The 56,830-nt window shown below is 73.2% G+C and carries 50 protein-coding genes and 1 pseudogene (1 of these 51 running past the window's edge); 15 read left to right on the top strand and 36 right to left on the bottom strand.

The window, feature by feature from the left end; all coding sequences use genetic code 11:
- Positions 1-95: 95 nt before the first annotated feature.
- Both AC0680_RS14315 and AC0680_RS14310 read right to left on the bottom strand, forming a co-directional pair.
- The gene (locus AC0680_RS14315; RefSeq protein WP_478628076.1) at positions 96-545 is read right to left on the bottom strand and encodes a Zn-ribbon domain-containing OB-fold protein; all 450 of its coding nucleotides are present in this window, start codon (positions 543-545) and stop codon (positions 96-98) included.
- 56 nt (positions 546-601) lie between these two features.
- On the bottom strand, positions 602-1,054 hold the full coding sequence (locus tag AC0680_RS14310) for a DoxX family membrane protein (protein WP_478628048.1): 453 nt from the start codon (positions 1,052-1,054) through the stop codon (positions 602-604).
- A 224-nt stretch (positions 1,055-1,278) separates the two neighbouring features.
- Between AC0680_RS14310 and AC0680_RS14305 the strand changes: the two genes are divergently transcribed.
- Complete coding sequence (locus tag AC0680_RS14305) at positions 1,279-3,537, top strand: acetate--CoA ligase family protein (RefSeq protein WP_478628046.1); 2,259 nt, start codon at positions 1,279-1,281, stop codon at positions 3,535-3,537.
- Between the two features lie 109 nt (positions 3,538-3,646).
- Positions 3,647-4,528 carry an enoyl-CoA hydratase/isomerase family protein gene (locus tag AC0680_RS14300; RefSeq protein WP_478628044.1) on the top strand — a complete coding sequence of 294 codons (882 nt, stop codon included), beginning with the start codon at positions 3,647-3,649 and terminating at the stop codon, positions 4,526-4,528.
- A gap of 25 nt (positions 4,529-4,553) precedes the next feature.
- Here AC0680_RS14300 and AC0680_RS14295 read toward each other — a convergent pair whose 3' ends face one another.
- A complete protein-coding gene (locus tag AC0680_RS14295; RefSeq protein ID WP_478628042.1) occupies positions 4,554-5,216 on the bottom strand; it encodes a hypothetical protein in 663 nt (220 codons plus the stop codon).
- Positions 5,213-5,782, bottom strand: a complete 570-nt coding sequence (locus AC0680_RS14290; RefSeq protein ID WP_478628040.1) for an RNA polymerase sigma factor — start codon at positions 5,780-5,782, stop codon at positions 5,213-5,215. The genes AC0680_RS14295 and AC0680_RS14290 overlap by 4 nt, the downstream gene beginning before the upstream one ends.
- A 221-nt stretch (positions 5,783-6,003) precedes the next feature.
- Between AC0680_RS14290 and AC0680_RS14285 the strand changes: the two genes are divergently transcribed.
- Complete coding sequence (locus AC0680_RS14285; RefSeq protein WP_478628075.1) at positions 6,004-6,612, top strand: flavin reductase family protein; 609 nt, start codon at positions 6,004-6,006, stop codon at positions 6,610-6,612.
- Between the two features lie 13 nt (positions 6,613-6,625).
- On the opposite strand, the gene AC0680_RS14280 is transcribed toward AC0680_RS14285, so the two are convergent.
- The 5 genes from AC0680_RS14280 to AC0680_RS14260 all read right to left on the bottom strand — a co-directional run bounded on the left by AC0680_RS14280 (position 6,626) and on the right by AC0680_RS14260 (position 12,401).
- Positions 6,626-7,552, bottom strand: a complete 927-nt coding sequence (locus AC0680_RS14280) for a hypothetical protein (protein WP_478628038.1) — start codon at positions 7,550-7,552, stop codon at positions 6,626-6,628.
- A gap of 127 nt (positions 7,553-7,679) precedes the next feature.
- On the bottom strand, positions 7,680-9,017 hold the full coding sequence (locus AC0680_RS14275) for an MFS transporter (RefSeq protein WP_478628037.1): 1,338 nt from the start codon (positions 9,015-9,017) through the stop codon (positions 7,680-7,682).
- 112 nt (positions 9,018-9,129) lie between these two features.
- On the bottom strand, positions 9,130-10,200 hold the full coding sequence (locus tag AC0680_RS14270; RefSeq protein ID WP_478628034.1) for a Zn-dependent alcohol dehydrogenase: 1,071 nt from the start codon (positions 10,198-10,200) through the stop codon (positions 9,130-9,132).
- A complete protein-coding gene (locus AC0680_RS14265; RefSeq protein ID WP_478628032.1) occupies positions 10,197-11,438 on the bottom strand; it encodes an acyl-CoA dehydrogenase family protein in 1,242 nt (413 codons plus the stop codon). The genes AC0680_RS14270 and AC0680_RS14265 overlap by 4 nt, the downstream gene beginning before the upstream one ends.
- 57 nt (positions 11,439-11,495) lie before the next feature.
- Positions 11,496-12,401: an SDR family oxidoreductase gene (locus tag AC0680_RS14260; RefSeq protein WP_478628030.1), complete on the bottom strand. Its 906-nt coding sequence runs from the start codon at positions 12,399-12,401 to the stop codon at positions 11,496-11,498.
- An 82-nt stretch (positions 12,402-12,483) separates the two neighbouring features.
- Between AC0680_RS14260 and AC0680_RS14255 the strand changes: the two genes are divergently transcribed.
- Positions 12,484-13,410, top strand: a complete 927-nt coding sequence (locus AC0680_RS14255) for a cyclase family protein (RefSeq protein ID WP_478628029.1) — start codon at positions 12,484-12,486, stop codon at positions 13,408-13,410.
- A 271-nt stretch (positions 13,411-13,681) separates the two neighbouring features.
- Here the strand turns inward: AC0680_RS14255 and AC0680_RS14250 are convergent, their stop codons facing one another.
- The 4 genes from AC0680_RS14250 to AC0680_RS14235 form a co-directional block, all read right to left on the bottom strand.
- The gene (locus AC0680_RS14250; RefSeq protein ID WP_384430062.1) at positions 13,682-14,140 is read right to left on the bottom strand and encodes an ATP-binding protein; all 459 of its coding nucleotides are present in this window, start codon (positions 14,138-14,140) and stop codon (positions 13,682-13,684) included.
- A 472-nt stretch (positions 14,141-14,612) separates the two neighbouring features.
- Positions 14,613-15,602 carry an acyl-CoA dehydrogenase family protein gene (locus tag AC0680_RS14245; protein ID WP_478628026.1) on the bottom strand — a complete coding sequence of 330 codons (990 nt, stop codon included), beginning with the start codon at positions 15,600-15,602 and terminating at the stop codon, positions 14,613-14,615.
- A 7-nt stretch (positions 15,603-15,609) separates the two neighbouring features.
- Complete coding sequence (locus AC0680_RS14240; RefSeq protein WP_478628023.1) at positions 15,610-16,764, bottom strand: acyl-CoA dehydrogenase family protein; 1,155 nt, start codon at positions 16,762-16,764, stop codon at positions 15,610-15,612.
- Entirely contained in the window at positions 16,764-17,963 is a 1,200-nt protein-coding gene (locus tag AC0680_RS14235; protein WP_478628021.1) for an amidohydrolase family protein, read from the bottom strand. The genes AC0680_RS14240 and AC0680_RS14235 overlap by 1 nt, the downstream gene beginning before the upstream one ends.
- A gap of 170 nt (positions 17,964-18,133) precedes the next feature.
- Here AC0680_RS14235 and AC0680_RS14230 point away from each other — a divergent pair, with 170 nt between their 5' ends.
- Positions 18,134-19,660: an AMP-binding protein gene (locus AC0680_RS14230; RefSeq protein ID WP_478628018.1), complete on the top strand. Its 1,527-nt coding sequence runs from the start codon at positions 18,134-18,136 to the stop codon at positions 19,658-19,660.
- Here AC0680_RS14230 and AC0680_RS14225 read toward each other — a convergent pair.
- From AC0680_RS14225 to AC0680_RS14215, 3 genes are all read right to left on the bottom strand, one after another.
- Positions 19,657-20,154, bottom strand: coding sequence for a MepB family protein (locus AC0680_RS14225; protein WP_478628073.1), 498 nt, complete (start codon positions 20,152-20,154; stop codon positions 19,657-19,659). The genes AC0680_RS14230 and AC0680_RS14225 overlap by 4 nt on opposite strands.
- 129 nt (positions 20,155-20,283) lie before the next feature.
- Positions 20,284-22,533 carry a protein kinase gene (locus tag AC0680_RS14220; RefSeq protein WP_478628016.1) on the bottom strand — a complete coding sequence of 750 codons (2,250 nt, stop codon included), beginning with the start codon at positions 22,531-22,533 and terminating at the stop codon, positions 20,284-20,286.
- Positions 22,534-22,755: 222 nt separating this feature from the next.
- Complete coding sequence (locus AC0680_RS14215) at positions 22,756-24,867, bottom strand: serine/threonine-protein kinase (protein WP_478628014.1); 2,112 nt, start codon at positions 24,865-24,867, stop codon at positions 22,756-22,758.
- Positions 24,868-25,056: 189 nt separating this feature from the next.
- On the opposite strand from AC0680_RS14215, the gene AC0680_RS14210 reads away from it, so the two are divergent.
- Positions 25,057-26,298, top strand: a complete 1,242-nt coding sequence (locus AC0680_RS14210) for a serine hydrolase domain-containing protein (protein ID WP_478628011.1) — start codon at positions 25,057-25,059, stop codon at positions 26,296-26,298.
- A gap of 19 nt (positions 26,299-26,317) precedes the next feature.
- Here AC0680_RS14210 and AC0680_RS14205 read toward each other — a convergent pair whose 3' ends face one another.
- Complete coding sequence (locus tag AC0680_RS14205) at positions 26,318-28,024, bottom strand: glycerol-3-phosphate dehydrogenase/oxidase (protein ID WP_478628009.1); 1,707 nt, start codon at positions 28,022-28,024, stop codon at positions 26,318-26,320.
- A 249-nt stretch (positions 28,025-28,273) separates the two neighbouring features.
- Between AC0680_RS14205 and AC0680_RS14200 the strand changes: the two genes are divergently transcribed.
- Positions 28,274-29,521: a nucleotide sugar dehydrogenase gene (locus tag AC0680_RS14200; RefSeq protein WP_478628007.1), complete on the top strand. Its 1,248-nt coding sequence runs from the start codon at positions 28,274-28,276 to the stop codon at positions 29,519-29,521.
- Between the two features lie 78 nt (positions 29,522-29,599).
- Here the strand turns inward: AC0680_RS14200 and AC0680_RS14195 are convergent, their stop codons facing one another.
- The 4 genes from AC0680_RS14195 to AC0680_RS14180 all read right to left on the bottom strand — a co-directional run bounded on the left by AC0680_RS14195 (position 29,600) and on the right by AC0680_RS14180 (position 34,043).
- On the bottom strand, positions 29,600-30,715 hold the full coding sequence (locus AC0680_RS14195; RefSeq protein WP_393487487.1) for a GuaB3 family IMP dehydrogenase-related protein: 1,116 nt from the start codon (positions 30,713-30,715) through the stop codon (positions 29,600-29,602).
- 136 nt (positions 30,716-30,851) lie between these two features.
- Complete coding sequence (gene guaB / locus AC0680_RS14190) at positions 30,852-32,354, bottom strand: IMP dehydrogenase (protein WP_384430030.1); 1,503 nt, start codon at positions 32,352-32,354, stop codon at positions 30,852-30,854.
- A gap of 140 nt (positions 32,355-32,494) precedes the next feature.
- Positions 32,495-33,070 carry a sigma-70 family RNA polymerase sigma factor gene (locus AC0680_RS14185; protein WP_018090849.1) on the bottom strand — a complete coding sequence of 192 codons (576 nt, stop codon included), beginning with the start codon at positions 33,068-33,070 and terminating at the stop codon, positions 32,495-32,497.
- Between the two features lie 361 nt (positions 33,071-33,431).
- The gene (locus AC0680_RS14180) at positions 33,432-34,043 is read right to left on the bottom strand and encodes a response regulator transcription factor (RefSeq protein ID WP_003948568.1); all 612 of its coding nucleotides are present in this window, start codon (positions 34,041-34,043) and stop codon (positions 33,432-33,434) included.
- Between the two features lie 382 nt (positions 34,044-34,425).
- Here AC0680_RS14180 and AC0680_RS14175 point away from each other — a divergent pair, with 382 nt between their 5' ends.
- Entirely contained in the window at positions 34,426-34,758 is a 333-nt protein-coding gene (locus tag AC0680_RS14175; RefSeq protein WP_384430026.1) for a WhiB family transcriptional regulator, read from the top strand.
- Positions 34,759-34,865: 107 nt separating this feature from the next.
- Here the strand turns inward: AC0680_RS14175 and AC0680_RS14170 are convergent, their stop codons facing one another.
- Complete coding sequence (locus tag AC0680_RS14170) at positions 34,866-35,792, bottom strand: LysR family transcriptional regulator (protein ID WP_478628004.1); 927 nt, start codon at positions 35,790-35,792, stop codon at positions 34,866-34,868.
- A 166-nt stretch (positions 35,793-35,958) separates the two neighbouring features.
- On the opposite strand from AC0680_RS14170, the gene AC0680_RS14165 reads away from it, so the two are divergent.
- Positions 35,959-36,624, top strand: a complete 666-nt coding sequence (locus tag AC0680_RS14165; protein ID WP_478628003.1) for an MOSC domain-containing protein — start codon at positions 35,959-35,961, stop codon at positions 36,622-36,624.
- 211 nt (positions 36,625-36,835) lie between these two features.
- Here AC0680_RS14165 and AC0680_RS14160 read toward each other — a convergent pair.
- Positions 36,836-37,613 (bottom strand): annotated as a pseudogene (locus AC0680_RS14160) (zinc ribbon domain-containing protein); the annotation flags it as partial.
- Positions 37,614-37,819: 206 nt separating this feature from the next.
- Between AC0680_RS14160 and AC0680_RS14155 the strand changes: the two are divergent.
- Complete coding sequence (locus tag AC0680_RS14155; RefSeq protein WP_478628001.1) at positions 37,820-38,593, top strand: SDR family NAD(P)-dependent oxidoreductase; 774 nt, start codon at positions 37,820-37,822, stop codon at positions 38,591-38,593.
- Here AC0680_RS14155 and AC0680_RS14150 read toward each other — a convergent pair.
- Positions 38,590-40,530 carry a DUF2264 domain-containing protein gene (locus AC0680_RS14150; RefSeq protein WP_478628000.1) on the bottom strand — a complete coding sequence of 647 codons (1,941 nt, stop codon included), beginning with the start codon at positions 40,528-40,530 and terminating at the stop codon, positions 38,590-38,592. The genes AC0680_RS14155 and AC0680_RS14150 overlap by 4 nt on opposite strands.
- A gap of 91 nt (positions 40,531-40,621) precedes the next feature.
- Here AC0680_RS14150 and AC0680_RS14145 point away from each other — a divergent pair, with 91 nt between their 5' ends.
- Positions 40,622-41,674 carry a hydroxyacid dehydrogenase gene (locus AC0680_RS14145; protein ID WP_478627998.1) on the top strand — a complete coding sequence of 351 codons (1,053 nt, stop codon included), beginning with the start codon at positions 40,622-40,624 and terminating at the stop codon, positions 41,672-41,674.
- A 62-nt stretch (positions 41,675-41,736) separates the two neighbouring features.
- Positions 41,737-42,429 carry an ester cyclase gene (locus AC0680_RS14140; RefSeq protein ID WP_478627996.1) on the top strand — a complete coding sequence of 231 codons (693 nt, stop codon included), beginning with the start codon at positions 41,737-41,739 and terminating at the stop codon, positions 42,427-42,429.
- Between the two features lie 126 nt (positions 42,430-42,555).
- Here the strand turns inward: AC0680_RS14140 and groL are convergent, their stop codons facing one another.
- Together groL and groES are read right to left on the bottom strand one after the other, a co-directional pair.
- Positions 42,556-44,181, bottom strand: a complete 1,626-nt coding sequence (gene groL, locus AC0680_RS14135; RefSeq protein ID WP_467659161.1) for a chaperonin GroEL — start codon at positions 44,179-44,181, stop codon at positions 42,556-42,558.
- Positions 44,182-44,313: 132 nt separating this feature from the next.
- A complete protein-coding gene (gene groES, locus AC0680_RS14130; protein ID WP_384429999.1) occupies positions 44,314-44,622 on the bottom strand; it encodes a co-chaperone GroES in 309 nt (102 codons plus the stop codon).
- A 470-nt stretch (positions 44,623-45,092) separates the two neighbouring features.
- On the opposite strand from groES, the gene AC0680_RS14125 reads away from it, so the two are divergent.
- Positions 45,093-46,496: an FtsW/RodA/SpoVE family cell cycle protein gene (locus AC0680_RS14125; protein ID WP_478628071.1), complete on the top strand. Its 1,404-nt coding sequence runs from the start codon at positions 45,093-45,095 to the stop codon at positions 46,494-46,496.
- A gap of 25 nt (positions 46,497-46,521) precedes the next feature.
- Positions 46,522-47,763, top strand: coding sequence for a class I SAM-dependent methyltransferase (locus tag AC0680_RS14120; protein WP_478627994.1), 1,242 nt, complete (start codon positions 46,522-46,524; stop codon positions 47,761-47,763).
- Here AC0680_RS14120 and AC0680_RS14115 read toward each other — a convergent pair.
- The 4 genes from AC0680_RS14115 to tsaB all read right to left on the bottom strand — a co-directional run bounded on the left by AC0680_RS14115 (position 47,747) and on the right by tsaB (position 50,626).
- Positions 47,747-48,112: a hypothetical protein gene (locus AC0680_RS14115; protein WP_384490907.1), complete on the bottom strand. Its 366-nt coding sequence runs from the start codon at positions 48,110-48,112 to the stop codon at positions 47,747-47,749. The genes AC0680_RS14120 and AC0680_RS14115 overlap by 17 nt on opposite strands.
- A gap of 107 nt (positions 48,113-48,219) precedes the next feature.
- Entirely contained in the window at positions 48,220-49,356 is a 1,137-nt protein-coding gene (gene tsaD, locus AC0680_RS14110; RefSeq protein WP_478627991.1) for a tRNA (adenosine(37)-N6)-threonylcarbamoyltransferase complex transferase subunit TsaD, read from the bottom strand.
- A 5-nt stretch (positions 49,357-49,361) separates the two neighbouring features.
- Positions 49,362-49,970, bottom strand: a complete 609-nt coding sequence (locus AC0680_RS14105) for a GNAT family N-acetyltransferase (RefSeq protein ID WP_478627990.1) — start codon at positions 49,968-49,970, stop codon at positions 49,362-49,364.
- A complete protein-coding gene (gene tsaB, locus AC0680_RS14100) occupies positions 49,967-50,626 on the bottom strand; it encodes a tRNA (adenosine(37)-N6)-threonylcarbamoyltransferase complex dimerization subunit type 1 TsaB (RefSeq protein ID WP_478627987.1) in 660 nt (219 codons plus the stop codon). The genes AC0680_RS14105 and tsaB overlap by 4 nt, the downstream gene beginning before the upstream one ends.
- Before the next feature lie 90 nt (positions 50,627-50,716).
- On the opposite strand from tsaB, the gene AC0680_RS14095 reads away from it, so the two are divergent.
- The gene (locus AC0680_RS14095) at positions 50,717-51,283 is read left to right on the top strand and encodes a L,D-transpeptidase (RefSeq protein WP_478627986.1); all 567 of its coding nucleotides are present in this window, start codon (positions 50,717-50,719) and stop codon (positions 51,281-51,283) included.
- Positions 51,284-51,324: 41 nt separating this feature from the next.
- Here the strand turns inward: AC0680_RS14095 and AC0680_RS14090 are convergent, their stop codons facing one another.
- The 6 genes from AC0680_RS14090 to AC0680_RS14065 all read right to left on the bottom strand — a co-directional run.
- Complete coding sequence (locus AC0680_RS14090; RefSeq protein WP_478627984.1) at positions 51,325-51,561, bottom strand: hypothetical protein; 237 nt, start codon at positions 51,559-51,561, stop codon at positions 51,325-51,327.
- A gap of 107 nt (positions 51,562-51,668) precedes the next feature.
- Entirely contained in the window at positions 51,669-52,190 is a 522-nt protein-coding gene (tsaE, locus tag AC0680_RS14085) for a tRNA (adenosine(37)-N6)-threonylcarbamoyltransferase complex ATPase subunit type 1 TsaE (RefSeq protein ID WP_468979385.1), read from the bottom strand.
- Positions 52,191-52,326: 136 nt separating this feature from the next.
- Positions 52,327-53,682 (bottom strand): alpha/beta fold hydrolase, encoded by a 1,356-nt coding sequence (locus tag AC0680_RS14080; RefSeq protein ID WP_478627982.1) that lies wholly within the window; start codon positions 53,680-53,682, stop codon positions 52,327-52,329.
- On the bottom strand, positions 53,679-54,884 hold the full coding sequence (alr, locus tag AC0680_RS14075; protein WP_478627981.1) for an alanine racemase: 1,206 nt from the start codon (positions 54,882-54,884) through the stop codon (positions 53,679-53,681). The genes AC0680_RS14080 and alr overlap by 4 nt, the downstream gene beginning before the upstream one ends.
- Before the next feature lie 58 nt (positions 54,885-54,942).
- Positions 54,943-55,779, bottom strand: coding sequence for a L,D-transpeptidase family protein (locus AC0680_RS14070; RefSeq protein WP_478627979.1), 837 nt, complete (start codon positions 55,777-55,779; stop codon positions 54,943-54,945).
- A 109-nt stretch (positions 55,780-55,888) separates the two neighbouring features.
- Positions 55,889-56,830 carry the 3' portion of an NAD(P)H-hydrate dehydratase gene (locus tag AC0680_RS14065; protein WP_478627977.1) on the bottom strand. It continues 483 nt past the right edge of the window, so the window shows 942 of its 1,425 coding nt (coding positions 484-1,425); its start codon lies beyond the right edge, outside the window; it ends in the stop codon at positions 55,889-55,891.

The following is a 56,830-nucleotide window of genomic DNA, read 5'->3' as shown; positions in this document are numbered from 1 at the left end:
CCAGCATGACGCGGCCCCCGGCCGGGCCGCCACCGTATTCATCCCGACCCCGACTCCGGGCCCCGCTCCGGGCCCCGCTGCGGGCCCGGCCGGGGTCAGGCGGGCCGGAAGACGGGCACGGCGAGGCCGCCGGCCGCACCGGCACCGCCTGCGGCGGCCGCCCCCGCACGGCGGAACCGCACCAGGAGCGGCATCCCGATCCGCAGCTCCGTCTCCCGGCAGTCGACGATCTCGGTCATCATCCGCGGCCCCTCGGCGAGGTCGACCACGGCCGCGACGTACGGCACCCGGTCGCCGAACGGCGGGAGGTCGTTGCGGTGCACGACGGACCAGGTGTAGAGCGTGGCGCGCCCACCGGCCGGCTCCCAGCCGACCTCCTCGCTCCAGCAGTACGGACAGAACTCGCGCGGGTAGTGGTGGGCGGCACCGCACCCCTCGGCCCGGCAGCGCCGCAGCAGCAGCCGGCCCTCGGCCGCCGCGTCCCAGTAGGGCCGGGTGAAGGCGTCCACCTCCGGCAGATCGAACCTCGCCGCACCGTGCGCCATCTCCCGCCCGGCACCGCGCGCACCCGCCCCCGCCGCGCTCCCCCCGGCACCGGCCGTCACGAGAACACCCCCACGGCGGCATCGAGCGACCAGGTCTGCCAGCCCATGCCGAACAGGGCGACGAGGGAGATCAGGGCCATCATCGCGTTCTGCCCCTGCTCGGCCCAGTCATGGATCATCAGCACCAGGTAGAGCAGGTTGAGCAGCAGGCCGCCCACCAGCGCGACCGGGGTGAGGAAGCCGAGGACGAGGCCGAGTCCCAGCGCCAGCTCGGCGTAGACCACGACGTACGCCATCGCCTTGGGCCGGGGCCGTACGACCTTGTCGAAGCCGGTGCGCACCGCACCCCAGCGGTGCTTGCCGGCCACCTCGGCCGCCCAGGCGATGCCCGTACCGCGCTCGAACCAGCCCTTCTTGTCCTTGTGCCGCCAGCTCTCCAGCCACCACAGGCCGAGGCCGATGCGGAGCACGGCCAGCCACTCCGCCCCGCCGAGCCAGATCGTCTGCATCCCGCACACCCCTCAACCGATTCTGACGGTACGTCAGTTCAGCTCATGGGCCGCGCCTGCGCAAGAGGCCCCACTCGATCCGGCCCGGCGCCGCGGCCGGCCGAGCTTTCCTGCGCATCCCCATTCCTGACGTAGCGTCAGTTCAGTAACCTGACTAAGTGTCAGGTAATGCAGCCGATACAGCCAGGTAACTGAGAGCCGTCACACAGGAGCGGGCGTCTGCGATGCTTGGATCGACTCACGGCAGCCTCACCACGCACTCCCGGCCGGCCCGCGTCGTGGCCTGTGGGGAGCAACCACCACACACCGTCCACGGTATGAGCGCGCCGCATCGCGGCGGCGACGGGCCGGACACCGGGGCCGCGGTCGACCGGGACGTCAGCGGCCGTCCACTGCACGCTCCGGTGCCCGACCTGGACCGGTTCTTCCGGCCCGAGTCGGTGGCCGTGATCGGCGCCTCGGACACCGAAGGCCGCCCCAACACCGGCATCACCCGCCAGCTGATCGCCTGGGCGGAGCGGGTCGGCGCCCGGCTCCACCCCGTCAATCCGGGACGGACGCAGGTCTTCGGGCGGCCCTGCTGCGCCTCCGTCGCCGCGCTGCCGGAGCCCGTCGACCTCGCCGTACTGCTGGTCGGCGATCCGCTGCCGCTCATCGAGCAACTCGCCGAGGCCAAGGTGAAGTTCGCGGTGGCCTTCGCCTCCGGCTTCGCCGAGACCGGCGAGCGGGGCGCGGTCGCCCAGGCCCGGCTCGCCGAGGCCGTCGCACGCTCCGGGCTGCGGCTGCTCGGCCCGAACACCAACCTCAACGCCTTCGAGGAGTTCCGCGCCGACCTCGACGGCCCGGCCATCGCCCTGATCACCCAGTCGGGCCACCAGGGCCGGCCCGTCTTCACGCTCCAGGAACTGGGCATCCGCCTCTCCCACTGGGCCCCCACCGGCAACGAGGCCGATCTGGAGACCGCCGACTTCCTCTCCTACTTCGCCACCCGTCCCGAGGTCGGTGCCATCGCCGCATACGTCGAAGGCCTCAAGGACGGGCGCAGCTTCCTGCTCGCCGCCGACCGCGCGGCCCGCAACAAGGTCCCGGTCGTCGCCGTCAAGGTCGGCCGCACCGAGACCGGCGCCCGGACGGCCGCCTCGCACACCGGCAAGCTCACCGGCGCGGACGAGGTCGTGGACGCCGCGATGCGGCAGTTCGGCGTGATCCGGGTCGACGGGCTCGACGAGCTGCAGGACACCGCGGCGCTGCTGGCCCGCGCCAGGAAGCCGGCCGCCGAGGGCATCGCCGTCTATTCGATCTCCGGCGGCACCGGCGCCCACTTCTCCGACCTGGCGACCGCGGCGGGGCTGCGGCTGCCCACCCTGGACGCCGCCAAGCAGGCCGAGCTGCACCAGTGGATACCGGACTACCTCAACGTCGCCAACCCGATCGACAACGGCGGGCACCCCGTGGGCGACTGGCGCGGCCGCAAGATCATCGACGCGATCCTGGCCGACCCGTCCGTCGGCGTACTGATCTGCCCGATCACCGGCCCCTTCCCGCCGATGAGCGACAAGCTCGCCCAGGACCTCGTGGACGCCGCGGAGCGGACGGACAAGCTGGTGTGTGTGGTCTGGGGCTCGCCGGTGGGAACGGAGGACGCCTACCGCGGCACCCTGCTCGGCTCCTCGCGGGTGGCGACCTTCCGCACCTTCGCCAACTGCATCACGGCCGTCCGCGCCTACCTCGACCACCACCGCTTCGCCGCCGCCTACCGCTCCCCCTTCGACGACGCGCCGCGCGCGGTGTCCCCCTCGGCGCGCAAGGCGCAGGCACTGATGCGCCCGGGCCAGCAGCTCAGCGAACACGCGGCGAAGCAGCTGCTGCGCGCCTACGGCATCCGGGTCCCGCGCGAGCAGCTGGTGACCAGCGCGGCGGCGGCCGTACGGGCGGCGAGCCTGGTCGGCTACCCCGTCGTGATGAAGGCCTCCGGGCCGCAGCTGGCGCACAAGACCGAACTCGGCCTGGTCAAGGTCGCGCTGACCTCGGCCAGCCAGGTCCGCGACGCCTACCGCGAGCTGATCGACATCGCCCGCTACGAGGACCTCCCGCTGGACGGTGTGCTGGTCTGCCAGATGATCGAGCGCGGTGTCGAGATGGTCGTCGGCGTCACCCACGACAGCCTCTTCGGGCCGACCGTGACCGTCGGCCTGGGCGGAGTGCTCGTGGAGGTGCTGCGGGACGTCGCGGTGGGCGTGCCGCCCTTCGGGGAGGACCAGGCCCGCGCGATGCTCGGCGAACTGCGCGGCCGCGCCCTGCTGGACGGCGTGCGCGGCGCACCGCCCGCGGACACCGACGCGCTCGTCGAGGTCGTACTGCGGGTGCAGCGGATGGCCCTCGAAATGGGCGGTGAACTGGCCGAGTTGGACATCAATCCGCTGGTGGTCCTGCCGCGCGGACAGGGCGCGGTGGCCCTCGACGCGCTCGCCGTCTGCCACTGACCGCGCCCGCCCCGGCCCGCGCGCCGCCGCCCGCCCCGCCGACCGCCGCAGCGGCCGCACGCCCGACCGCCACAAGCATCCCGACCGCAGCCTTTGGAGCCGCTCCCCCATGACGTCCTCCCCGTCCCCCGCTTCCACCCCACCCGCCGAGCCGCCCGCCGGCGGCGATGACGAAGGACCCGCCGGCCCCGCCGCCGACCCCGTCGATTCATGGGTACTGCACGCCACTGACAACGGCGTCTCGTGGATCACCCTCAACCGCCCCGAAGCCCTCAACGCCCTCACCTGGGACCAGCGCGAACGCATCATCGGCCGGCTCGCCGACGCCTCGGCCGACCCGGACGTACGGGCCGTCGTGATCACCGCGACCGGCAAGGGCTTCTGCGCCGGCGCGGATCTGCGCGGCTCGGCGCCGGCGGGCGAACGGGTGGCCGGCGATGTCGCCCGGATGATCCGGCGCGGCGCCCAGCGGTTCATCGGCGCGGTGCTCGACTGCGAGAAGCCGGTGATCGCCGCGGTCAACGGCACCGCGGCCGGGATCGGCGCCCACCTCGCGTTCGCCTGCGACCTGGTGCTGGCCGCCGAATCGGCCCGTTTCATCGAGGTGTTCGTCCGGCGCGGACTGGTCCCGGACGGCGGCGGCGCCTACCTCCTGCCGCGGCTGATCGGCCCGCAGCGCGCCAAGGAGCTGATGTTCTTCGGGGACGCCGTGCCGGCCGCCGAGGCGGAGCGGCTGGGGCTGGTGAACCGGGTCGTCGCGGACGGCGAGCTGGCGAAGACGGCCCGGGAGTGGGCCGAGCGGCTGGCGGCCGGCCCGACCCGGGCGCTGGCCCTCACCAAGCAGCTGGTCAACGCCTCCTTCGAGACCGACCGGGCCGCGGCGTTCGCCGCCGAGGCCGCCGCCCAGGAGATCACCATGACGACGGCGGACGCCCAGGAAGGCGTCGCCGCCTTCGTGGAGCGGCGCGGCCCGTCCTACCGGGGCCGGTGACGCCCCGCCGGGAAGGCACGCCGGTCTACCTCACCTCCACCGGGCACACGGGCACCTCCCGCGTGTTGCGCGTGCGCACGCCCGGCAGCCAGCCCCGCACCCCCTGCCCGCTGGTGACCAGGTACCAGCGGGTGGAGGTGATGCCGGCTTCGTCGCGGACCATGCGGCCGTCGGTGACGACGCAGCGGGCGGCCAGGTCGTCGCCGTGCCAGACCCGGCCGGCGGAGTTGTCGCGCGCCGCGTACGGGGCGTACGGGTCCCTGGCCAGTCGCAGCGCGCACTCCAGCAGGCGGCCCGCCCGGCAGGCCTTCTCGCTGTTGTGGACCGTGATCTTCACCGTCCGGGGCGGCCCCGCCGGCCGCACGTCGACCGGCCCGGGGCGCACCAGCCACCACACTCCCAGCGCCACCGCGACCACCGCCGCGGCGACCGCCAGCGCGACCGCGTAGGGGCGTCGGCGGGGCAGCGCGACCACGGCGGGCGAGGGCTCGCGGCCGGTCTCCTTGATGCGGTTCCACAGGCCCGGCGGGGTCTCGATCTGCTCGTCCGCCAGCCGCAGCTGGGCGCGCAGCAGCGCCTGAGCGTCGTCGCCGGCGCCGTCGCCCCGGCCGCCGCCGGGGCCCGGGCCGCCGCCCGCACCGCCGGCGCCGCCGTCGAACCGTGGCCCCACACCCACCGTGCCGCTCACCTCCCGGCCTGCCCGTGCTCCGATTCAACGAGGTAGGCGCGCAGCCTGTCCAGCGCGCGGGCGCGATGCCGGGCGGCGGTGCCGCGATGCACCTTCATGATCTTGGCGGCCTGGTCGATGGTGTAACCGTCGAGGTCGACGAGGATGACGATGCCGGCCTGCCGGTGCGACAACCGCCCCAACAGGCGCACCGCCTCGATCTCGGCGTGCCGGCGCTCCACCCCGCCGTCCCAGCCGCCGGGCGCCGCACCGGTGCCGGCCGCCCCCGCCTCCTCCACCCCCTCCAGACCGTCGACCAGCACCTGCCGCCGGTCCTTGCGGTAGGCGTCGCGGGCGACGTTCAACACGGCGGTGAAGGCGTAGGCGTACGGCTCCGGATGGGCGAGGAAGCGCTGCGGGCGGGCGGCGAGTCTGAGGTACGCCTCGTGCACCACGTCCTCCGCTGACTGTCGGGAACCGGCCAGCATCACCGCTCTTCGGTAGAGCCGGGGCAGCAGCCCGCAGAAGACCTCGTCGAAGGTGGGTGACGCGGCAGACGAAGCTGACGACGGTGTCGCATCGGCCATGTACCGGAACTCTCCCCCGTGCTCGGCTACGGACGCGGCCGAGGTGGACGCTACCCATGCGGGCGACGCACAATCAGCGATCCGCTACCCAATCTCCCGCGAATCCACCGAAGATCGCCCCGACCGATCGGCAAACCACACGTCCGGGTGGCCGTCGCCGTCTCCGCCTTCACAACTGACGCTCCATCAGATTCAATGAAGGCATGATGGGACACGCTGGAATGGCGGCCACTGCCGTGCGGTATCTGCGCTCCGTCGGCGCACCGACCACGGCCCCCTCACCCGCGCCCGCCGCACCCCACCCGCGGCCCGCGCTGCGCGCCGTGCGCGAGGACGAGCGCGCCCCGCTGGACGCGGCCGAATTCCGCTCCGTGCTGGGGCACTTCGCCAGCGGCGTCACGGTCGTCACCGCCCCCTCGGAGCCCGGCCCGGCCGGCTTCGCCTGCCAGTCCTTCGCCTCGCTCTCCCTGGACCCGCCGCTGGTGACGTTCATGGTGGCGCGCACGTCGACGACCTGGCCGCGGATCGCCCGCGCCGGGGTGTTCTGCGTCAACATCCTCGGCGCCGGCCAGGGCGGGCTGTGCCGCGCCTTCGCGGTCAGCGGCGCCGACAAGTTCGCCGGTGTCCCCTACGGGCCGGCCCCCGCGACCGGTTCGCCCCGGCTCGCGGGCGTCCCCGCCTGGATCGACTGCACGATCCACGCGGTGCACACCGGCGGCGACCACCTGATCGTCGTCGGCCGCGTCGAAGCCCTCGGCACGGACCCCGGCGCGGCCGAAGCCGGTCCGCTGCTCTTCCACCGGGGCGGGTTCGGGCACTTCAGCCCCTGAGCGCCCGGCCCGGTCACTTCCGCGTCAGCACGTGCCGGTGCCCTGCGTCGGGGTCGCCCAGGAAGTAGTAGAGGGTGGGCCGCTCCTCGGTACCGCCGATGTGCCACTGCCCCCGGCAGTCGCCGGCGACGTCCACCCGCAGTTCCTCCTTGCCCATGAACCGCTCCAGCTCCCATGTGCCGACGCCCGCGCAGCGGTCCTTCGGCCGGCTCATGCGCTGGGCCGACGCCACCCCGTCGGAGCGCAGGACGAGAGTGCCGCCGCCGTCGTCCTTCCAGACGCCCACCAGCTCGGCCCGGCCCAGCCGCGGCGGCTCGTACGCCGGCAGCAGCCCGGTCACCATGCCGGCCACGCCCAGGCCCCCCAGCGCGAAAGCGGTCAGCAGGCCGCTGCCCGCGACGGCGACGACCAGCTGCATGGTGCGCCGGGCCCCGGTGCCCCTGGTGGCGATGTCGGCCACCAGCGCGGCGGGTACGGCGGCCGCAGCCAGCGCCGCCCAGCACGCCAGATAGAACGCCGGCGGCCCCACGGAGCGGGTGAGCAGCGCGAGGAGCGCCCCGTACGCGAGGGTCGCCGCGGCCGCCGAAACGGGGGCGGCGGCCACCGTCCACCACCACCGCACCCGCCCCTGCCGCCCGGCCCGGCGCGCGGCCCACCGCGCCAGCGTCAGCGTGGGCAGCACCAGGGTGGCCGTCAGCACCAGGCCGGAGAGCGCGCCGAGGACGACCGCGACCGGGAACATGAAGACGGCCAGGAACAGGTTGCCGACCGGCGCCTCCAGAGTGAAGCCGTACAAGACCAGCCCGGCCGTCGCGCAGGCCGCCTCGGCGAACAGCGCCGCCATCGAGACCACCAGGGCCCGGCCGCTCCAGACGTCGCGGAGCGACCCACCGCCCCCTGCCGTCCGAGCCCCTCCCGCCCCGTCCCAGGTCATCGCCATCGCCCGTCTCCGTCCGCACTCGCGCGCCGCCCGCCTCTCGCGCGTCCGACGCATCCCACGGGGATCATCCAGTGGCCGGAAACGCACCCTGACACCGGGGGCCGGGATCGGTCCGATGGATCAGGCCCTACACCACGGCCGGCCGCACCCGCCCCGCCTCTCCCCGCCGCCGGATGACCAGGGCCATCAGGGCCGCGAGGGCGCACAGGGCGCCCGAGGCGTACCAGAGGGGGTTGTAGGTGCCGAAGACGTCGCGGACGAGGCCGCCCAGGAAGGCGATCAGGGCGGCGCCGACCTGATGGGCGGCGAGGACCCAGCCGAACACGATCGCGCCGTCCTCGCCGTAGTGCTCGCGGCACAGGGCGATGGTCGGCGGGACGGTGGCCACCCAGTCCAGGCCGTAGAAGACGATGAAGAAGACCATCGGCGGATGCACCGTGTCGGACAGCAGCAGCGGCAGGAACATCAGGGACAGCCCGCGCAGGGCGTAGTAGACGGCCAGCAGCCGGCGGGTGTCGAAGCGGTCGGTGAACCAGCCGGAGGCGATGGTTCCGGCGATGTCGAAGACGCCGATCACCGCGAGCAGCGAGGCGGCCGCCGTCATCGGCATGCCGTGATCGTGCGCCGCCGGCACGAAGTGGGTCTTGACCAGGCCGTTCGTGGTGGCGCCACAGATCGCGAAGGTGCCCGCGAGCAGCCAGAACGGGCCCGTACCCGCCGCCGTGACCAGCGCCCGCAGCGCCCGCCGGGCCGCGCCCCGCTGCGGCGGCGGCTTGGGCACGAACTCCGTCGCCCCGTAGGGCGCCAGACCGACGTCCGCCGGGTGGTCGCGCAGCAGCAGCCACACCAGGGGGACGACGGCCAGCGCGGCGAGCGCGACGGTCACCGCGGCCGGCCGCCAGTCGTACCGGTCGACGATCCAGGACAGCAGCGGAAGGAAGACCAGCTGGCCGGAGGCGCCGGCCGCGGTGAGGATGCCGGTGACCAGCCCGCGCCGCTCGGTGAACCAGCGGCCGGTGACCGTGGCGGCGAAGGCCAGCGCCATCGAGCCGCTGCCCAGGCCGACCAGCACGCCCCACAGGAGCACCAGTTGCCAGCTCGCCGTCATGAAGACGGTCAGGCCGGCGCCGGTCGCGATCACCGCCAGGGCGACCGCGACCACCCGCCGGATGCCGAACCGGTCCATCAGCGCGGCGGCGAACGGCGCGGTCAGCCCGTACAGGGCGAGGTTCACCGACACCGCGAAGCCGATGGTGGCGCGCGACCAGTGGAACTCGGCGTGCAGCGGGTCGATCAGCAGACTGGGGAGGGAGGCGAAACCGGCCGCGCCGATGATGGTGAGGAAGGTGACGGCGGCGACGGACCAGGCGCGGTGCGGCCGCCGGCGCCGCGCGGGCGCGGGTGCGGGGGCACCCCCCTCGCGGGAGCCGGCCGCCCGTAGGGGGAGTTCAGGTGTCTGGGTCACCGGAGCAGCTTCGTCCGGCTCACCCGTACGAACGAGTGGCCAGAAGGTCAGGGTTCGCCAGGATCGGGCCAGGGGCTGCCGCACGTGGCCCGGAGGCCTGGTGCGGCACCCCCTAGTCGAACGTCAGCACCGCCCGCGCCACCCGTCCGCGCTGCGCGTCGTCCGCCGCCTTCGCGAAGTCCTCCACCGGATACGTCCGGGTCACCAACTCGTCCAGCAGCAGCCGCCCTTCGCGGTAGAGCCGGGCGTACAGCGCGATGTCCCGCTGCGGCCGCGACGACCCGTACCGGCAGCCCAGGATCGACTTGTCCAGATACATCGACGACACCAGGAACGAGGCCTCCGCCGCGGCCGGGGGCACACCGAGCAGCACCGCCTGGCCGTGCCGGTCGAGCAGATCGATCGCCTGCCGGATCAGCCGGGTGCTGCCCACGCACTCGAAGGCGTGGTCGGCGCCGGCCGGCAGGATCTCCTTCACCGCCGTGACGGCGTCCGCCACCGCCGAGGCATCGACGAAGTGCGTCGCCCCGAACTGCCGCGCCACCGCCTCCTTCGCCGGGTTGGCGTCCACCGCAACGATCACCGACGCCCCCGCGATCCGCGCCCCCTGGAGCACGTTGAGGCCGATCCCGCCCGCCCCGATCACCACGACCGACTCCCCGCGGTCCACCCTGGCCCGGTTCAGCACCGCCCCGACGCCCGTCAGCACCCCGCACCCGATCAGCGCGGCCGACGCCGGCGGAACGTCCTCGGCGATCTTCACCGCCTGGACCGCCTTGACGACCGTACGCTCCGCGAACGCCGAGTTCGACGCGAAGCTGAACAGTTCGGTGCCGCCCCGCCGAAACGGCCGGCGGGGCATCCCGATCGCCTGGCGGCACATCGTCGGCCGCCCGCGATCGCACTCCGCGCACGCCCCGCAGTTGGCCAGCGTCGACAGCGCGACATGGTCACCGGGCACCACATGCCCCACGCCCGCGCCCACGGCCTCCACCACGCCCGCTCCCTCGTGCCCCAGCACCACCGGCACCGGGAAGGGGATCGTCCCGTCGACCACCGACAGATCGCTGTGGCACAGCCCGGCCGCCCGGATGTTGACCAGTACCTCGCCCGGCCCGGGATCGCGCACCTGCAGATCGTCCACGACCCGGGGCCGCTCGCCGTCGAATATGACGCCCCTCATCCCCGCTCCGCTCCGGTCATTCCCCGCTCCACTCCGGTCATCGTCCGCTCCACTCTGGGCAGGCCGAGCACGCGCTCGGCGATGATGTCGCGCTGGATCTCGTCCGAGCCGCCGTAGATCGTGTCGGCCCGGGTGAACAGGAACAGCCGCTGCAGCGGGTCCAGTTCGTAGGGCGCCCGCGCCGTCCAGTCGACGGGTCCCCGTGCGGCCGCGGCACCCCGCACCCGCATCGCCAACTCCCCGAGCCGCCGATGCCAGCCGCCCCACAGCAGCTTCGCCACGCTCGGCGCACCCGCGTCCCCGGCCGCGCCCAGGGTCCGCAGCGCGTTCCACCGCATGACCCTCAACTCCGCCCACTGTGTGACGAGTTGATCACGCAGCACGGGGTCCGACAGCGTCCCGCAGCGGACCGCGGCCGCGATCACCTCGGCCAGCTCCGCGGCGAACCCGATCTGCTGGACGAGCGTGGCGACCCCGCGCTCCAGCGCCAGCAGCCCCATCGCCACCCGCCAGCCGGCCCCTTCCCCGCCGACGACGTGCTCGGCCCGTGCCACCGCCCCGTCGAAGAACACCTCGTTGAACTCCGCCGTCCCCGACATCTGCCGGATCGGCCGCACCTCGACGCGCCCCGGCTGGTCCATCGGCACCAGCAGGAACGACAGCCCGCGGTGCCGCCGCTCACCGGGGTCCGTGCGCGCCAGCACGAAGCACCAGTGGGCCTCCCCGGCCAGCGACGTCCAGATCTTCTGCCCGCTGACCCGGTACACGGCTCCGTCCCGGACCGCCGCCGACCGCACCCCCGCCAGGTCCGACCCCGCGTCCGGCTCGCTGTAGCCCTGGCACCACAGCTCCTCGCCGCGGGCGACGGCCGGCAGGAACCGCCGCCGCTGCGCCTCGTCGCCGCAGGCGATCAGCGTCGGCGCCAGCAGGTTCTCCCCGATGTGGCCCACCCGCCCGGGCGCCGCGGCCCGCGCGTACTCCTCGGCCCACACCACCTGCTGCGTCAGGCTCGCCGCCCGGTTCCCGTACGAACCGTGGGTGCGGTCCCACCCGATGCCGATCCATCCGCCGGCCCCGAGCTCCCGCTCCCACGCGCGGCGCGCCGCGGGTGCCTCGTGCTCGCTGCCGGGCCCGCCCCGCCCCGCCAGCGCCTCGTAGGGCCCCACGAGATGCCCCGCCAGCCAGGCGCGGGCCTCGGCCCGGAATTCCTCGTCCGCCCGCCCGAACTCAAAGTCCACACCGACCTCCCGACGTCGAAAGCCCCGCCCCGCCACCCGGCAACGCGGGCCGGCCCGCTACCGATTGGGCCGGGCCTTGGCCGCCGCGGCCGCCGCCATCTGCTCCAGTTGCTCCAGCATCGGCATCGGATCGGCCCCCACCACCCCGGGGACCACCTCGGCGACCTTCTCCGGCGTCCATCCACCCTCCCCGTACACCGAACGCAGCTCCCGCGGCTGCGCCCACACCGCGATCTTCGGGCCCGCCACCGTGTAGACCTGCCCGGTGACCTCGCGCGCCCGCTCGCTCAGCAGATAGACGACGAACGCCGCCACGTCCTCCGGCTCGCCGATCTCCGTCAGCTCCATCGGCACGTTCGCCGACATCCGCGTCCGGGCGACGGGCGCCACCGCGTTGGCGGTCACCCCGTACTTGTGCAGGCCCAGCGCGGCACTGCGGACCAGCGAGATGATCCCGCCCTTGGCGGACGCGTAGTTGGCCTGGGAGACCGACCCCTGGTGGTTGCCGCTGGTGAAGCCCACCAGGGTCCCCGACCCCTGGCGCCGCATCACCGCGGCCGCCGCCCGGAAGACGGTGAAGGTGCCCTTGAGGTGTGTGGCGACCACCGGGTCCCACTCCTCCTCGGACATGTTGAACAGCATCCGCTCGCGCAGGATCCCGGCCACGCACACCACGCCGTCGATCCGCCCGTACCGCGCCAGCGCGGTGTCCACGATCCGCTGGCCGCCGGCCATGGTGGAGACGTCGTCGGCGACCGCGGTCGCCTCCCCGCCCGCCGCCTCGATCTCCTTGACCACCGCGTCGGCGACCTCGCTGCTCGGGGCGCCGCCCTCGATCGAGACGCCGTAGTCGTTGACCACGACGCGGGCGCCGTGCGCGGCGCAGGCCAGCGCGACGGCGCGTCCGATGCCGCGCCCCGCGCCGGTGACGGCGACCACCTTGCCGGCCAAGAAGTTCCCCATGCCGCACCCCTTCCCGCAGTTTCTGACGGACCGTTAGATTTTTGGGCAGCCGTGCGCCGAACACAAGACCCCGGAGGCCGCCATGCCCCTGCCGCAGGACTTCCACGACATCGCCGAGCGCGTGAACAACTGGGGGCGCTGGGGGGCGGACGACGAGATCGGCACCCTCAACCTGATCACCGAGCAGGTCGTACGGGAGGCCGCCGGCTGCGTCCGCAGCGGCCGCCGGATCCCACTCGCCCTCCCGCTCCAGCAGGACGGCGTACAGACCGGCATGATCCCGGGCCGGGTCAACCCGCTGCACACCATGACCGCCATCAACCAGGAGATCTTCGGCCCGGACACGGTCGCCACCTCGGACGACGCGGTCACCATGGGCCTCCAGGCCGCCACCCACTGGGACGGCCTCACCCACGTCTCGCACTCCGGCCGCCTCTACAACAACCGCCCCGCCGACTCGGTCACCGCCCACCGGGGGGCCACCGCCCTCGGCATCGAGAAGGCCACCCCGATCGCCTCCCGCGGCGTCCTCCTGGACGTGGCCCGCGCACACGGCACCGACCGGCTGCCCGGCGGGCACGCCGTCACCCCGCAGGACCTGGACGCAGCCGAGGAACTGGCCGGCACGACGGTCCGGGCCGGCGACATCGTCCTGGTGCGGACCGGGCAGCTGCGGCACTATCTGGACGGCGACCGGCAGGCCTACGCGTTCCCCTCACCCGGGCTGTCGCTGCGCACCCCGGAGTGGTTCCGTGCACGCGATGTCGCGGCGGTCGCCAACGACACCCTGACCTTCGAGATCTTCCCGCCGGAGATCGAGAACCTGTGGCTGCCGGTGCATGCGCTGCACCTCGTCGAGATGGGCATGCTCCAGGGCCAGAACTGGAACCTGGAGGAGCTGTCGACGGCCTGCGCGGAAGCGGGGCACTATGCGTTCTTCCTGTCGGCGCCGGCCGAGCCGTTCGTCGGCGGCTCCGGCGCACCGGTCGCGCCCGTCGCGGTCCTCTGACACCGGCCGGCACCCGGCCGGCCAGGTGGCGGTGCGCTCATGCGCGCCCCGAGCACGGCACCGCGGACCGCCACCCACCAGGCCGCGATCCGCACTCGCCGAGGCCAGGACCGGGCACCCACCCGATTCCCCCCACACCCTCGGCGTCCCCTCCTGCGAACCGCTCCACCCAAGAGTGATCAACTGGGCACGCCACGTCAACACCTGGTCTGGACTAAATTCCCGGGGCTCGGCGCGTCGCGCCCGATTTATCCATCTTGATCCAGGTTCTTTAAGGGGCAATGGGGCTCAAATGCCCCAGATCCGTACCGGTCGCCATCAGCAGCGGCCGGCCGCGGTCCACTTCGCACCAGATGCGCTTACCGGCGCCCTCGGGCTGCCAGCCCCAGCGGTCCGCCAGGCCGTCGACCAGCTCCAGGCCGCGCCCGTTGGTGTCGTCACCGTCGGCGTGCCGCTGGCGCGGCGGGCGGGCACTGGCGTCCACCACCTCCACGCGGACCGTCCCCACCACCGCGCCCGAGCCGGAGAAGCACATCCGCAGCTCGGCCGCCGCGCCGGTGTGCACCACGGCGTTGGTGACGAGTTCGGAGATCAGCAGGATCAACGTCTCGGCAAGTGGTTCGTCGGGCCCTATGCCGGACCCCACGAGCCGCGAGCGGGCCCACCGCCGGGCTCTGCCGACCTCCGCGGGGTCGGGTCGTACGTCCAACTGCACCTGAAGCACCTGCACCGCTCACACCATCCGAACCGGCGGAAACATCGCCTCGCGCCTCCACGGAGTCACGGTGCGTGACCCCGGTGAAGCACAGCATGGTTGACGTTCAGTCACCCCAACAAGCGCTTCGGGCATATTCCAGCGCAAGGGAGTATGCGTGCTGCATACTGTGCGACGCACTTTGCGGGGAGTCGAACAAGGGGGATTACCGGGCCCCTGCCCAAGGCGAGCGGCGCGCAGTCCGCACCCCGGAACCGTCGCTCCGACGGCACCGGGTTCGTTGCGCCACAGAACCACTCGCACCCAACGGAGAGTACCCGAGCGGAACGCCGACTCCCCCCTGTGACGAGTCACACCTAGGACACAACCCGATATCGACCCTCCGTGACCGCTTCTGTGTGGTGGGTCCGACATTTCGCACACGGGTTGCCAGAGTCTGACATCGCCGTCCACCGCTCACCGCCCTCGCCGCCGCGCCCGCCCGCCGTCAGCCGATCAGGCCCGCCGCCAGCGCCTCTTCCGCCTCGGCCGCAGTGCCCCAGCACTCGGCCCGCAGCCAGGCCCGCTTGAGGTGCAGATGGACATCGGCCTCCCAGGTGAAGCCCATCCCGCCGTGGACCTGCAAGCAGTCCCGCGCGTTGCGCACCGCGGCCTCGTCGGCAAGCAGCTTGGCGCCCGCCACGTCCGCACCACCACCCGTGACCGATGCGGCATATACCGCACTTCGGGCGATTTCCGTACGTACGAGCATCTGCGCGCACAGATGCTTGACCGCCTGGAAGGAGCCGATGGGCGCGCCGAACTGCACCCGCTCACGGGCGTGGGCGACGGCCATCTCGACCGTGCGGGCCGCGCTGCCGAGCTGCTGGGCCGCCGTGAGCAGCGCGGCCTCGCGCCGCAGCCGGGGCAGGTCCAGGCCGGCGAGAGGGGCCGCACGCGGGGCGTGCGCGATGCGGGCGAGCGGGGTGAGCGGGTCGACGGAGGCGAACGGAGCGCAGGACACCTGGTCCGGCGCGCTACGGTACGCGCCGGTCTCGCTCCCCTGTGCGCCCCCCGCAACCGCTCCCGCGCCGGCCGCGCCCCCCGCCACGACGACCAACTCGTCGCAGTCGCCCGGGTGTTCCCACAGCGCCGGCTCCCGCGCGCCGTCGCACAGCCCGACGATCCGCTCACCGGTCGCGACGCCGTCCACCGCCCCGGCCAGCAGCTGGCACGCCACCAGCGGCCCGGGCAGCAGCGCCCGCCCGGCCTCCTCGAAGACCAACGCCGCCTCCGGCAGTCCGAGCCCCACCCCGCCGGCCGCCTCCGGCAGCCGCAGCGCGAAGAGCCCGGCCGCCCCCAGCTCCCGCCACAGCGCACGGTCCAGCGCGGGGTCGTCGACGGCCGCCCGCAGCCGTTCCCGGTCGAACCGGCCGGCCAGCAGCTCCCGCGTACCGTCGCGCAACGCCCGCTGGTCGTCGGTGAGTTGGAAGTCCACCGGCGCCTCACCGTCCCTTCGGCAGGCCGAGGATCCGCTCGGCGACGATGTTCTGCTGGATCTGCGAGGTACCGGCCGCGATGGTGTACGACAGGGACGACAGCCGGTCGGCGATCCACTCCTGGTCGGCGTCGAGCGCACCGGCGCCCAGCACCTCGGCCGCCGCGTCGTACAGCTCCTGGCGGGCGTGCGAGTAGCGCAGCTTGAAGACCGAGCCGCCGGTCCCGGGGACGCCGCCGCCCCGCTGGGCCGCGCTCACGTTCCACTGGGTCAGCCGCCACAGCGCCGCGAAGTCCGCGCTCAGCCGGCCGAGCCTGCGGCGCAGCACGGCATCGTCCCAGCGGCCGTTGGCCCGGGCCGTACGGGCGAGCGCGCCGAGCACCCGCCGGCAGGCCACCACCTCTCCCACGAAGGCGGTGCCGCGCTCGAAGGACAGCGTCACCATGGTCACCCGCCAGCCGTCGTTCTCGGCGCCGATCCGGTGGGAGAGCGGCACCCGGACCTCGTCGAGGAACACCTCGGCGAACTCCGTCGACCCGGCGAGGGTGCGCAGCGGCCGGACGGTCACCCCCGGCGCGTCCATGGGCATCGCCAGCCAGCTGATGCCGCGGTGCCTGGGCGCCTGGGGGTCGGTGCGGACCAGCAGCTCGCACCAGTCGGCGACCTCGGCGTGCGAGGTCCAGATCTTGGCGCCGCTGACGACGTAGTCGTCGCCGTCGCGTACCGCCTTGGTGCGCAGCGCCGCGAGGTCGGACCCGGCGTCCGGTTCGCTGAAGCCCTGGCACCAGACCTCCTCGCCGCGCAGGATCGGCGGCAGCCAGCGGGCGCGCTGCTCGGCGGTGCCCTCGGCGGCGATGGTCGGCCCGGCGTGCAGCAGCCCGACGAAGCCGGCGCCCACATAGGGGGCGCCGGCGCGTTCGGTCTCCTCCAGGAAGATCAGGTGCTGGGTGGGGGTGACACCCTGCCCGCCGGCGTCCCGCGGCCAGTGCAGCCCGGCGTATCCGGCGTCGTACAGCATCCGCTGCCAGGCCGTGTCGTACGCCCGCCGGCCGGGCCAGTCGGTCGGGGCGGGCCTGGCGGGGAGCGTCGGCAGCACCTTCGCGAGCCACGTCCGCAGCCGCGCGCGGAAGTTCTCCTCCTCCGGCGCGTAGGCCAGGTCCATCAGCGGACCGTGTCGTCGAGGTCCAGGCCGAGCATGCGGATCGCGTTGCCCCGCATGAGCTTGTGGACCGTCTCGTCGTCCAGGCCCTTCACATGGTCGAGGGCGACCTCCTTGGTGTGCGGGAAGGTCGAGTCGACATGCGGGTAGTCGGTCTCGAAGGTCGCGTTGTCCCGGCCGACCACGTCCAGCGACGCCACCCCGTGCTTGTCGCGGAAGAAGCAGCAGAAGATCTGCCGGTAGTAGTACGTGGACGGCGGCTCGGGGATCAGGTCGCGCACCCCGCCCCAGGCGCGGTGCTCCTCCCAGACGTCGTCGGCGCGCTCCAGGGCGTAGGGGATCCAGCCCATCTGCCCTTCGGAGTAGGCGAGTTTCAGGCGCGGGTGCTTCACCAGGACCCCGCTGAAGAGGAAGTCCATCATCGAGGCCATCGCGTTGTTGAAGGAGAGCGAGGCCTGTACGGCGGGCGGGGCGTCGGGGGACGCGGCCGGCATCTGGGAGCTGCTGCCGATGTGCATGTTCACGACCGTGCCCGTCTCCTGGCATGCCGCGAAGAAGGGGTCCCAGTAGCCGGAGTGGATCGAGGGCAGCCCCAGGTAGGTGGGGATCTCGGAGAAGGTGACCGCACGGACCCCGCGCGCCGCGTTCCGCTCGATCTCCGCGACGGCCAGGTCGATGTCCCACAGCGGGATGAGGCACAGCGGGATGAGGCGGCCGCCGCTGGCGCCGCACCACTCCTCGACCATCCAGTCGTTGTACGCGCGCACGCAGGCCAGGGCGACCTCCTTGTCGTGCGCCTCGGCGAAGGTCTGGCCGCAGAAGCGCGGGAAGGTCGGGAAGCACAGGGACGCCTCGACGTGGTTGAGGTCCATGTCCTTGAGGCGTTCGGCCGGGTCCCAGCAGCCGGGCCGCATCTCCGCGCGGGTGATCCCCTCCAGCGTCATGTCGTCCCGGTCGAAGCCGACGGCGGCGATGTTGCGCTTGTACGGGAACTTCAGGTCCTCGTAGATCCACCAGTCGGCCGGCGGCCCGTCCGGGTCCATGGTGATCTGGTACTTGCCCCCGACGTACGCGAGGTCGCCGATGCCGGCGGTCAGCGGCTTCGGCCCCCGGTCCCGGTACTTCTTCGGCAGCCAGGTCTCGAAGAGGTGCGCGGGCTCGATCACATGGTCGTCGACGCTGATGATGCGCGGTAGCTCCATCGGGTTCCCCATCGTTGTCCCCTCACCCCGTGTCCGGGCGGCCGGGTTCAGCCATATCTGATGCCCCGTCAGAAAAGAGGCTAGCCCCGCACCCTCTGGACCGACAAGGAGCCGACCTCTAACCTCTGCCTCGAACCTGACGTACCGTCAGCAAGTGGAAGGGAGCGCGGATGACCGGCGGCACCCTGTGGGACCTGGTGGCGTGGCGGGCCGCCCGCACCCCCGGCGCCGCCGCCCTCATCCAGGGAGCGGCGGCGGCCCGGCACGAGCGGCGGATCACCTTCGGCGCGCTGCACCGGCGCGCCGAACGGGTGGCGGCCGGCCTGTACGAGCGAGGGGTGCGGCCCGGGAGCCGGGTCGTCTGGCAGCTGCCGACCCGCATCGAGACCGTGCTGCTCAGCCTCGCACTGGCCCGGATCGGCGCCGTGCAGAGCCCGGTCGTCCCGCTCTACCGCGACCTGGAGGTGGGCCAGGTGCTGCGCCGGACCGCGGCGGCCTTCTACCTGGTCCCCGGCGTCCGGCGCGGCTTCGACCACGGCGCGATGGCGCACCGCCTGGCCGCCGCCCTGCCCGGCCCGCCCACCGTCGTCACGGCGTACGACGAGGGCCCCGACAGCCTCCCCGACGCCGACCCCGCCGTGCTGCCCCCGCCGCCCACCGACGCCGAAGAGGTCCGCTGGATCTACTGGACCTCCGGCACCACCGCCGGCCCCAAGGGCGTCCTGCACACCGACCGCAGCCTGCGCACGGCCGGCCGCCAGCTCGCCGACGCGCTGCGGCTGGGCCCGTCCGACATCGGCTCGATGGCCTTCCCCTACGCCCATGTCGCGGGCCCCGACTACACCGTCATGCTCCTGCTGCGCGGCATCCCCGCGCTGCTGCTGGAGCGCTTCGAGCCGCCCGGCTCACTCGCCGCCTACCGCCGCCACCAGGTCACCGTCGCCGGCGGCTCCACCGCCTTCTACTCCCTCTTCCTCGCCGAGGCGCGCAAGCTGCCGCCGGGGCACAGGCTGCTGCCGTCGCTGCGGCTGCTGGCCGGCGGCGGCGCGCCGCTGCCCCCCGCGCTCCACCACGAGGTCGTCACGGCCCTCGGCTGCCGGCTCGCCCACGGCTACGCCATGACCGAGGCCCCGATGGTGACCATGGGCGACCCCCTGGACAGTCCCGGCCGGCTCGCCACGACCGCCGGCCGCCCACCCGCCGGCATGCAGATCCGGATCGCCCCCGGCACCGGCGAGATACTGCTGCGCGGCCCGGCGGTCTGCCGCGGCTACCTCGGCGAGCCCTCCCCCTTCGACGCCGACGGCTTCCTGCCCACCGGCGACCTCGGACGGCTCACCCCCACCGGCCACCTCGTGGTCACCGGCCGGCTCAAGGACGTCATCATCCGCAAGGGCGAGAACATCTCCGCCCAGGAGATCGAGGAGCTGCTCCACCGGCACCCGGACGTGGCCGGCGCGGCCGTCGTCGGCCTGCCCGATCCGGCACGCGGCGAACGGGTCTGCGCCGTCGTCGAACAACCCCCGGGAACCGTCCGGCTGACGCTCACCGCGGTCGTGTCACACCTGCGCTCCCAGGGGCTCGCCCCGCACAAACTCCCCGAGCAGCTGGAGGTGCTGGACGCGCTGCCCCGCGGGGCGACCCTGGGAAAGGTGCTCAAGGGGGAGCTGCGGGACCGGCTCGGGGGCACCCGTTAGGCGCGGTACAGCGCCCGGGCCCGGGCAAGATCGACCGATCCGGCTTCCGGGACGGTCAGGAAGTGGGCCGTCTGCCACTTCTGGGTGTTGCGGGCCTGGCGGCTGGTCGTGGTGACCCACGGCGGGTAGATGCGGAATCCCCGCTTCCCGCCGGTGCCGTCGCGCGACACGATGTCCCGTTCGGCCAGCGCCTCGCGCGGGAAGACGAACTGCCCGAAGTGCGCTCCCTCCCGTGTGCTGATGACGAAGAGGTCGACGGCGTCGGCGGCGTCGAAGGGCTGGATCGGGCCGCCGTCGCGCCGCTTCCACACCGTGACGAACTGGCCGACCTTCGTCGGGGTGGTCTTGCCCACCCGGAACCTGACGGCCCGGCCGTCCACGGTGAAGGCGTGCGCACCGTACTCGGCGCTCTCCGCCTCGGGCACCGGCCGTGAGCAGCGAAATCCGCACGGGCCGTAGACCAGGGCCCGCGCCGCCAGCAGTTCGTCGTGCAGCGGCCCCGCGCCCGGCCAGGTGCTTGCGGCGTCTGCTGCCCGGTGCTCGGCAGTCGTCCCGTCTTGCGTCGTCACCCCGCCATCGTGCCACCACCCTCGTGCCGGCGCGGCGCCGGTGGCGCGCGCGGCTCAGCCCGGCCGGTACGCGCTCGTCGCCTGCTCGTAGAGCCGGTCCACCTCGCGGCGCGCGCCGTCCGGGCCGATGACCAGCACGAGGTGGTAGCGGCCCTGGTGGATCATCGCGAGGTTGCGTACGTAGACCTCGCGGCCGCTGCCGTCGCGCCACGAGAACGTGCCCTCCGCCATCGCCGTCCGGCCGACGTCGATCCGCCGCAGGCCGGAGGCCGAGGCCCAGCTGGAGGCGCGGTACGGGGCGAGCTCGGGCTCCTTGTTCTGCAGGTACGCCATCGGGTCCGCGCCGTACTTCGCCGTCGTGTCGCGGCCGGGCACGACCAGCAGCTCGTAGTCGCCGCCGACGTAGCGCACCTGGCCCTGGCCGTTCGCACCGCGGCGCTGCCAGCCCTTGCGGACCGCGACCTGGAAGCCCTTGGGGTCGCTGCGCAGCTCGAAGCCCTCGGCGACGTCCGCCGGTGCGGTGGTCCCCGGGGCCGGGGTGCCGGGCGCGCCGCCGTCGGGGTCGCCGGACGGTGTGCGGCCGGCGTCGGGCGCCGCGCCGGACGTGGCCGTGTGGTCCGCGCCGACCCGTCCGGCCCCGGCGTCCTCGCCGGCCTTCGGCATGAACGCCATCGCGTAGATCACCGCGCAGACGAGGAGCAGCAGGATCGCGGTGAGCAGCAGTCGGCCGAGGTTGCGCGGGGCGCCGCGCGGCGGCCGGGCCGGCCGCGCCTCGGCCGCCACGCCCACCTGGCCCAGCATCTGCTGCTCGTACAGGTCCCGCTCGGAGGTTCTGGAGCGCCCCGGCGGCTTGGGCGGTCTGCCGAGCCGGGCGGTGCGGGCCGGTCTGGGCTCCCGCAGCGGCTTGGGCTGCTTCGGGGGGCGGGCCAGGCGCGGCGGCGGCGACGGGGGTCCGCCCTGCTCCTTCGAGCTCGGGGGAGGGAAGGTCTGCTCGGAGGCCGGCGCCGTCCGGCGGGGCGGCACCGGTGCGGTGACGGGGGTCTGCGCCGGGGCGGCGGACGCCGGGTGGGGCTGGGCGCGCCGGGGGGTGCGGCCCTTCTTGTGCCGTCCCCTGCGGACCAGTTCGCCGCGGCGCCGCAGGATCGGCAGCCGCCGTGGATCGCCGCCCTGCTCCAGCGCCGGCATCGTCACCAGACGGGTGCCGCCCGCCGGCTCCGGCGCCGTACGGATCAGCGAGCGCAGCCAGCCGCGCAGCTCCTCGAAGTCGGGCCGGTCGGCGGGGTCCTGACGCAGCAGGGACTCCACGACCGGCCGCAGCGCCCCGCACTCCTCGGCGACCGCGGGCGGCTCGGAACAGACCAGCTGCGCCAGTTCGGCAGCGCTGTCCTCGGGGAACGGCGGATGCCCCTGCACACTGCGGAACAGCAGCGCGCCGACCGCCCACAGATCGGTGGCCGGGCCGACCGGCGGCGCCAACTGCCATTTCTCGTGCACCGGTCCGGCCTGCTCGGGCGCCCAGCGCTCGGTGACCGGGCCGATGACGGTCAGCCGCGCCTGTCGCGCGCGCTCGGCGGCGAGTGCGGTGGTGGGACGGCCGTACGCGGCCGGCTCACCGTCGTCGGCGGTGGCGCCGCCGCCCGGGGCGGAGCCGGCCGCCGCGGACTTGGTCAGAGTCACTCCGGCCTCGGCCGGCGAATCGTATCCGCACAGCGCCTCCTGGGCGGCGCCCGCCGCCAGGCCGGTCAGGATCGCCCGGCCGTCGTCGCAGACCAGGACCGTACGGGTGGTGATGTTGCGGTGCAGCCGGCCGTCCGCGTGCAGCACCCGCAGCGCGGTGAGCAGATCCGCGGCGATCTCCGCGGCGCGGTGTGGGGACAGCGGCCGCTCGGCGAGCAGCGCGGCCAGCGGACGGGCGGCGAGCAGTTCGCCGACGATCCACAGGCTGCCGTCCTGCGCGAAGACGTCGAAGACCTGCTCCAGCCGGGGGTGGTCGGGCAGCTGGGCCACGGCCGTGGCGGCCTCCAGCGCCCGTCGCACGGCGGGGTCCCGGGGGCTGCGGTCGGCCACCCCCGCGGCCCGCCCGCCGCCGAAGCGGGCGCCGCCGGAGCCCTGCTCGGCGTGTCGGGCCGCCGGCGCCCCCACCACCTCCGCCTCGACGACCTCCGGCAGCGGGACCTGACGGATCAGGACCTCCTGCCCGCTGTAGGTGTCGAAGGCCCGGGTCTCGGTGAAGTCGTCGTCGCCCAGGGGCCGCGCGGGCAGGCGGTAGCGCTCGGCGAGCACCCTTCCTGCGTACTCGTCCACGACGCCTCCCCGCAGCGCGCGCTGTGTCTACCGTCGCGCCGGAGCCGCCCGCCGGCACCGAAGCCGATGGTCACTTCCGGTCGTGTTCCCGCCGATTGCGGATGCGTACGGTCTCGATGTCTCAGATGTCTCACGATACGTGCCCGCACCGGAGGTTGCGGCCCGCTCGGCCGAACGACGCGCGCCGTCTCCGCCCGGCACCGCACACACCACGCTCTTCGCTCAGTCCTTCACCGCGAAGGTCCGAAACGCGGTCGCGATCAGCTCCTGGCACGCCTTGTCCGACCAGGCGTCCGCCTTGCAGGTGATCATGATGGCGTAACCGTGCTGGTCGTCGGCCCGGAACCCGCGGTTGAGGACCCGCACCTTCTGGCCGCTCTGCTTGCGGGTGAACGACCAGTCGGCGACGGTCGGATAGCCCCGCCACTTCACCGACTTGATGCCGATCAGGTGGTAGTCGTCGCTGGAGCCGCGCACGCTCGGCTCCAGGCTGCGCCAGGCCGCCGCGGCGTCGTCGCCGGGCTTGGCGTTGTAGTCGACCTGGACGCGCGGGAAGCCGCCCGAGGCGCTGTATATGGCGCCGGAGTTCGCCCCCGCGGTATCGGTCTGGTGGAAGCCCTTGGGCATCGCCATACGGAAGTGGAAGCTGCCGTTGGAGACCTCGGCGAAGCCGGCCGGCACGGCCTTGCCGTCGCCGCCGCCCTTGCCGCCCTTGCCGCCGTCGCCGTTCTCGCCGCCCTTGTCGGCGGCCGGGGTGGCGGGCTGCCCGCCGGGCCGCTCCGCACCGTCGCCGCCGGCGTTCTCGTCGTCGGCCTCGGCCGATTCGGTCGAGGGCTCGGACCGGCCCGCGGAGGACGTCTTGTCGCCGCCGCCGGACGCCTTGCCGCCCTTGCCCTTCGCGTCGTCGCCGCTCAGCGCGACGGCGAGGACCGTGCCCAGCACCGCGAGGGCGACGACCACGGCCACGATGACCAGCGTGCGGCGCGGGACGACATCGGTCAGCGACGCGCGTGCGGTGGACGGGCGGTTCCCGTCTCCGGGTCTGGACTCCGCGCGGGCCGCCGCGGCGGCGGCGTTGCGTACGGACTGCAGGGCGCCGCGCAGCCGCTCCTTGGCGGCGTCGGTGTCGAAGCCGCCACGAGCGGACGAGGTGCCCTTCGCCGTCGAGCCGCCGGAGGGCGAGGTACGCGAGGCGGCCGAGCCCTCGGCCGCCTCCTGCGAACGCTCGGGTGCGCGCGCCCCGGCACCCGCCGTCTTGGCGGCGGCCTTGGCCGCACCCGCCGTGCCGTGACCGTTCGCACCCGCCGTGCTCTTCGCCCCCGGCTCCGCCACCGGGCCGGCCGCCGGCTTCGCCTTCGGCCGCGTCACCCGCGTCTTCGGGGCGGCCTTCGGCTTGGCCGTGCTCTTGGGCTTGGCCGCGCCGCGCTTCTCGGGCGCCGTCGGCAGCACCATCGCCCGGGTGGCGTCCATCGGGGGCTCCGGCGCGGTCTGCTCCGGAGCGTGCACGACGTCCAGCAGCAGCGCCCGCGCGCCCTCGTCGTCCAGCCTGGCCGCCGGGTCCTTCACCAGCAGGCCGTAGATGACCTCCTCCAGCACGCCCGCGCTCTTCGGCGGCTCGACCGGCTCGGTCATCACGGCCGTCAGCGTGGCGATCGCCGAGCCCTTGTCGTACGGCGGCACGCCCTCGACGCAGGCGTACAGCAGCCCGCCCAGCGACCACAGGTCGGCCGGCGGGCCCGGCTTGTGGCCGCGGGCGCGCTCGGGGGAGATGTAGGAGGGGGCGCCGACGAGCATGCCGGTCGAGGTCACGGAGGGGTCGCCCTCGACCTGGGCGATACCGAAGTCGGTGAGCACGACCCGGCCGTCGTCGGACATCAGGACGTTGGACGGCTTCACATCGCGGTGCAGGATGCCCTCGCCGTGCGCGGAGCGCAGCACGTCGAGCACGGCGAGACCGACCTCCGCGGCGCGGCGCGGGGTGAGCGGCCCGTCGTCGCGGACGACCTCGGCGAGCGAGCGGCCCTCGACCAGCTCCATCACGATCCACGGCCGGTCGTCCTCGTCGACCACGTCGTAGACCGTCACCGCGCCGTTGTTCCGGATCCGGGCGATCGCCTTGGCCTCGCGCAGCGTGCGGGTGATCAGACGACGCTTCTCGTCCTCCTCGACCCCGCCCGGGAAGCGCAGTTCCTTGACTGCGACCGTACGGCCCAGGACCTCGTCGCGTGCCCGCCATACGGTGCCCATACCGCCCCGGCCGAGAACATCGGCGAGCCGGTACCGGCCGGCGAGCAGCCTGCCCTCCTTGCCGTCCATCTCGACCTTGTCGCCCACTGAATCCCCTCTGCAATCCAGCCGAGTTGGCAGCTTTTGTGACACATCGATCACCAAACTGGCCCAACTCGGACAACCCACCCTGGCAGAGCCTTCATTCTCCCTCATCCGCGGCCGTGCGGAAGGCCCGGGTCGGTGCCGGTCACCGTCGCACACCCGTCATGATGGCCGCGACGAACGGGAGTCTGGATGACGATGCGCCCGCCCCGCCCGGTTCCGGCCGGCGTCCTCGGCCCGGCGCCGCGGCCGGCCGGCCGCCGCCGCGCGCCGGCGCGTCCCGGCGTGCTCGCCGCCCTGGCCGCGCTGGCCCTGGCGGCCTGCACCGCGCGCGGTCAGACCGCCCCCGTCCATCCGGTGGGAAGCGCCGGGAAACCGCCGGCGACGACGCTGCCCGCGCTGCGCCGACTGGTCGCCGACGGCGCGCCGGGCGCGGCCTCCCTGGTCACCCGCGACGGCCGCTTCGCCGCCTCGCGCTTCTCCACGGCCGGCGTCGCCGATCTGCGCAGCGGCCGCAGGATGGGCGAGCCGGACCACTTCCGGGCCGGCAGCCTCACCAAGACCCTGGTCGCGACCGTGGTCCTGCAGCTCGTCGCCGAAGGCAGGCTGGCCCTGCACGACACCGCGGCCGCGCACCTGCCCGAGGACGTACCGGTCACGGGGCCGGGCGACCGCGGCGACCTGCGGACGGTGACGGTCCGCCAGCTGCTGGACCATACGAGCGGCTTGTTCAACTACACCGACGACTCCCGGCTCTCCCGGCAGCTCGAAGGCAAGGGCTTCGGCGCCCACCGCTACGACAGCCACACCCCGGCCGAGCTGCTGCGGATCGCCCTGAGCCACCCGCCCGTGGCGGCCCCCGGCACCCGCTACTCCTACTCCAACACCAACTACCTGGTGCTCGGCCTGATCATCAGGGCGGTCACCGGCCACCCGTACGCCACCGAGATCCACCGCCGCATCCTCGTTCCCGCCCGGCTCGACCACACCTCCTTCCCCGGCACCGATCCGGTGCTGCCCACGCCGCACGGCCGGGCGTACTCCGCCGTCGGCGCCCGGCGGGTGGACGCCACGTCCCTGGATCCCAGCCGGGCCGGCGCGGCCGGCGAGATGGTCACCACGCTGGGCGACCTCAACCGCTTCTACTCCGCGCTGCTCGGCGGCGCGTTCCTGGCGCCGCGCCAGATGGCCCAGCTGCGCAGCGAGAAGCACACCGGCGGCACCTACGGCCTCGGCCTCTTCGCGACCGAACTGCCCTGCGGCGTCACCGTCTGGGGGCACACCGGCGACATCAACGGCTCCTTCGCCCAGACGGCGGGCAGCGCCGACGGCCGCCACCTCGTCAGCTACCGGGTCAACACCGACGCACTGGCCCACCCGGTGCACGGCACCGACGTGCTGACGGCCGAGTTCTGCGCCCGGCCGCGCACCTGAGGCCCGCGGGCCCCACGGCCTACAGCGGGACGATGTCCGGCGCCCCGAGCCGCGCCGCATCCGCCGTCAGATCGTCCGGCTGCCGCTGCGATTCGCGCTCCGCCTCCACCCGCTTCTGGTAGTGCGCGATCTCCTTTTCGACCTGGTCGCCGTCCCAGCCCAGCGCGGGGGCCATCAGCTCGGCCACCTCTCGGGCGCTGCGGGTGCCCCGGTCGAAGGTCTCGATCGAGATCCGGGTCCGCCGCGTCAGCACGTCGTCGAGGTGCCGCGCCCCCTCGTGCGTGCACGCGTAGACCACCTCGGCGCGCAGATAGTCGTCCGCGGCCGCCAGCGGCTCGCCCAGCGAGGGATCGGCCACCACCAGCTCCAGCAGCTCCTCGGTCAGCGACCCGTACCGGTTCAGCAGATGCTCTATGCGCGCCACATGCAGTCCGGTACGCGCCGCGGTCCGGGCCCGCGCGTTCCACAGCGCCTTGAAGCCCTCGGCCCCGACCAGCGGTACGTCCTCCGTCACACACTCCGCGACCCTCTGGTCGAGCCCGTGCACCGCCTCGTCGACGGCGTCCTTGGCCATCACCCGGTACGTCGTGTACTTGCCGCCCGCGACCACCACCAGGCCCGGCACCGGATGCGCGACGGTGTGTTCGCGCGACAGCTTGCTGGTGGCGTCCGACTCCCCCGCCAGCAGCGGCCGCAGCCCGGCGTACACCCCCTCCACGTCGTCCCGGGTCAGCGGCGTCGCCAGCACCTCGTTGACGTGCTCCAGCAGATAGTCGATGTCCGCGCTGGACGCCGCCGGGTGCGCCTTGTCCAGATCCCAGTCCGTGTCCGTCGTCCCCACGATCCAGTGCCGCCCCCACGGGATGACGAACAGCACGCTCTTCTCGGTCCGCAGGATCAGCCCGGTCGTCGAGTGGATCCGGTCCTTGGGGACCACCAGGTGGATCCCCTTCGACGCCCGTACGTGGAACTGCCCGCGCTCACCGATCAGCGCCTGGGTGTCGTCCGTCCACACCCCGGTGGCATTGACGATCTGCCGCGCCCGGATCGCGTATTCGCCGCCCCCCTCGACGTCCTGCACCCGCGCGCCGACCACCCGCTCGCCCTCGCGCAGAAAGCCCACCACCCGCGCCCGGTTGGCGACCTGCGCCCCGTAGGCGGCCGCGGTCCGCACGATCGTGGCCACATACCGCGCGTCGTCCATCTGCGCGTCGTAGTACTGCAGCGCGCCGACCAGCGCGTCCTTCTTCAGGCAGGGCGCCACCCGCAGCGCCCGCTTGTGCGACAGATGGCGGTGGACGGGCAGCCCCCGGCCGTGTCCCGACGACACCGACATCCCGTCGTACAGCGCCACGCCCGACCCCGCGTACCACCGCTCCCAGCCCTTGTGCTGCAACGGATAGAGGAACGGCACCGGTTTGACCAGATGCGGCGCCAGCCGCTCCAGCAGCAGCCCCCGCTCCTTCAGCGCCTCTCGCACCAGCGCGAAGTCCAGCATCTCCAGGTACCGCAGACCGCCGTGGATGAGCTTGCTCGACCGGCTGGACGTGCCCGAGGCCCAGTCGCGCGCCTCCACCAGCCCGGTGGACAGACCGCGCGTCGCCGCGTCCAGAGCGGTCCCGGCCCCGACGACTCCGCCGCCGACCACGAGGATGTCCAGCTCCCGCTCCGCCATTCGGGCGAGCGCCTCGGCCCGCTGCGCCGGTCCCAGTGTCGCTGTCTTCACCGCTGCCTCCCGTTGCCGTGGGGCCACTGTGGTCGGGGGCACGCCCCCGTCCGTCGATTCTGTCCGCGCTACGTGCCGCGAGCCACCCTCCGCTCACGGTGGCAACACCCGGCCACCTTGATCCACCAATCCCCATTCTGGGCCAAATATCCGCTTAGTCTACTTATGCACCATCCATCTCCGTCATGCGCTTTCCGCATCCTCATCCGAATACGCCACCCCCAGTCGCTCGGAAAGGAAGGCCGCAGCATGCCCGCAGATCTCGCCGTCATCGGACTCGGTCACCTCGGCCTCCCCCTCGCCCAGGCGGCCACCGCCGCCGGCATCGGCACCCTCGGCTACGACCCCGACCCGCACGCCGCGGCCCTCACCGGCGCCGACGGGCCGCTGTCCGCCGCCGAACTCCGCCGGCTGCTCTCGGCCGGCTTTCGCACCACCACCGACCCCACCACCCTCGGCCGGGTCCGTACCGCCGTCATCTGCGCGCCCACGCCGCTGGGCGCGGACCGCGCCCTGGACCTCACCGCCATCGCCGACGCCGCCCGCACCCTGGCCGCACAGCTGCGCCCGCACACCACGGTGATCCTCGAATCCAGCGCCTACCCGGGCGCCACGGAGGAATTCCTGCGCCCCCTGCTCGAAGCGGGCTCGGGCCTCGTCGCCGGACGCGACTTCCACCTCGCCTGCTCCCCGGGCCGCCACGACCCCGGCAACCGCACCCACCGCTACGCCAACACACCCAAGGTCATCGGCGGCCTCACCCCCGCCTGCACGGAGGCCGCCGCGGCGTTCTACGGCCGCCTCACCGACAAGGTCGTACGCGCCCGGGGCCCCCGCGAGGCCGAGACCGCCAAGCTGCTGGAGACCAACTACCGGCACGTCAACATCGCCCTGATGAACGAGATGGCAGTCTTCTGCCATGACATCGGCGTCGACCTCTGGGACGTCATCCGCTGCGCCGAGACCAAGCCGTTCGGCTTCCAGTCCTTCCGCCCCGGCCCCGGCGTCGGCGGCCACGCCGCCCCGGTGGACCCCAACTACCTCTCCTACAAAGGCCGTTCACTGGGCTACCCGCTCCGCATGGTCGAACTCGCCCAGGAGGTCAACGGCCGTATGCCGCGCTACGTCATCCAGCGCTGCGCCACCCTGCTGAACGAGCACGGCAAGTCCGCGCGCGGGGCCCGCATCCTGCTCCTCGGCGTCACCTACAAACCCGACGTCGGCGACCAGGCGGGCTCCCCGGCCTGGGAGATCGCCTCGCGCCTGATGGAACTCGGCGCGCACATCACCTACCACGACCCCTACGTCCCCCGCTGGACCGTCCTGGACCGCCCCGTCCCCCGCGCCGACTCGCTCTACGAGTCCGCCGCGGCCGCGGATCTGACGGTGCTGCTGCAGCCCCACCGCACCTACGACCTCCAGGGCCTGTCGGTGAAGGCCCAGCTCCTGCTGGACACCCGGGGCGCCACCCCCACGGGCGCGGCCCACCGGCTGTGACGCGCCTGGGGCCGCACAGGCGAGAGCCCGGCCGCACCGTGGTGCGACCGGGCTCCGCGAGGCGGGGGAACGGGGGGACTACCGCCGCGGCGCGACGGTGACCTCGACCCGCTGGAACTCCTTCAGCTCCGAGTACCCGGTCGTGGCCATCGCCCGGCGCAGCGCACCGAAGAAGTTCATCGAGCCGTCGGGCGTCGTGGACGGCCCGAGCAGCACCTCCTCCGTCGTGCCGACCACGCCGAGGTCCATCCGCTTGCCGCGCGGCACGTCCTCGTGGACCGCCTCCATGCCCCAGTGGTGGCCGCGGCCGGGCGCGTCCGTCGCACGGGCCAGCGGGGAGCCCATCATCACCGCGTCGGCGCCGCAGGCGATCGCCTTGGGGAGGTCACCGGACCATCCCACACCGCCGTCGGCGATGACGTGGACGTACCGGCCGCCGGACTCGTCCATGTAGTCGCGGCGGGCGGCGGCGACGTCGGCGACGGCGGTCGCCATCGGGACCTGGATGCCCAGGACGTTGCGCGTGGTGTGCGCGGCGCCGCCGCCGAAGCCCACCAGCACACCGGCGGCACCGGTCCGCATCAGGTGCAGGGCGGCGGTGTACGTGGCGCACCCGCCCACGATCACCGGGACGTCCAGCTCGTAGATGAACTGCTTGAGGTTCAGCGGCTCGGCGGCCGACGACACGTGCTCGGCGGAGACGGTCGTCCCGCGGATCACGAAGATGTCGACACCGGCGTCCACGACGGCCTTGGAGAACTGCGCCGTACGCTGCGGGGAGAGCGCCGCGGCGGTGACGACGCCGGCGTCGCGCACCTCCTTGATCCGCTGGCCGATCAGCTCTTCCTTGATCGGCGCGGCGTAGATCTCCTGCAGCCGCTTGGTGGCCGCGGCGCCGTCCAGCTCCGCGATCTCGGCGAGCAGCGGCTCCGGGTCCTCGTAGCGGGTCCACAGCCCTTCCAGGTTGAGGACGCCCAGGCCGCCCAGCTCACCGATGCGGATCGCGGTCTGCGGGGAGACCACCGAGTCCATGGGAGCGGCCAGGAACGGCAGCTCGAAGCGGTAGGCGTCGATCTGCCAGGCGATCGAGACCTCCTTCGGGTCGCGGGTGCGGCGACTGGGTACGACGGCGATGTCGTCGAATGCGTATGCCCGGCGGCCGCGCTTGCCGCGCCCGATCTCGATCTCAGTCACGTGTGTGGCCTTTCCCTCTTTGTCTGCCGTTCCAGTATCCCCGACGCGCCGAAGCCCGCGGCCGGGGTCCGGCCGCGGGCTCCACGGTAGGCCGTGCCGGGCCCTCTCCAGCGGAGCGGGGCCCGACGGTCGGCTGCTAGCGCCGTGCGTAGTTCGGCGCCTCGGTGATCATCTGGACGTCGTGCGGGTGGCTCTCCTTGAGGCCCGCGGTGGTGATCCGCACGAAGCGGCCCTTCTCCTTGAGCTCGGGGATGTCGGCGGAGCCGACGTAGCCCATGGAGGCGCGCAGACCGCCGATGAGCTGGTGGGCGACCGAGGCGAGCGGGCCGCGGTAGGGCACCTGGCCCTCGATGCCCTCGGGGACCAGCTTGTCCTCGGAGAGCACGTTGTCCTGGAAGTAGCGGTCCTTGGAGAAGGACTTGCCCTGGCCGCGGGACTGCATCGCGCCCAGCGAGCCCATGCCGCGGTAGGACTTGAACTGCTTGCCGTTGATGAAGACCATCTCGCCGGGCGACTCCTCGCAGCCGGCCAGCAGCGAGCCCAGCATGACGGTGTCCGCGCCGGCCGCGATGGCCTTGGCGATGTCGCCGCTGTACTGCAGACCGCCGTCACCGATGAGCGGGACCCCGGCCGCGTGACACGCCTGCGCGGCCTCGTAGATCGCGGTGACCTGCGGGACGCCGATGCCGGCGACGACCCGGGTGGTGCAGATCGAGCCCGGTCCGACGCCGACCTTCACACCGTCCGCGCCCGCGTCGATCAGCGCCTGCGCGCCGTCCCGGGTGGCGACGTTGCCGCCGACGACATCGACGCTGATGTTGGACTTGACCTTGGCGATCATGTCGAGGATGCCGCGGCTGTGGCCGTGCGCGCTGTCCACGACGAGGAAGTCCGCGCCGGCCTCGACCAGCGCCTGCGCCCGGTCGTACGCCGCGTCGCCGACGCCCACCGCGGCACCGACGACCAGCCGGCCCTCGGCGTCCTTGGCTGCGTTCGGGTACTTCTCCGCCTTGACGAAGTCCTTGACCGTGATCAGGCCCTTGAGCACACCGTTGTCGTCGACCAGCGGCAGCTTCTCGATCTTGTGGCGGCGCAGCAGCTCGATGGCGTCCTCGCCGGAGATGCCGACCTTGCCGGTGACCAGCGGCATCGGCGTCATGACCTCGCGGACCTGCCGGCGGCGGTCCATCTCGAAGGCCATGTCGCGGTTGGTGACGATGCCCAGCAGCTTGCCCGCGGCGTCGGTGACCGGCACACCGCTGATCCGGAACTTGGCGCACAGCGCGTCGGCCTCGGCGAGGTCGGCGTCCGGGCGGACCGTGATCGGGTCGGTGACCATGCCGGACTCGGAGCGCTTGACCAGGTCGACCTGGTTGGCCTGGTCCTCGATGGACAGATTGCGGTGGAGCACGCCCGCGCCGCCCTGCCGCGCCATGGCGATGGCCATGCGCGCCTCGGTGACCTTGTCCATCGCCGCGGACAGCAGCGGGATGTTCACCGTGACGTTGCGCGAGACCCGGGACGCGGTGCTCACCGCGTTCGGCAGCACCTCCGACGCGCCGGGCAGCAGCAGCACGTCGTCGTACGTCAGCCCGAGCATGGCGAATTTGGCGGGCATACCGTCGACGTTGTCACTCATGACACCTTCCCCAATGCTCTTGCCTCAGCGCGGACTCCCATGCTAACGGCCTAGAGAAGTGTCCCAATCCACGAGCGATGAGGGCCTCGTCACTTGTGCATTTCTACGGCGACATCACGCCGCCCGTTCCGCGCCCGCGCCTACTGCTCGGCGAGCGCCCGCAGCCTGCTCAGCGCACGGTGCTGGGCGACCCGTACCGCACCGGGCGACATCCCCAGCATCTGGCCGGTCTCCTCGGCCGTCAGCCCGACGGCGACCCGCAGCAGGACCAGCTCGCGCTGGTTCTCCGGGAGGTTCGCCAGCAGCTTCTTGGCCCACTCGGCATCGCTGCTCAGCAGCGCCCGCTCCTCGGGGCCGAGGGAGTCGTCGGGCTGCTCGGGCATCTCGTCGGACGGCACGGCCGTGCTGCCGGGGTGCCGCATCGCGGCACGCTGCAGATCGGCGACCTTGTGCCCGGCGATGGCGAAGACGAACGCCTCGAAGGGCTTGCCGGTGTCGCGGTAGCGCGGCAGCGCGCAGAGCACCGCGACGCACACCTCCTGCGCCAGGTCCTCGACGAAGTGCCGGGCGTCACCCGGCAGCCTCGACAGACGGGTGCGGCAGTAGCGCAGGGCGAGCGGGTGCACATGGGCCAGGAGGTCGTGGGTGGCCCGCTGGTCACCCTCGACTGCGCGTGCGACGAGATCGCCGATCTCCTGCTTCCCGTCATCGCGCATCGGTCCATGGTGCCTTGGTGCCGAACGATCTGCGGCACTGCCCCCGTCGTTGTGCCCCGAACCGTTACGAGCCGTCGCGCTAGCACCCACGTTCCACGCCTCCCCCGTTCGGGTTGTACCCATGCCGACCGCGAGCCCCCGCCGGTAGCTTGTCTGCGTGCCGTACGGCGCCGGGCAGGCCTTGTCCGTCATGAGGTCTCTTCTGGCCGAGTGAGAAGCCCCGGCCTCCGCCGGGGAGGAGTCACACCTCCAAGGATGCGGCATCCCGTGAGGTTTCGGCGCCGGGCGTCGACGCGGCGGGGTTACGACGTTCGCTACCCGCTTCAGCGGGCGGGCGCCGTAACCCCGTTTGCACAGCAGGTCAGCGGACCAGTCCCCAGCGGAAGCCGAGCGCGACCGCGTGCGCCCGGTCGGAGGCGCCGAGTTTCTTGAACAGGCGCCGGGCGTGGGTCTTGACCGTGTCCTCCGACAGGAACAGCTCCCGGCCGATCTCGGCGTTCGAGCGGCCGTGGCTCATGCCCTCCAGCACCTGGATCTCGCGGGCGGTGAGCGTCGGGGCGGCGCCCATCTCGGCGGACCGCAGCCGGCGCGGGGCGAGCCGCCACGTCGGGTCGGCCAGCGCCTGGGTCACCGTCGCCCGCAGCTCGGCGCGCGAGGCGTCCTTGTGCAGATAGCCGCGGGCACCGGCGGCGACCGCGAGCGCGACACCGTCGAGGTCCTCGGCCACCGTGAGCATGATGATCCGGGCGCCGGGGTCGGCGGACAGCAGCCGGCGCACGGTCTCGACACCGCCGAGACCGGGCATCCGCACGTCCATCAGAATCAAGTCCGAACGATCGGCACCCCAGCGGCGGAGGACTTCCTCGCCGTTGGCCGCGGTCGTCACACGCTCGACGCCGGGCACGGTCGCAACCGCCCGACGGAGCGCCTCTCGGGCAAGCGGGGAGTCGTCGCAGACGAGGACGGAAGTCATGACCGCCCTCCGCAGCTGATGCGCGTCACCTTGAGCCTCCAGGCTGGTACATATCGTCACCTGTGCGATTGACGGCCGCCTCGGACATGTGCCCTAGGGCTACCTCTGCCAATCGCCTCCGCACACTCAACGACGGTCACTCGAAAGAGTTACGGCTTCGGTGACCGAGTTCAGCACGCTCCGTGAGGAGCCGGATACGCAGACGACTCGTCGGGCGGCCCGCATCCGCGCGTGCACCCTATGCCCTATTTGGCTCTCTTTCTTCCATTTTCGCGTTGACTGCGACTAGATTCGCAATGAGTCATATTTACATCTACTTCGATAGTAGATGTACGGTCTTGAGCACCGAGCCCGAATCAGCATCGCTTCGAGGGGACAAGCAATGGCAGATTTCTCCCGCCTCCCGGGCCCGAACGCAGACCTCTGGGACTGGCAGCTGCTGGCCGCCTGCCGTGGCGTGGACAGCTCCCTGTTCTTCCACCCCGAGGGTGAGCGCGGAGCGGCCCGTAGCGCGCGTGAGACATCGGCGAAGGAGGTCTGCATGCGCTGCCCGGTGCGAGCCGAGTGCGCGGCGCACGCACTGGCCGTCCGCGAGCCCTACGGGGTCTGGGGCGGTCTGACGGAGGACGAACGCGAGGAGCTCATGGGCCGGGCCCGCCACCGGCTGATCCCCGCGACCTCCATGACCGGCAACTCGGGCACCTCAGGCGCCTGACCCAGGGAGCGCGACCACTCCCTGAAGAATCGTTCCTTCGCAGCTTCGACTGCGGGGAGCAGAGGTTCGGGCTGCTCTCGCCGCCACTGGGCGCGCCCCCTGAGCCCTCAGCGCGCGTGACCGCTCCGGCCCGCCGCGTCCGCCAGCTGATCGAGCGTCGCCGCGACGGCGGGGACATGGGCCAGATCCGGCAGCGTGAGCGCGACGATCTCGCGGTGCACGGCCGGCTCCATCCGTATCGCCGTGGCCCCCTTGGGGCGCACCGACTCCAGCGTGAGCTCCGGCAGCGCGGCCACCCCCAGCCCCGCGCCCACCAAGCCGATCACGGCCGGATAGTCATCCGTGGCGAAGTCGATACGCGGGGTGAAGCCCGCACTCTCACAGACCTCGACGAGGTGCCTGCGGCAGCGCGGGCAGCCCGCGATCCACGGCTCCTGCGCCAGCTCCGCGAACCCGGCGGTGCCGGCCTTCGCCAGCCGGTGGCCGTCCGGCACCAGCCCGATCAGCCGGTCCACCAGGATCGGCCGGACCACCAGGTCGTCCCACTCCGCCGCGGCCTCCGGGTCCGCGCCGCGCACTTCCGGGTAGCGGAAGGCCAGCGCGATCTCGCAGTCGCCGTTGCGCAGCATCTCGATCGAGCGCGGCGGCTCGGCCTCGTCCAGCGAGACCCGGGTGCCCGGGTGGGCGGCGCGCATCTTCGCCAGGGCGGTGGGCACCAGCGTCGAGCTGCCCGACGGGAACGACACCAGCCGCACCCGCCCCGCCCGCAGGCCCGCGATGGCCGCGACCTCCTCCTCGGCGGCGGTGAGCCCGGCCAGGATGCCGACGGCGTGCCGTACGAGCGCCTCGCCCGCCTGCGTCAGCCGCATCTCGCGGCCCGCGCGGACCAGCAGCGGGGTGCCGGCGGACTGCTCCAGCGCCTTCATCTGCTGGCTGACGGCCGGCTGGGTGCAGCCCAGCTCGCGCGCGGCGGCGGAGAACGAGCCGGTCCGCGCGACGGCGCGCAGCACACGGAGATGACGGGCCTCGATCACGCTTCGAGCATAAGCGAGTCTTGGGTGGATCGGGGAAAATCAGGATGCCGCTTTTGGGCAGGGTGAGTAGCGTCCGCCCTGGCCGGCCGGGGCGGTTTTCGATCAGGGGCGGAGGCGCCGGCAGGGGCGCTCCGCGGACCGTGGCACGGCAACGGCGGAGGACCGTATGAAGCTGCTGACCGTCAATGTGGGGCGGCCCATGCCGTCCGAGTACACCGACGCCGAGGGCGGCACGGGCATCGACAAGCGGCCCGCGGAGGGCCCGGTGGCGGTCCGCGCTCCCGGGCCCGCGGGCGTCGGGGGCAGCGGGCTGGCCGGCGACGCGGTGGTCAACCTGCGCCATCACGGCGGCGACGACCAGGCGGTGTACGCCTATGCCCGCGAGGACCTGGACGTCTGGCAGCGGGAGCTGGGCCGCGAGCTGGCCAACGGCTCCTTCGGCGAGAACCTCACCACCTCGGGCGTCGATGTCACCGGCGCCCGTATCGGCGAGCGCTGGCGCATCGGCCCGCGGGTGCTGCTGGAGGTGAGCTGCCCGCGGATCCCCTGCCGCATGTTCCAGGGGTGGCTCGGCGAGCGCGGCTGGATGAAGCGGTTCACCCAGGCCGCGGTGCCCGGTGCCTACCTCCGGGTGATCGAGCCGGGCGAGATCCGCGCCGGGGACCGCGTCGAGCGGGTGTACCGCCCCGATCACGAGGTGACGATCGAGCTGATGTTCCGGGCGCTGACGACCCGGCGGGAGCTGCTGCCGCGGCTGCTGGAGGCCGGGGAGGCGCTTCCGGAGGTGGCGCGGGAGGTGGTGGCGAAGTATCTGGCGCGGCAGGGCGGTTGACCGGGTGAACCGGCGGGGCCGGTCCGCCCGGCGGCGGCGTCGGCTACCCGGCACCGGACGAGCGCGGTGCGGCCGGGCCGGCGGGGCGTCGGCGGGGGCCGGCGCGGACACGCCCTGGGGGGCGGGTGCCACCGTCCGGGCGGACAGCGTGCCGGTTTGACTCCTCCCCCTCGTGAACGAGGGGGATTCCCAGCTCACGTCGCCTGCGGTCCGGCGGACCAGCAGGTCTTACGCGATCAGCACCAGCCGGGTACGAGACCAGCCCGGACGAGCATCACGCGGGCGGGGTTCTTGTCTCTGGGGGAGACGGCTCCGCACGCGGTGCAGGCATACGTTCTCTCGGAAAGAGGTGGTGCGTGCTTGGTTCTCGCTCCGCACTGTGCGCAGTCCATGGTGGTGTGCGCGGGGTGTACCAGGTGCACGGTCCGGCCGTGCTTGCGGCCCATCTCGACCAGGACCTTCTTGGCGGCGCTGATGGCGGCGTCCGCGGCCTTGCGAGCCATCGATGTCCTGGCGGGGAGCTTCGGGCGGAAGTCCTCGACCGCGATGGCGTCGTGGTCCCGCACGACGCGCTCGGCCCACTTGCGGCCGGTGTCCTGCCGCTGGTTCGCGATCTTCTTGTACTTCGGCATCCCGGCCCGCTGCCGCATCGGCAGTCGGTTCTCGATGTCCTTGAGTGCCTTGGCGCGGGACTTGCCGAAGTCGCGTATCAACTGCTGCCGCGGCACGCACGCGCCCGCAGCCAGCCACGACGTCCGCTTGCGAGCCTCGGTTAGCATCGCCGCAAGCTGCACCGGACCACACGTCGCCTTCTCGCCGGTCTCCCGGTTGTACACGTGTACGGCCTTGGACTTGGCGACGCACTCGTTCCAGACCCAGCGCAAGCGGTCCCACTCGGCCTCAAGCTGACGCCGGGCCGACATCGACAGACGCACACGGAAGGTGTACCGGGCATGCCCGGTCGCCTCCGTGATCGCGTCTGCCGTCATACCCCTGAACCTACCTGGGAGGACTGACAGTTGAGAGCCGCCGACCTTTGGGGGCTGCCTCACCTCGTCCCCGGGTGGGCGCCGATCCGCCCTGACGGCGAATCGGCTTTCCCTGCCCCGCTCACGCGGGAGCTTCGTTTCTCCCCCGCAAGCGGGAGGTACCCCCTCCCCCGGCTGAAGCCGGGGATATCCACGAAGGAGACCCGATGACGACTGCATTGATCACGGGAGCGACGGCGGGCATCGGGGCGGCGTTCGCCCGGCGACTCGCCGGCGACGGCCACAGCGTGGTGCTGGTGGCGCGCGACGAGAAGCGGCTGCGCGAGCAGGCCACGGAGTTGCACGACCGGCACGGCATCGAGGCGGAGGTGCTGAGCGCCGATCTGTCCACCGAGGACGGCATCGCCGCGGTCGAGGCGCGGTTGTCGGACACCAAGCACCCGGTCGATCTGCTGGTGAACAACGCCGGCTTCGGCAACAAGGGCGAGTACCTCGAAGTGCCGCTGGCCGACGAGCTGACGATGCTGAAGGTGCACTGCGAGGCGGTGCTGCGGCTGACCACGACCGCGGTGCGCGGCATGCGGGAGCGGCGCCGTGGCGCGGTGGTCAATGTGGCGTCGGTGGCGGCGTTCGTGCCGCGCGGCACCTACGGCGCGAGCAAGGCGTGGGTCGTGCAGTTCACGCAGGGCGCGGCGCGGGACCTGTCGGGCAGCGGGGTGCGGCTGATGGCGCTGTGCCCGGGCTTCGTGCGCACCGAGTTCCACCAGCGGGCGGGGATGGGCACGGACAACATCCCCGGGTGGATGTGGCTGGACGCGGACAAGCTGGTGGACGCGGCGATGAAGGACCTGATGCGGGGCAAGTCGCTGTCCATCCCCGACCCGCGGTACAAGGCGCTGACCGGGGCGCTGAAGCTGGTGCCCCGCGCGGTGCTGGGCGGAGTCGCCTCCCGTACCGGGCGCAAGTACGGGCCCCGTTAGCCAGGACGCCGCCGCGCCGCCCGGTCCTGTGCGCGCCCTTCGGCGGGCGGGGACAGGACCAGGTGGCTGGTGGTGCCGTCGTCGTGCCACGTGATGTGGAGGACGTGGCGGGCGGGACGGCCGCCGTGGCGGGTCAGGCGCGTGGTGGCCAGGGTGTGGACGGGGGCGGGCGCCGGGTCCCCGGTGAGGGAGGCCAGGGCGACGAAGAGCGTCCCCTCGGCGTCCGGGCCGACGGTGCCCTCCAGGACGGCGGTTTCGGTACGGGGGCCGAAGAGGGTGCTGCCCGTAGGGACGGGGCGGGCGCGCGGGGTGTCGTAGCCGTGCACGGGGTGGAGTTGGGCGGTCGGGCCGCCGGGGACGGTGGCCCAGCCCGTCTGGCGTACGGGGGTGCCCGGGGCGGCGCCGGTGACCAGGTGGGCGCGGAGTTCGGCGCGGCCGTGGACGGCGGTGGCGGACAGCACCCGGATGCCGGTCGGCCCGGTTCCGTCGGCGTGGCGCGGGGTGTGGGTGGACGCGGTCCAGTCGGGACCGTGGCCGTACGGTGCGGCCGGGCCCCGTGTGGTGGGGCGGCCGTCGATGAGCAGGGCGAAGTGATTGTCCGGCAGGGCGGCTTCGTCGCTGGTGGGGCCGGTGCGGGTGGAGTAGGCGAAGCGGGCGTAGTACGGGTCGGGGGCACCGAGCGTTGCGTTGCTGCCGTGGTTGTGGACGCGTACCAGGCCGTCGGACGCGGTCGAGTGCAGCAGCAGGCCCGTACCGCCCAATTGCCTGACGGTGTCCGCGGCTTCGGCGGGGAGCGGGGCCTCCCGAGCGGTCCAGGCGGGGTGGTCCGGGGGGAGCAGCAGGCCGAGGAAGCCCTTGGCCGCCCAGTAGGGCGAGCCCGGCCCCGAGTACCTCTGGAGCATCGGCGCGTAGGGCCCGTACCACCCGAGCGGCAGCAGGCCGTCGGCACCGACGGCACCGCGGTCCAGGAAGTGGCGCAGCGCCCCGGAGGCGAGGCGGCGGACGGCGCCCGGGGTGAGCGGGGTGTGGCCGGTGAGGGCGCCCAGCCAGGGGGCGGCGGTGGCGGCGAAGCGGTAGGTGAGCGAGCGGCCGAAGGGCAGCGGTGCGCCGTTGGCGTCGAAGAGGCGGGTGTAGTCGTCCAGCTGGGCGCGCAGGCGGTCGCCGTAGGCGGCCAGGAGGGCGCGGTCGGCGCCGAGGTGGGCGTGCAGGACGGGGTAGAAGTGCAGCGCCCAGGCGTTGTAGTGGTCAAAGGCGCGGTTGTCGCCGTCGGAGTACCAGCCGTCGCCGCGGTACCAGTCCTCGATGCGGGCCAGCGCGCGGTCGACGGCGGCCCGGGCGCGTACGGTCTCGATGCCCGCGTCGCACAGGAAGCCGCCGACGGTGAGGCCGAAGAGCCACCAGTTGTTGTCGACCGGGGACGGGCCGAGGGCGGGCAGCAGCCAGTCGACGACGCGGGCGCGGACCGCGTCGTCGAGGGTGTCCCACAGCCAGGGGCGGGTCACGCGCAGGCCGAGCGCGAGGGAGGCCGCCTCGACCCGGGCCTGGCGGACGGCGTCGATCCGGGGCCAGGAGTCGGGGTCGGCGGACGTCGACTCCCGGTCGCCGGTGGGGTTCCGGGTGCCGGCGGCCAGGCCTTCGGCGTAGCGGGCGAGGTGGCCGTGCGGATCGCGGCCGCCGCGGCCGGCGACGGTGAACGCGGCCAGCAGGAAGGTACGGGCGAAGCCTTCGAGGCCGTCCGAGCGGGGGCCGGAGGAGCTGGGCCGGCCGCCGGGGAGGGCGATCAGGCCGAGGCCCGGGGAGGCGTAGGGGCGGGTGGCGCGCAGCAGGCCGTCGGCCACCGCCTCCCAGTGGGCGCGGGTGAAGCCGGTGTACGGACTGCGGCGGCGGTCCTCGGGCGGGAGCGGGAAGGGGAGGGAGCGGGGGTGACGCGCAGACATGGGTTCCCCTCTGACGGAGGATGACGGCCGGCCGCCGGGGCATCCTTCGGGTACGGCCGACCGCGCGTCAAGGGAGCACGAAGGAGAACACATGACCACGCCACCCTCCGTCGGGACGGCCGAGCGCACGGCGCGGCGCCCGAACGTGCTGCTGGCGATGGGCCCCGGCATCGCCGAGCGGCTCCTCGACGCCCGCCACCACGCCCGCCTCGCGGCCCTCGCCCGTACCGACTCCCGTCTCGTCGCCCACGAGTTGGCCGACCCCTCGCCCGCCGTCGCCGCCGCCCTCGCCGACGCCGAGCTGCTGCTCACCTGCTGGGGCGCGCCGCCGCTGACCGAGCGCGTGCTCGCCGCCGCACCGCGGCTGCGGGCCGTCGTGCACGCCGCCGGATCGGTCAGGCACCACATCACCGAAGCCTGCTGGCAGCGCGGCATCGCCGTCGCCTCGGCGGCCGCCGTCAACGCGCTGCCGGTCGCCGAGTTCGCCCTCGCCGCGATCCTCTTCGCCAACAAGCGGGTGCTGCACGCCGCCCACCGCTACCGCGCCCTGCGCGCCCCGCACGACTGGCAGCACGAGCTGTCCGGCGCCGGCAACTACCACCGCACCGTCGGCGTCGTCGGCGCCTCCCGCATCGGCCGCCGTCTCATCGAACTGCTGCGCCCCTTCGACCTGCGCGTCCTGCTGTACGACCCGTACGTCGACGCCGCCGAGGCCGCCCGGCTGGGCGTGGCACCGGTCCCCCTCGACACGCTCTGCGCCGACAGCGGCATCGTCACCGTGCACGCCCCGGAGCTGCCCGCCACCCGCCACCTGCTCGGCGCCCGCGAGCTGGCGCTGATGCCGGACGGCGCCACCCTGATCAACACCGCCCGCGGCTCGCTCGTCGACGAAGCGGCCCTGCTCACCGAGCTGGCGACCGGCCGGCTGCACGCGGTCCTGGACGTCACCGACCCCGAACTCCCGCCCCCCGACTCCCCGTTGTACGACCTCCCCAACGTCCTGCTCACCCCGCACATCGCGGGGTCCCTCGGCGGTGAACTGCACCGCCTGGCCGACCGGGCGCTGGACGAGGTGGCACGGTTCGCGGCGGGCCGGCCGTTCGCGGATCCGGTGCACCCGGAGGCCCGGGACCGCTCGGCCTGACCGCACGACACGGGACATTCCTCACTAAAATGGACGCGTCCCACCCACCCCCGGGAGGCGCCATGAAATTCGTACAGATAATCGATTACCGGACCGAGCGGCCCGACGGCATGAACGAACTCATGGACAAGTGGGTCGAGCAGACCAAGGGCAAGCGGACCGCCACCCACAGCGTCGTCGGCAAGGACCGGTCCGACGCCTCCCACTACGTCGAGATCGTCGAATTCCCCTCGCACGAAGAGGCGGTGAAGAACTCCCACCTCCCGGAGACCGACCGGATCTTCCAGGAGATGGTGGCGCTCTGCGACGGGATGCCGTCCTTCACCGACCTCGACGTCGTCCGGGACGAGCAGTTGAACACCGCAACCGCCCGCCGGTTCTTCCACGAGATCGCCGCCGGGGGCAACCTCGACGCCATCGACGAGGTGTTCGCGTCCGACTACCGGGAGCACGACGTCCTCAAGGAGGACGAGACCCTGATCGGGTCCGACGCGCTGCAGCGCGACGTCAGCGGATGGCGCGCCGCCTTCGACTTCACGTTCAACCTGGAATCCCAGATCGCCCAGGGCGACGACGTCGTGACTCGGTGGACCTGGTACGGGACCCACAAGGGCACGTTCATGGACGTCCAGCCGACCGGCCGGAAGTGCACCATGACCGGCACCACGACCTTCCGGTTCCACGACGGAATGATCCAGGAAGGCTGGTGGCACTACGACGTCCTGGGCCTGATGCGGCAACTCGGCGCGCTCTGACCCGAGCGTGCCGGCCGCGCGGCTCCCGGCAGCACGCGAGAAGGCTCCCGTTCCCACCGCTCACGAGCGGGAACAGGAGCCTTCCACCGGCTACCGCCGGCGATCAGCCGGCTGCGCGGCTATGCGTCAGTGCGCGTGACCGTGACCGTGACCGGCCTCGGCCGGCTCCTCCTCGGCCGGCTTCTCGACGACCAGGGTCTCGGTCGTGAGCAGCAGGGAGGCGATCGACGCGGCGTTCTCCAGGGCGGAGCGGGTGACCTTGACCGGGTCGATGACGCCGGCCTTGACCAGGTCGCCGTACTCGCCGGTGGCGGCGTTGAAGCCCTGGCCCTTGTCCTGCTCGGCGACCTTCGCGGTGATGACGTAGCCCTCGAGGCCGGCGTTCTCCGCGATCCAGCGCAGCGGCTCGACGACCGCGCGGCGGACGACGGCGACACCGGTGGCCTCGTCGCCCTCCTTGCCGAGGTTGCCCTCCAGCACCTTGGCGGCGTGCACCAGGGCGGAGCCACCACCGGAGACGATGCCCTCCTCGACCGCGGCGCGGGTCGCGGAGATGGCGTCCTCCAGACGGTGCTTCTTCTCCTTGAGCTCGACCTCGGTGGCCGCACCCACGCGGATGACGCAGACGCCACCGGCGAGCTTGGCGAGGCGCTCCTGGAGCTTCTCGCGGTCCCAGTCGGAGTCGGTGGTCTCGATCTCGCCCTTGATCTGGGCGACGCGACCGGCGACGTCCTCGGCGTTGCCGCCGCCGTCGACGATGGTGGTGTCGTCCTTGGTGACGGTCACGCGGCGGGCGGAGCCCAGCACGTCCAGACCGGCCTGGTCGAGCTTGAGGCCGACCTCCTCGGCGATGACGGTGGCACCGGTGAGGGTGGCCATGTCGCCGAGCATCGCCTTGCGGCGGTCACCGAAGCCGGGGGCCTTGACGGCCACCGCGTTGAAGGTGCCGCGGATCTTGTTGACGACCAGGGTCGACAGGGCCTCGCCCTCGACGTCCTCGGCGATGATCAGCAGCGGCTTGGAGCCACCCGCCTGGATGACCTTCTCCAGCAGCGGCAGCAGGTCCTGAATCGAGGCGATCTTGCCCTGGTGGATCAGGATGTACGGGTCCTCGAGGACGGCCTCCATACGCTCCTGGTCGGTGACCATGTACGGCGAGAGGTAGCCCTTGTCGAAGGCCATGCCCTCGGTGAAGTCCAGCTCCAGACCGAAGGTGTTGGACTCCTCGACGGTGATCACACCGTCCTTGCCGACCTTGTCCATCGCCTCGGCGATGAGCTCGCCGACCTGCTTGTCCTGCGCGGACAGGCCGGCGACGGCGGCGATGTCGGCCTTGTCGTCGATCGGGCGGGCGGTCGCGAGGAGCTCCTCGGACACGGCCTGCACGGCGGCGTCGATGCCCTTCTTCAGGGCGGCCGGGGAAGCGCCCGCGGCGACGTTGCGCAGGCCCTCGCGGACCAGCGCCTGGGCCAGCACGGTGGCGGTGGTGGTGCCGTCACCCGCGATGTCGTTGGTCTTGGTCGCCACCTCCTTGACGAGCTGGGCGCCCAGGTTCTCGTACGGGTCGTCGACCTCGACCTCACGGGCGATGGTGACACCGTCGTTGGTGATGGTGGGGGCACCGAACTTCTTGTCGATGACGACGTTGCGGCCCTTCGGACCGATCGTCACCTTCACCGTGTCGGCAAGCTTGTTCACGCCGCGCTCAAGGGCGCGACGGGCGTCCTCGTCGAACTTCAGGATCTTCGCCATGGGGTGCTTCAAGTCCTCTCATTGCGATCCTCGGCACGCAGTGGGGACCGCTGGGTCAAACGAACTGCGCCCCTGCCCCGGGTTGTTTAGACGCGGGAACCAGGGGCGCAGATCACGGCAAATCTTGGTGACTTACTTCTCGACGATCGCGAGCACGTCGCGGGCCGAGAGAACGAGGTACTCCTCGTTGTTGTACTTCACCTCGGTGCCGCCGTACTTGCTGTAGAGAACGACGTCACCAACGGTGACGTCGAGCTCGACGCGCTTGCCGTCCTCGATGCGGCCCGGGCCCACGGCCAGGACGACGCCCTCCTGGGGCTTCTCCTTGGCGGTGTCCGGAATGACCAGGCCCGAGGCCGTGGTCTGCTCGGCGTCGAGCGGCTGGACCACGATGCGGTCCTCAAGCGGCTTGATGGCAACCTTGGAGCTGGCGGTCGTCACGATCCGACCTCCCCCTTCGGAGATCTCACGGGGTTAACTGTCTGAGGTGGCGACCAGGTGGATCCGTCGTCGCGGGTGCCGGACCTGCCCGTCGCTGTGTGTTTGGCACTCCCCACTGGAGAGTGCCAACGCCGAGACTATGACGCGGTTAGCACTCGGTCAAGCGGAGTGCCAGCGCGCCGGGGGCGGGTTCCACGACACCGGTTGACCGCGCCGCGGCCAACGGGTCGGCCATCGGGGAGGGTTCCCTGCCAAATCGGACACACCTTCCCGTTCTCCGGCAACCACCCCCCGGGCCACCTCGTCTACTTCCCCGACTGCCGGGCCTGCGAACCGGGCCCGGGCGTGCCGCGTGGATCGGCCCGGACCGGGTCCCGAGGCCCTGACCACCGAAGGCGGAGGAACCCGTGCGTGGACTGACCAGCGCTCCCCGGCCGGCCGGGGAGCCGGAGAGCGACGCCGAGCGCACCATGACGTTCGCCGCGCTTCAACGGGCACCGGACCGCCGCAGGACCGAGGCCTGGCTGCTCGCCCTCGTCGTCCTGACCGCCGTCTTCGGCTACGCCTACACCGGTCTGTCGATGACCGGCCGACTGCCCGGCGGCCTGGCCGGCTTCGCCGTCAGCATGCTCTTCGTGGCGCTGGTGCCGCACCTGGTCCTGCGCCGCTTCGCCCCGCGGGCCGATCCGCTGATCCTGCCGCTGGCGACCCTGCTGACCGGGATCGGCCTGGTCCTGCTGCACCGGCTGGACGTCACCTACGCGCAGACCCCGCGTCTGAAGATCGCCGAGGCGGCGAGCGGCCAGCTGGTGTGGACGGTGATCGGGGTGGCGGTCTGCATCGCCATCCTGCTGGTGCTGCGCGACCACCGCATTCTGCAGCGCTACATCTATCTGACGATGGCCATCGCCCTGGTGCTGCTGATGGCACCGGCCTTCTTCGGCGCCGACATGTACGGCGCCAAGCGCTGGATCCTGCTCGGGCCGCTGTCGCTGCAGCCCGGCGAGTTCGTGAAGATCATGATCTCGGTGTTCTTCGCCGGCTACCTCACCGTCAACCGCGATGCGCTGGCGCTGACCGGACGCCGCGTCATGGGCGTCCAGCTGCCCCCGGGAAGGCAGCTCGGGCCGATCTTCACGATCTGGGTGATCAGCCTGCTGGTGCTGGTCTTCGAACGGGACCTGGGCACCTCGCTGATCTTCTTCGGCGTCTTCGTGATCATGCTCTACATGGCCACCGGCCGCGCCGGCTGGGTGCTGTGCGGCCTGCTGATGGCCACGGTCGGCGCGGCCGTCGTCGGCTCCCTGGAGCCGCACGTCCACGGCCGCGTCACGGCCTGGCTGGACCCCATGCGGGCCTTCACCAAGGAAGGCCGTGCGGAGCACATGTCCGACCAGCTCGGCCAGGCGCTGTTCAGCTTCGGCAGCGGCGGCATCGGCGGCACCGGCCTGGGCCAGGGCCACCCCGAGCTGGTCGGCTTCGCGGGCAACAGCGACTTCATCCTCACCACCGTCGGCGAGGAGCTGGGCCTGGCCGGGGTGATGGCGGTGCTGATGCTGTACGTGCTGCTCGCACAGCGCGGGCTGCGGGTGGCGCTGACCGCCCGCGACCCGTTCGGCAAGCTGCTCGCGGTCGGGCTCGCCGGGGCGCTGCTGCTCCAGGTCTTCGTCGTCTCCGGCGGCGTCACCGGCCTGATCCCGCTGACCGGCAAGGCCCTGCCGTTCCTGGCCAAGGGCGGCTCGTCACTGGTCGCGAACTGGGTGATGGTGGCGCTGCTGCTGCGGATCAGCGACCATGCGCAGCGCCGCCGCGAGCCGGAGGGCGCCGGCCGCGACCGGCCGCGCCGGCGCGGCCGCGGCCGCCGGGCGACGTAAGGGACCGCGCCCCGCCTGGACCACAATGGTGCGGGTGAGCGACCTCGACACCTTCTCCGCGCTGCTGGCCCCCGAGGGGCAGGCACTGCTGGCCGAACTGCGCGACTTCGACCCGGCGAACGAACTGGCGGCCGCCACCCGGCTGCGCCGCGACCACCCCGCGCCCCTGGTCTCCGCCGCGCTCGGCCAGGCCCGGCTGCGGCAGCGCGCGGCGGCCAAGTTCGGGGCGGACGCGTGGCTGATGTACTTCACGCCCAACGGCGTCGAGCAGTCCACCCGTACCGCGGTCGCCGCCCACCGCGCCGCCCGGCTCGCCGCGCTGGGCGTGCGTTCACTGGCCGACCTGTGCTGCGGCATCGGCGGCGACGCGATCGCGCTGGCGCGCGCCGGGATCCGCGTACTGGCCGTCGACCGCGACCCGCTGGCCTGTGCGGCGGCGGAGGCGAACGCCGAGGCGCTGGGGCTCGCGGAGCTGATCGAGGTGCGCTGCGCGGAGGTGGCGGAGGTGGACACCGCCGGATACGACGCGGTGTTCGTGGATCCGGCGCGGCGCAGCAAGGTGCGCGGCGCCAGGATCTTCGATCCGGAGGCGTACTCGCCGCCGCTGTCCTGGGCCGTCGAGGCGGCCCGTACGGCCCCGTTCGCGGCGCTGAAGATCGCGCCGGGGGTGCCGCACGACGCGCTTCCCGAGGACGCCGAGACGGAGTGGATCTCCGACGGGGGCGAGGTGAAGGAGGCGGTGCTGTGGTTCGCCCGGTCCCACGGCGGCGCCCCCGCTCCGACACCCGGCGGCCGCCGCGCCACCCTGCTGCCGGCCGGCGACTCGCTGCTGGGCGCCGGCCTGCCGGACCCCGAGCCGGGGCCGGTCGGGGACTGGCTCTACGAGCCGGACGGCGCGGTCATCCGCGCCCACCTCGTGGCCGATGTCGCCGAACAGGTCGGCGGGCGGCTGATCGACCCGACGATCGCGTACATCACCGCGGACCGGCTGACGGCCACCCCGTACGCGACCGCCTACGCGCTCACCGACGTACTCCCGTTCAACGTCAAGAAGCTCAGGGCGCTGCTGCGCGAGCGGGGGGTCGGCACCGCGGTGATCAAGAAGCGCGGCTCGGCGGTCGAGCCCGAGGAGCTGCGCCGGAAGCTGAAGCTGGGCGGCGGCGGCAACTCCTGCACGATCTTCCTCACCCGGGTCGCCGGCGCCCCCACCATGCTGCTGGGGCACCCCGCGGACGCGCCCGGGCGGTCACTCACGCCAGGTCGGTGAGGTCCTCGGCGTAGATCTGGGAGAGCGGCTGCGGGCCGACGTACTGCTGGCAGGTGCACTGGCCGGCTTCGTACTGGACCGGCTTGTGGTCGGCGTCCCAGGCCACCGCGACCTCCACCCGCTCATGGCACTTGCCCTTCTTGTCGTGCTTGGCGAGGTGGTGGGTGCAGCCGCACACCGGCTCCGGCGGCTTCTGGGCGGCCGCCAGTTCCTGACGTTCCGCACGCGCGGTCTCCAGGCGCTCCATCTTGCGCTCGTGGCGGGTGCGCATGGCCGTACGGGCGGTGTCGGCGACCTTCGCGAAGCCGCCCGCCATGAAGAAGATGAAGACCCACCAGAACCAGTCCACAGCCTGCCGCCTCCCCACGCGCGCGCCCGGTGCCGCTCCAGGGTAAGACCTCGGAGCGGACGCGGGACCGGGGGAGGCCGCGGTTGTCACCGATCCTCAGAAGTTGCTCACGGGTAGAGGTTCTGCTTGCTCGTCTCGTGGACGTGATCATGGCTGTGGCTGTGACCGTGGCCGTGCGCGTCCTCGGCCGGCTGTCCCGGCACATGCGGTTCGGTGACCGGGAGCGAGGAGTCCGCGGACAGGTCCCAGTGCGAGGCCGCGCGCCCGCGCGCCACCATCTCCGCGCCCAGGGCGGCGACCATCGCGCCGTTGTCGGTGCACAGCTTGGGCCGCGGCACCCGCAGGGTGATGCCGGCGTCCTCGCAGCGGCGCTGGGCCATCGCCCGCAGCCGGGAGTTGGCCGCGACCCCGCCGCCGATCATCAGGTGGTCCACGCCGTTGTCCTTGCAGGCCCGTACGGCCTTGCGGGTCAGGACGTCGACCACCGCCTCCTGGAAGGACGCCGAGACGTCCGCCACCGGCACCTCCTCGCCGGCCGCCCGCTTGGCCTCGATCCAGCGGGCCACGGCCGTCTTCAGGCCGGAGAAGGAGAAGTCGTAGAGCGGGTCGCGGGGGCCGGTCAGACCGCGCGGGAAGCGGATCGCCTCGGGGTCGCCCTCGCGGGCGTAGCGGTCGATGACCGGGCCGCCCGGGAAGCCGAGGTTCAGCACCCGCGCGACCTTGTCGAAGGCCTCGCCCGCCGCGTCGTCGATCGTCGAGCCCAGCGGCCGGACGTCGGAGGTGATGTCGGGGGCCAGCAGGAGGGAGGAGTGGCCGCCGGAGACCAGCAGGGCCATCGTCGGCTCCGGCAGCGGACCGTGTTCGAGCTGGTCGACGCAGATGTGCGAGGCGAGGTGGTTGACGCCGTAGAGCGGCTTGCCGAGCGCGTAGGCGTACGCCTTGGCGGCCGAGACGCCGACCAGCAGCGCACCGGCCAGGCCCGGTCCGGCGGTGACCGCGATGCCGTCCAGGTCGCTCGCCGCGACCCCGGCCTCCTTCAGCGCCCGCTGGATGGTGGGCACCATCGCCTCCAGGTGGGCCCGGGAGGCCACCTCGGGCACCACTCCGCCGAAGCGCGCGTGCTCGTCGACGCTGGAGGCGACCGCGTCGGCCAGCAGGGTGTGGCCGCGGACGATGCCGACACCGGTCTCGTCGCAGGAGGTCTCGATGCCAAGGACGAGCGGTCCGCCGCGTGAGTCAGCCATGATTCTCAAGTTCCTTGTACGGAGGGTGCTTCGGAGGAGGTCTGGGTGGTACGGCGCATCACGAGGGCGTCGACGTTGCCGGGCTGGTAGTAGCCGCGGCGGAAGCCGATCGGCTCGAAGCCGAAGCGCTCGTAGAGGCGCTGGGCGCGGAGGTTGTCGACCCGTACCTCCAGCAGCACCTCATGGCACTCGAAGTCGGTCGCGGCGCCGAGGAGTTCGGTCAGCAGCCGGGCGCCGAGGCCGCTGCCCCACTGGTCGCGGGCGGTGGCGATGGTCTGGACGTCACCGGTGCCGTCGATGGCGGCCAGCCCGGCGTAGCCCACGATCCGGGCCTGCCCCTCGCCCGACCGCCGCCCCTCATCGGCACCGCTGCGCGGCGGCACCTCCAGTTCGGCGACGAGGTAGCGGCGGGTGGCGAAATCCCCGCGGGCGTGGGCCAGCTCCGACCAGAACATGCCGGCCGACCAGGCGTCCTCGGGGAAGAGCTCGCGCTCCAGCTCCAGCACCGGCGCTATGTCCCACCAGCGCATCTCGCGCAGCGCAGCAGGTTGAGGGGTGCCGTCGCGCAGTGGCGCCGCCGAGGGGCGGTGGTCGGGCGAGGGGCCGGCCGTCACTTCGGGGTGACCACCTTGTAGTTGGCGGGCACCTGGGCGTCCGGGCGGCGCAGGTACAGCGGCCGCGGCTCCAGCAGCTCCTGGCCCGCGGCCAGCCTCTCCACGGCCAGCGCGGCCAGCGCCGCGGCGGACTGGTGCTCGGGCGCCTCGCGCCGCAGTCCGGTGAAGACGCCGTCGTAGAGCACCGCGCCCGCGCCCACGGCCGGGACGCCGGCCACCTGGTGGGCGATGTCGGCGGGGCGGTCGACGGCCGGTTCGGTCAGCCGGGTGCGGGCATCGGCGTAGCGCGCCCAGTAGACCTCCTTGCGGCGGGCGTCGGTGGCCACGACGAAGGGTTCGGTGAGTCCGGCGGCGTAGGCCAGGCCGTCCAGCGTGCACAGGCCGTGGACGGGCACGCCGAGCACCGCCCCGAACGTGGTGGCGGTCACCAGGCCGACCCGCAGACCGGTGTAGGGCCCGGGTCCCACGCCGACCACGATGTCGCTGACCTCGTCGAGTTTGCGGCCGGCCGCGCCCAGCACCCGGTCGACGGCGGGCAGCAGCAGCTCGCCGTGCCGGCGCGCGTCCACATCGCGGGACTCGGCGAGGACGTCCGTCCCGTCATGGAGCGCGACGGTGACGGCGGGGGTGGCGGTGTCTAGAGCTAGCAGCAGCACGCCCTCAAGCCTACGGCTCGGCCGGCGGTGCCCCGTCCCCTGCTACCGTCGCCCCCGAAGCAGGGGAACGTACGGAAAGGTGGCACAGCGGTGCCCGCTAAGAGCAGCACGATCGTCACCGCGCTGACCGCGGCTGCCGTTGTCGTGGTCGGTTTCCTCGGCTACCAGGCCGCGGCGTCCGCTCCGGACACCCTCACCCCGGCCCGCAAGGACGGTCACAGCGCGTCCAAGGGGCACTCCGACCGGCCCGGCAAGAAGGACCGGACGCCGGCCCCGGTCGCGGTCCCCGCCGCCTCCGGCAAGGGCCAGCGGGTCGTCTACTCGCTGGGCGGCAAGCGGGTCTGGCTGGTCGACGCCAAGGACCGGGCGGTGCGGACGTTCACGGTCGCGCCGAGCACGGTGCACCCGCCGCTGGGGACGTACACGGTCGGCTCGCGGTCGGTGAGCGTCACGGGCTCGGACGGGATCGCGATCGAGCACGTCGTGCGGTTCACCACCGTCGACGCCGTCACCGTCGGTTTCAGCGCGGCCGTCGACGGCTCCCGGCCCGACCCGGGCTCGGCGAAGCGGACCGGTGGCATCCGTGAGTCACGGGAGGACGGCAAGGCGATGTGGGACTTCGCGCTGCAGGGCACCAAGGTCGTCGTGGTCGCCTGACCGCGCGCGCTCGGTCCCGGCTCCTTCTTGGCCCTAACGGGCTACGCCGCGTCGCGCCGCCGGGTGGACGCGGGCTTCTCCTCGCCCTCCGCCGGCCCGGCGTCCGCGGGCCCCGCGGGCTTGCCCTTGCGGGGTGCGCGGGCCTCCTCGGGGGCATCAGGGGGCGTGGAGACGGCGCTGGCCGCGGCACACGCCGCCAGCAGCTCATTCATCGTCGGCGTCTCGCGCGCATCGTGCTGGTGGGCGGACATGGACGCCTCCCGGGGCTCCTGGGACAAGCGACAGAAGCTAGGCTCGCTACTTAGGCTGACCTAACTGGGGTCTCCACCCATGTCACCACGCGCGCCACCGGCTGCGCAACATCTTACCGACGGCTTGTCGGAAACTACGGGACGAGCAGGCCGTCCAGCTCCGTGCCCGACCACCTGGAGCCGAGTCCGGTGACCGTGACCTCGCGCACGTCGTCCACCTCGTCCTCCGGGTGGGGCGCGTCCGCGCCCACCGCGCGGCCGATGACGACGTGCAGCCGGTCGTCGGACAGCTCCTCGACCTTGCCCTCGCCCCACTCCACGACCACCACGGACTCCGGCAGCGAGACGTCGAGGTCCAGGTCCTCCATCTCGTCCAGGCCGCCGCCGAGGCGGTAGGCGTCGACGTGCACCAGCGCGGGGCCGCCGGTCAGCGAGGGGTGCACCCGGGCGATGACGAAGGTGGGCGAGGTCACCGCGCCGCGCACGCCCAGGCCCTCACCCAGGCCGCGGGTCAGCGTGGTCTTGCCGGCACCCAGCTCACCGGTGAGCAGCACCAGGTCGCCGGGGCGCAGCAGCGGGGCCAGTCTGCGGCCCAACTCCTGCATCTGGTCGGGGGACTTGACGGTTACATGGGCGATCGCGCCGGTGGAGCTCATGCCGCAAATGGTACGTCCCGCCCGCCACCCGGCCACCACCCCTCAACGGCGCCGCGCGCGGCGGCCCTGCCGGTTCCTCACCCGGCCACCACCCCGCACGGGCGCCGCCATGCGGTGGCGCCCCGCGCCCTCGTCCTCAGGCCCGCGCGTGCCGTGAGCTGCGGGCCGCCGCGCTCGCCCGCTCCACCAGCGACACCAGGTGCTCGTTGACCAGCTCGGGCCGCTCCAGCATCACCAGATGCCCGGCGCCCGGGACGCACACCAGCTCCGCGTCGGGCAGCATCTCGGCGATCGTCCGGCTGTGGTCGGCGGGGGTGATCAGGTCGTTCTCCCCGGCGAGCACCAGCGCGGGCACCGCGTCGTACGCCACCAGCGCCTCGGTCTTGTCATGCACCGCGAATGCCGGGAAGAACTCGGCGACCACATCGATCGGGGTCGCCTCGATCAGCCGCTCGCCGAACCGCGCGATGCCCGGATCCACCTGCTCGGGCGACCCGAACGAGTACCGCTTGATGAGCCCGGCGAACAGATCGGCGGTGGCCCGCCGCCCGCGCTCGACGATCTCGTGCTGCCAGCCCAGCGCCCTGAGCACGCCCGGCGCGAGCCAGTGGAAGGCCTTCATGCCCATCGACGGCAGACCGTAGCTGACCTCGCTGAGCCGCCCCGCGGACGTGCCGATCAGGGCCACCCCGACCACCCGCTCCGCGACGAACTCGGGGAACTGGTCGGCCAGCGCCATCACCGTCATCCCGCCCATGGAGTGCCCGACCAGCACGATCGGCCCCTCGGGCACCGCGGCGTCCAGCACCGCCTTCAGATCCCGGCCCAGCAGGTCGATGGTGACCTCTTCCGTGCCGTCGATCTGGCCGTGCCCGCGCGCCGAGCGGCCGTGGCTGCGCTGGTCCCAGTGCACCGTGCGCACCGTGCCGCGCAGCGCGGCGCGCTGGAAGTGCCAGGAGTCCTGGCTGAGGCAGTAGCCATGGCTGAAGACGACCGTGGGGGCCGCCGCCGAGCGCCGCCCCAGCGCCGCCGTCAGCCGCTTGCGCAGACCGCTCTGGGCCTCCTGCGCGGCGCGGGCCTCCTTGCCGCGGGCGGGCTTGGCGGACCGCTCGTGCGGGGCGCCCCTGCCGTTCCGGGCGGCGCCCCTGCCGGGCCGCTCGTCCTTGTCCGGCCGGCCGGTCTCCGCACCCGGCTCGTCGACCTCGTAGTACAGCTCGGTGCCGTCCTCGGCGATCGCCGCGCCCGGTGTGCCGCGCAGCGTGCCGTACGGGCCGGCGGCGTCCAGCGCGAGCCGGGCACGGCGGCGCATGCCGCGGCCGACCGTCATCCGCTCTATCGCCACACCGGCCGCGGCACCCGCCGCGACCACGCCGATCGCGGCGCCGGCGACGCCCGCGTGCCGGCCCGCCCTGGCCCAGTTGTTGGCTGCCTCGACCGCCACTTCGGCGGCCGTCTCGACCGCCTGTGCGGCGGCCTCCTTGCCCTCGGTCATGCGGTACCCCCCGTGAGCGCGGTATCTCCCTCGGCTTCTTCGGCTTCTGCTGCTCCGTTCCCTATGCCGCTGTCCACATAGACGCGCGGCACCCGGGTTCCGATCCGTGTGACGATTTCGTAGCCGATGGTTCCGGCCGCGCGGGCCCAGTCCTCGGCGGTCGGCTCCCCGCGGTCGCCGGGGCCGAAGAGCACGGCCCGATCGCCCGCCGCGGCGCTGTCGCCGCCCAGGTCGACCACGAACTGGTCCATCGCGATCCGCCCGGCGACCGTCCGCCACTTGCCCGCGACCAGCACCGGGCCGGTGCCGGAGGCGTGCCGCGGGACGCCGTCGGCATAGCCGAGCGGGACCAGCGCGAGGGTGGTCTCCCCGGGCGTGGTGTACGCGTACCCGTACGACACGCCGTGGCCGCCCGGGACCCGCTTGACCGACGCCAGCGCGGCCTCCAGGGTCATCGCGGGCCGCAGCCCGAAGTCCCCGGAAGTACCCAGTTCCGGGCTGGGCGAGATGCCGTAGACACCGATGCCGGCGCGGACCAGGTCGAAGTGCGCCTCCGGCAGCGTCAGCGTCGCCGGGGTGTTGGCGAGATGCCGCACCTCGGGGCGCAGCCCGGCCGCCTCGGCGGTCCTGAGCGCGTCGTGGAAGGCGGCGAGCTGGACGGCGATCGAGGGGTGGCCGGGCTCGTCGGCGCACGCGAAGTGCGACCAGACGCCGGTGACGGACACGGCGCCCTCGGCCTCGGCGGCGCGGGCCGCGGCGGTCAGCTCCGGCCAGTCGGCGGGCTGGCAGCCGTTGCGGCCCAGGCCCGTGTCGACCTTGAGCTGGACCCGGGCGGTGCGGCCGCAGTCGCGGGCCGCGGCGGTCGCCTCGCGCAGTGCCCACAGCCCGCTGACCGAGACGTCGATGTCCTGCTCCACGGCCTGTCGCCAGGGGCCGCCCGGCGTCCACAGCCAGCACATCAGCCGCCCGGTGTCGCCGGCCGCGCGCAGCGCGAACGCCTCCTCGGGCAGCGCCGTGCCCAGCCAGCCCGCACCGGCCTCACGGGCGGCGCGCCCACAGGGCACCGCTCCGTGTCCGTAGCCGTCGGACTTGACCACGGCCATCAGCTCTGCCCGGGGTGCGCATGCCCGCAGTGCCTGGACGTTCGACCGCACGGCGGCGAGGTCGACGACGGCACGGGCGCGCTTCGCTGTCTCGTTCATCCCCCTCAGTGTCGCAGGCGACGCCGCGGCACCCGGGGGGACCGGCGCGAAACCGCTCTCATCCGCTGGGCTTGCGCCCCCAGACGTGCACCACGTCGCCGTGCCGGAGGACTCCCCACAGCCGGCTGGCGTCGCGCCAGCCGAGGTTGATGCAGCCGTGGGAGCCGAGCCCCTGGTAGATGTCGTCGTAGACACCGTGCAGCGCCTCCCCGCGGTCGAAGAACTGCGCGAACGGCATCGGCGTGTGGTACAGGTTCGAGGTGTGGGCCCTTTTCCGTAGATAGATGCGGTACGTACCGGTACGGGTCTCGTTCGTCGGCTGGCCGGATCGGATCGCCACCGGCTCGAAGACCACCCGCCGGCCCTGCTGGACCCACAGCAGCTGCCGGTCCAGGTCGACGCACACGGTCCGCTCGCGGCGCTCGGGGCAGTGCCCGTCCCGGTTGGGGTCCTTCTTGGCCCGCATCAGCCGCAGCATGGCACCGGTCACCGGCCCCGCGAAGCCGCTCGCCGGGGTGATGCGGTGCGCCCGCTGGAAGCGCTTGATCGCCCGGCAGTCCGCGTCGCTCTGCAGCCCGTCCACCGCCCGCCGCAGATAGCGTTCGGCCTGCCGCTGGAAGGGCCCGGTGGAGCCGCTGCAGCTCGCCGCCCTGGCACCCCGCTCCGTCTCGGACCGCGGTACGTCCTCCAGGTGCAGCGGCTCCTCGACCGGCGCGTCGGGCGCCTGTGCCGCCCGCACCGGGTCGGGCGTGTGGTGCCGCGGGGTGTGCGCGGCACCGGGAAGCAGGCCGGACGCCGCGTGCGCGGCGGGCGACGGCGCCACGGCCACCGCGGGCGATCCGGCCAGAGCGGGCAGCGAGGCGCAGGCCAGCAGCGCCACCAAGGTGCGTTTCATGTCTTCACGATGCCGCGCCCGGGCCGCCGGACAGCCCGCGTGGCGCGAGGTTCGCCCTGGTGCCCGCGCCATTCCCCCCACAGGGCCTAACGCCGCCGCCGGGCGGCTGTCAGTCCGTCACATCCCGCCAGGCCGCGCCCAGATGGTCCGCGACCTCCGAGGACGAGATCGGCGCGCCGTCCGGTCCGGCGGCCCGGCGCGCCGCGAGGCCGTGCAGATACGCACCGACCGACCCCGCGTCATGTGCCGTGAGCCCCGCGGCCAGCAGCGACCCGGTCAGCCCCGACAGCACGTCCCCGCTCCCGGCCGTGGCCAGCCAGCTGGTACCCGTGGGGTTGACCCGTACCGGCCCGCCGGCCGCCGCGACCAGCGTCGTGGAGCCCTTGAGCAGCACCGTGGCGGCATAGCGCTCCGCCAGCTCGCGCACCGAGGCCAGCCGCGCCGCCTCGATCTCCTCGCGGCCGCGGCCGAGCAGCGCCGCCGCCTCCCCGGCGTGCGGCGTCAGCAGCGTCTCGGCCGTGCGCCGCCGGATCCGCTGCGGCGTCAGCAGCCGCAGCCCGTCGGCGTCCACCAGCACCGGCACGTCCGACGCCAGCACGTCCTCCAGCGCCTGCGACTCGTCCCCGATGCCCGGCCCGATCACCCATGACTGCACCCGGCCGGCCTTGTCCGGCGGCCCGGCGTGCACCAGCGTCTCCGGGAACCGCGCCAGCACCGCGTCCCTGGCCGGCCCGACGTACCGCACCGCCCCGGCGCCACCGCGCAGCGCACCGGCCACCGCCAGCACCGCCGCGCCCGGATAGCGCGCCGACCCGGCGACCACCCCCACCACGCCCCGCCGGTACTTGTCGCTCTCCGCCACCGGGCGCGGCAGCAGCTCCGCCACGTCCGCGTGCTGCAACGCCTCGGCCTCGGCGTCCTCGGGCAGCGTGAGCCCGATGTCGACCAGCCGCAGCGCCCCCGCCCGCTCCCGCGCCGGATCGATCAGCAGCCCCGGCTTGTACGCGCCGAACGTCACCGTCGCATCGGCCCGTACGGCCTCGCCGCTCAC

It is taken from the genome of Streptomyces sp. NPDC043738 (genome assembly GCF_056436545.1).
Note: the sequence above shows the minus strand (reverse complement) of the source record. Positions and strands in the feature narration are given on the sequence as shown.

Bases quoted from the DNA above. Each gene is read 5' to 3' on its own strand.
- AC0680_RS14200 (WP_478628007.1), top strand. From the start codon at position 28,274: ATGCCCGCAGATCTCGCCGTCATCGGACTCGGTCACCTCGGCCTCCCC.
- AC0680_RS14140 (WP_478627996.1), top strand. From the start codon at position 41,737: ATGAAATTCGTACAGATAATCGATTACCGGACCGAGCGGCCCGACGGC.
- alr (WP_478627981.1), bottom strand. From the start codon at position 54,884: ATGAACGAGACAGCGAAGCGCGCCCGTGCCGTCGTCGACCTCGCCGCC.
- AC0680_RS14255 (WP_478628029.1), top strand. From the start codon at position 12,484: ATGCCCCTGCCGCAGGACTTCCACGACATCGCCGAGCGCGTGAACAAC.
- AC0680_RS14315 (WP_478628076.1), bottom strand. From the start codon at position 545: ATGGCGCACGGTGCGGCGAGGTTCGATCTGCCGGAGGTGGACGCCTTC.
- AC0680_RS14285 (WP_478628075.1), top strand. From the start codon at position 6,004: ATGGCGGCCACTGCCGTGCGGTATCTGCGCTCCGTCGGCGCACCGACC.
- AC0680_RS14145 (WP_478627998.1), top strand. From the start codon at position 40,622: ATGACCACGCCACCCTCCGTCGGGACGGCCGAGCGCACGGCGCGGCGC.
- AC0680_RS14165 (WP_478628003.1), top strand. From the start codon at position 35,959: ATGAAGCTGCTGACCGTCAATGTGGGGCGGCCCATGCCGTCCGAGTAC.
- AC0680_RS14185 (WP_018090849.1), bottom strand. From the start codon at position 33,070: ATGCGCGATGACGGGAAGCAGGAGATCGGCGATCTCGTCGCACGCGCA.
- AC0680_RS14290 (WP_478628040.1), bottom strand. From the start codon at position 5,782: ATGGCCGATGCGACACCGTCGTCAGCTTCGTCTGCCGCGTCACCCACC.
- AC0680_RS14180 (WP_003948568.1), bottom strand. From the start codon at position 34,043: ATGACTTCCGTCCTCGTCTGCGACGACTCCCCGCTTGCCCGAGAGGCG.
- AC0680_RS14080 (WP_478627982.1), bottom strand. From the start codon at position 53,682: ATGACCGAGGGCAAGGAGGCCGCCGCACAGGCGGTCGAGACGGCCGCC.
- AC0680_RS14300 (WP_478628044.1), top strand. From the start codon at position 3,647: ATGACGTCCTCCCCGTCCCCCGCTTCCACCCCACCCGCCGAGCCGCCC.
- groL (WP_467659161.1), bottom strand. From the start codon at position 44,181: ATGGCGAAGATCCTGAAGTTCGACGAGGACGCCCGTCGCGCCCTTGAG.
- AC0680_RS14230 (WP_478628018.1), top strand. From the start codon at position 18,134: ATGACCGGCGGCACCCTGTGGGACCTGGTGGCGTGGCGGGCCGCCCGC.
- tsaD (WP_478627991.1), bottom strand. From the start codon at position 49,356: ATGGCTGACTCACGCGGCGGACCGCTCGTCCTTGGCATCGAGACCTCC.
- AC0680_RS14070 (WP_478627979.1), bottom strand. From the start codon at position 55,779: ATGAAACGCACCTTGGTGGCGCTGCTGGCCTGCGCCTCGCTGCCCGCT.
- AC0680_RS14305 (WP_478628046.1), top strand. From the start codon at position 1,279: ATGCTTGGATCGACTCACGGCAGCCTCACCACGCACTCCCGGCCGGCC.
- AC0680_RS14150 (WP_478628000.1), bottom strand. From the start codon at position 40,530: ATGTCTGCGCGTCACCCCCGCTCCCTCCCCTTCCCGCTCCCGCCCGAG.
- AC0680_RS14125 (WP_478628071.1), top strand. From the start codon at position 45,093: ATGACGTTCGCCGCGCTTCAACGGGCACCGGACCGCCGCAGGACCGAG.
- AC0680_RS14270 (WP_478628034.1), bottom strand. From the start codon at position 10,200: ATGAGGGGCGTCATATTCGACGGCGAGCGGCCCCGGGTCGTGGACGAT.
- AC0680_RS14240 (WP_478628023.1), bottom strand. From the start codon at position 16,764: ATGGACCTGGCCTACGCGCCGGAGGAGGAGAACTTCCGCGCGCGGCTG.
- AC0680_RS14235 (WP_478628021.1), bottom strand. From the start codon at position 17,963: ATGGAGCTACCGCGCATCATCAGCGTCGACGACCATGTGATCGAGCCC.
- AC0680_RS14120 (WP_478627994.1), top strand. From the start codon at position 46,522: ATGGTGCGGGTGAGCGACCTCGACACCTTCTCCGCGCTGCTGGCCCCC.
- AC0680_RS14210 (WP_478628011.1), top strand. From the start codon at position 25,057: ATGACGATGCGCCCGCCCCGCCCGGTTCCGGCCGGCGTCCTCGGCCCG.
- AC0680_RS14310 (WP_478628048.1), bottom strand. From the start codon at position 1,054: ATGCAGACGATCTGGCTCGGCGGGGCGGAGTGGCTGGCCGTGCTCCGC.
- AC0680_RS14175 (WP_384430026.1), top strand. From the start codon at position 34,426: ATGGCAGATTTCTCCCGCCTCCCGGGCCCGAACGCAGACCTCTGGGAC.
- AC0680_RS14260 (WP_478628030.1), bottom strand. From the start codon at position 12,401: ATGGGGAACTTCTTGGCCGGCAAGGTGGTCGCCGTCACCGGCGCGGGG.
- guaB (WP_384430030.1), bottom strand. From the start codon at position 32,354: ATGAGTGACAACGTCGACGGTATGCCCGCCAAATTCGCCATGCTCGGG.
- tsaE (WP_468979385.1), bottom strand. From the start codon at position 52,190: ATGAGCTCCACCGGCGCGATCGCCCATGTAACCGTCAAGTCCCCCGAC.
- AC0680_RS14155 (WP_478628001.1), top strand. From the start codon at position 37,820: ATGACGACTGCATTGATCACGGGAGCGACGGCGGGCATCGGGGCGGCG.
- AC0680_RS14280 (WP_478628038.1), bottom strand. From the start codon at position 7,552: ATGGCGATGACCTGGGACGGGGCGGGAGGGGCTCGGACGGCAGGGGGC.